The organism is Microbacterium sp. HMH0099, from assembly GCF_049384025.1.
In the GTDB taxonomy this organism is placed as follows: domain Bacteria; phylum Actinomycetota; class Actinomycetes; order Actinomycetales; family Microbacteriaceae; genus Microbacterium.
Map to the genome: position 1 here is coordinate 54,373 of NZ_JBMRJR010000006.1, position 54,812 is coordinate 109,184.

The window sequence follows — 54,812 nt, forward strand, 5'->3', positions numbered from 1 at the left end:
CGAGAGGGAGGGATGCCGCTCCCCCGCCCGCCGCGCCCATGCCGACGAGGGCGTCGTGCTCCAGGAGCGCGAGCTGCCGGGCGAGACGCACCACGGCGTCGCCGGCCTCGGTCGTCCGGACCGGCTTGGACCGCACGAGGAGCACCCGCCCCAGCTGATCCTCGAGCGCGCGGATCCGCTGGCTCACGGCCGAGGGTGTGATGTGGAGCCGCCGGGCGGCGGCATCCAGGGTCCCCTCGTCGACGACGATGGCCAGGGTGCGCGCGAGGTCGAGCGGAACGTGCATGAAGCGATGCTAACGGTGCTGCAGAATCCTGAGCTGTTCTGCGGCGATCGCACGTCCTAACGTCGAGACGTGCTCCCCGTCCTGCTCGCCGGCTTCGGCCTCGGTCTCTCGCTCATCGTCGCCATCGGCGCCCAGAACCTCTTCGTCCTGCGCCAGGGGATCCGCCGCGAGCACCTGTTCGCCGTCGTCGCCGTGTGCGCGGTGTCGGATGCGGTCCTCATCCTCCTCGGCGTCTCGGGCGTGGGCCTCGTCCTGGAGGCGATCCCCTGGCTCCTCGACGTCGTGCGGTGGGCGGGCGCGGCGTTCCTGACCGTCTACGGCGTGCTCGCGGCACGGCGGGCGGTGCGCCCGAACGGGCAGACGCTGCACGCGACCCCCGAGACGGCGGCATCCGGTTCCCGGACGACGGATGCCGGCGGCACCCTGGTCCGCACCCGCCCGACCCGCCTGGCCACGACCGTGCTGACGTGCCTGGCCCTGACCTGGCTCAACCCGCACGTCTACCTCGACACCGTGTTCCTGCTCGGGTCCGTCGCCACGACGCACGGCGACGGCCGGTGGGTGTTCGCGGCCGGAGCGTGCGCCGCGAGCCTGCTGTGGTTCACGGGCCTCGGCTTCGGCGCCCGCTTCCTGGGACGCTGGCTCGACACCCCGCGCGCCTGGCGGATCCTGGATGCCGCCATCGCCCTCGTCATGTTCGCGATCGCGCTGTCGCTGGTCCTTCCGCACTGAGCACTCGCCCGCCCGTCCGCCCCCGCGCGAGCCGCGCCTCCACCCCCGCCGGTCGTTCGGGGAGGATGGAGGCATGCGAACGGTGACGATCACGGTCGAGGGACGGGTACAGGGCGTGGGGTTCCGCTACGCCCTGCAGGACGCAGCCACCGCCGCCGACGCGACCGGGTGGGTCCGGAACCGACGGGATGGGAGCGTGGAGGCTCAGGTCACGGGCGCCGACGAGGCCGTGGAGGCCGTCATCGCGTGGGCGCACCGGGGTCCGGCCTCCGCCCGCGTGGACCACGTCACGGTCGCCGAGACGGAGGCCGACGCCTCACCGACGGGCTTCGAGATCCGCGCGACGGCCTGATCCGCGCGCTGCCGGGACGCCCGCGTCAGCTGGGCAGGCCCGCCCGCAGCTCGGCCATGACCTCGGCGGCGGTCTCGCGGCGCGCGAGCCCCGCGGCCTGACCGGCCCACAGCGACAGCAGATCCCCGTCGCCCGCGGCCGTCGCCGCCGCGCGGAACACGCCGGTCAGCCAGTTCTGCGCCGGGAACGGCGCGATCATCCCGGAGGCCTCGATCTCCCGCAGGGCGCGATTCGGGATGCCGCGCGCCAGACGACCGCTCATCGCCCGCGTCAGCACGGTGTCGGTGTCGGCCGCCGCGGTGAGCGCCGCACGATGGGCGTCGGTCGCCGCGGACTCGCGAGTGCGGAGGAACGCGGTGCCCACCTGCACCCCGTCGGCGCCGAGGGCCAGGGCCGCGGCGACGCCGCGACGGTCCGCGACTCCGCCCGCCGCGATCACCGGCGCCGATACGGCGTCCACGACCTGCGGCACGAGCGCGAACGTGCCCACGAGCGAGCGCTCCGGCTCGCGGAGGAACGACACCCGGTGACCCCCGGCCTCCGCGCCGGTCGCCACGATCGCGTCCACGCCCGCCTCGTCGAGCGCGACGGCCTCGGCCACCGAGGTGGCGGTGCCGACGACGCGGATGCCGCGATCCCGGGCGCGCGAGAGGGTGGCGGCATCCGGGATCCCGAAGACGACGCTGAGGACGTCCGGACGCGCCTCGAGGACGGCGTCCAGCTGCGCCTCGACGTCCGGCAGGAACGCGGACGGCGGGACAGGGACCTCCGCGCCGGCGTCGGCGAACAGCCCCGCGTGGGCGTCGAGGTGAGGACGCAGGTCGACCTCGGCCGGAACCACCTCGTCGCCGCGGGGCAGCCACAGATTGACCGCGATCGGGCGGGAGGTCGCGGCGCGGAGAGCGGCGACCGTCTCGGCGATGCGGTCCGGGGTGTAGCCGTAGAGGCCGAACGAGCCGAGGCCGCCGGCCTCGCTCACCGCCGCGGTCAGCGCGACGGACGACAGCCCGCCGAACGGGCCGAGGACGACGGGGACGTCGATCCCGAGAAGACGGGTCAGTCGTGACATGGCTCAGTCCAGGGGGCGCAGGATGCGGTCGAGGAACCGGCGGGTCCGGTCCTTCTCGGGGTGGGTGAACAGCTTCTCCGGGGCTCCCCGCTCGACGATGACGCCGTCGTCGAAGAACAGCACCTCGTCGGCGACCTGACGGGCGAACTGCAGCTCGTGGGTCACGATGACCATCGTCCACCCCTCGTCCGCGAGCTCGCGGAGCACCGACAGCACCTCGCCGACGAGCTCCGGGTCCAGGGCGCTCGTCGGCTCGTCGAAGAGCAGCAGCTGCGGCTCCAGAGCGAGCGCGCGGACGATGCCGACCCGCTGCTGCTGGCCGCCGGACAGCTCGAACGGGTACGCGTCGCGCTTCTCGGCGAGACCGACGCGGTCGAGCAGCCGCTCCGCACGGGCGACCGCCTCGGCCTTGGGCACGCCGTGCGCCTGGATCGGCCCCTCCGTCACGTTCTGCAGCACCGTGAGGTGCGGGAAGAGGTTGTGGTGCTGGAAGACCATCGCGGACCGGTCGCGCAGCGCGTTGCGGTCCGCCTTCGACACCTTCGCGCCGAAGTCCACCGCGGGGCCGCCGTCGAAGACGACCTCGCCGCGGTCCGGGGTCTCGAGCCCGTTGAGGCACCGCAGCACCGTGGTCTTGCCCGAGCCCGAGGGGCCGATGAGCACCAGCACGTCCCCGCGGTTCACCTGCAGGTCGACGCCGTCCAGCACGCGATTCGCGCCGAAGCTCTTCTCCAGGCCGCGGACCCGCAGGAGCGGCGTCTCGTCGGCCGGGACGGCGGGCGTGAGCGGATCGTCAGCGTGCGACATAGCGGTCCAGCCTCCTCTCGATCACGCTCTGCCCCGACGACAGCACGAGGCAGAACAGCCAGTAGATCAACGCGGCCTCGAGATACACGGCCATGAACTCGTACGAGAACGCGGCGATGTTCTGCGCCTGCCGGAACAGCTCGGTGACGAGGATGAGGGATGCCAGGGAGCTGTCCTTCACCAGGGAGATGAAGGTGTTCGACAGCGGCGGCACGGACACGCGGGCCGCCTGCGGCAGCACGATGCGGGTGAGCGTCTTGCGCGGGGACAGGCCCACGGTGTGCGCCGCCTCCCACTGCCCGCGGGGCACCGAGAGGATCGCAGCGCGGATGACCTCGGCCGCGTACCCTCCGACGTTCAGCGAGAACGCGATGACGGCCGCCGGGAACGGGTCGATCGTGACGTTGATCGCGGGCAGGCCGTAGAAGATCACGAATAGCTGCACCAGCAGCGGCGTGCCGCGGATGATCGAGATGTAGAAGCGCGCGAAGCCCGACAGCACGATGTTGCGCGAAAGCCGCAGCAGGGCCATCGCCAACGCGATGACGAGACCGACCGCGAACGAGGCGAGCGACAGGGGGATCGTCCCGCGCAGCCCCGCCAGCAGCATGGGCCAGAACGAGTCGATCAGAAGTCTCCAGATGTCGTCCATGCCCCTCCTTCCTCGTCGCCGCACGCGGCATCCGCCCCTCCACGCTAGGCGGGAGAGGCGGATGCGGTGCGGGGGTTTACAACGTGTCCGTGACGGACGTTACTCGCGTCACTGCGTGACGTCCCCTCGGACGTCACTCGCGTCACTGGGTGACGTCTGCCCCGAAGTACTTCTCGCTGATCTCGGCGAGCGTGCCGTCGGCGCGCAGCTCGTCGAGGGCGCCGTCGATCGCGTCGGCGAGGGCCTGCTTGTCCTTGGTGAACGCGAAGGCGCTGTCCGAGGTCTCCTCGGTCTCGGCGGCGATCTTCAGTCCGGTCGGGCTGTTCGTCTTCTCGTAGTCGAGGTAGGTGAGCTGGTCGTTCACCGTGGCATCCACGCGTCCCTGCTGCAGCAGGGCGACCGCCTGGGCCCAGCCCTCGACGGCCTCGACCTGCGCGCCGCTGTCGGTGGCGAGCTCGTACCAGTTGCTGGTGAGCGACTGGGCGGTGGTCTTGCCCGCGAGGTCGGCGAAGCTCGAGATGGAGTCGTCGTCCTCGGTGGTCACGATGACACCGCGCGAGACGGTGTACGGCTCGCTGAAGAGGTACTTCTCCTGGCGCTCGGCGTTGATGGAGACCTGGTTGCCGATGACGTCGAAGCGACCCGCGTCGAGACCCGCGAAGATCGCGTCCCACTGGGTCTCCTGGAAGCGGATGTCCAGACCGAGCTTCTCGGCGACCGCCTCGGCGATCTCGACGTCGAAGCCGACCAGCTCGCCGGTCTCGTCGTGGTACGAGAAGGGACGGTAGGTGCCCTCGGTGGCGACGGTAAGGGTGCCGGAGTTCACCAGGCCCAGGTCTTCGCCCGCGGCGGCGGAGCCGGACTCGGACGATCCCCCGCTGCACGCGGTGAGGGTGAGGGCGGCGGCGGCGAGGCCTGCGGCGAGGACGGACAAACGGCGACGGGGCATGGCTGTTCCTGTGGGATTGCGGGGCAGGGGTGAGGCGTGCGCGACGCGCACATGCAAGCACAACACGTCCCGGCATCCAGGTCTTCCCGGATGACGCCGTGTTGCAGGTCCGTTCACGCGAGAACCCCGCCGGGCACGGGGCACGACGGGGTTCTCGGACGCGGAGCGTTACGCGATGGCGTTGACGTCCAGCGGGATGCCGGGACCGAAGGTGGTCGAGACGGCGCCCTTCTGGATGTAGCGGCCCTTCGAGCTGGACGGCTTGAGGCGGACGATCTCCTCGAGCGCGGCGGCGAGGTTCTCGTCGAGCTGCTCGGCCGAGAACGAGGCCTTGCCGACGACGAAGTGCACGTTGGCGTGCTTGTCGACGCGGAACTCGATCTTTCCGCCCTTGATCTCCTCGACGGCCTTGGCCGGGTTGGGGGTCACGGTGCCGGTCTTGGGGTTCGGCATGAGGCCGCGGGGCCCGAGGACCTTACCGAGGCGACCGACCTGGCCCATGAGCTCGGGCGTGGCGACGGCCGCGTCGAACGCGGTGTAGCCGCCGGCGACCTTCTCGATGAGCTCGGCGCCGCCGACCTCGTCCGCACCGGCGGCGAGGGCCGCCTCGGCCGCGGGGCCGTTGGCGAAGACGATGACGCGCGCGGTCTTACCCGTGCCGTGGGGCAGGATGACCGTGCCGCGGACCATCTGGTCCGCCTTACGGGGGTCCACCGCGAGCTTCAGCGCGACCTCGACGGTCGAGTCGAACTTCTTCGAGCCGGTCTCCTTCGCGAGGGCGACGGCGTCGGCGGGGGTGTAGTACGTGTCGGGCGCGATCTTCTCGGCGGCGGCCCGGAATGCCTTGGACTTGGTAGCCATGTTCTTCTCCCCTTAGTCCTCGACCGTGATGCCCATGGAGCGGGCGGTGCCGGCGATGATCTTGGCCGCGGCCTCGATGTCGTTGGCGTTCAGGTCGGGCTGCTTGGTCGTCGCGATCTCGCGCACCTGCTCCTTGGTGAGCTTGCCCACCTTGACGGTGTGCGGGGTGGCCGAGCCCTTGGGCAGGCCGGCGGCCTTCTTGATGAGCTCAGCGGCCGGGGGCGTCTTCAGGATGAACGTGAAGCTGCGGTCCTCGTAGACGGTGATCTCCACGGGGATGACGTTGCCGCGCTGCGACTCGGTCGCGGCGTTGTACGCCTTGCAGAACTCCATGATGTTCACGCCGTGCTGACCGAGCGCCGGACCGATCGGCGGCGCCGGGTTGGCAGCACCGGCGTTGATCTGGAGCTTGATCAGGCCGGTCACCTTCTTCTTGGGTGCCATTTCCTCTTCCTTTCCTCGAGCGGGGGCGGGTGCCCGCGCTCTCCCGCAGACCCGGCGGATCCGGGCAGCGGTCGTCACGCGCCGAAGCACGCAACCTCCTCATCATACGCGACGTCGGCCCTCCCGGCATCCCTCCCTCCCCCCGCCGATAAACGCTCTCTGCACCGATAAACGCGCGCACCCACCGTTTCTCAGTGCGGGAAGCGTTTCTCGGGGCTGACTAGGACGCGAATGACGAGGGATGCCATGGCTTCGGCTCCTCCACAGGCGCACGATCGGCGGGGCGCTCCCCAAAACGTCGGCTGCGACCGCGTGAAGACGCGCGAGTCGCCACGATGGCGGCATGCACCCCGCTGAACCGCCGCTGCCCTCGGCCCTCCCCCTGCTTCGCGCCCGCGACGCCCGATCGGCGGGACTGCATCCGGAGACTCAGGCCGGGTCGCTCCGCGTGCGGAACGGTGTCTACATCGCGCGGGACCTCTGGGATGGGCTTGCGGAATGGGACCGTTATGTCGTGCGGGTCCACGCTTTCGGCGGCTCCCGTCCTGGCGCCGTCTTCTCGCACGAGTCGGCGGCCGCTCTGTGGAATCTTCCCATCTTCGGGCACCCCCGCCAGATCCATCTCTTCGACGGCCGGCGTTCGCGCTCGCTGCGATACGGGGATGTGACAGTGCACACCAGCGCCGACAAGCGCGACGTCGCCCGCCGTGGGGAGCTCCTGGTCACGACCGTGGCGGACACCGTCCTGGATCTCGCCCGATGCCTCCCGCCGGCGTTCGGGCTGGCGGTCGCCGATGCGGCGATCCGCTCCCATCCCGGCGACGTCTCCCTCTCCGTGTTACGTGAAGTGGTCGCATCCCAGCGGAACCCGCGCGGTCGCCGCCGAGCCGAATGGGTGATCGATCACGCCGATGCAGCCTCCGAGTCCGTCGGCGAGTCCGTGAGCCGCGCGGTGATCGGCTGGTGCGGCTTTCCCTCTCCTCTCCTGCAGCGGACGCATATCGTCGACGGCCGTCGCTATCGCAGCGACTTCTGCTGGCCCGCGCTCCGCGTGATCGGGGAGTCCGACGGGTGGGCCAAGTACGGGGCGGACCCGCAGGAGGTCACTCGTGCCCTGCGAGCGGAGAAGCGTCGCGAACAGGACCTCCGGCGCGCCGGGTGGACCGTCGCACGGTGGGACTTCGCCGATGCGGTCAGCGGCGAGGGGCTGCGCGCCGCGCTTCTCGCCGCCGGCCTCCGCCCTGAGCGCCGTGCCGACACCGCACGGCTCTCGAGCATCGGCCGAAACCCCCGATCTCGATGAGGCCGAGCCCACCCTGCCGATAAACGCCCTCTGCACCGATAAACGCGCGCACCCGGCGTTCCTCGGTGCAGCGGGCGTTTATCGGCGAGGGAGACGACCCGCCGCCGGACGCGAGAACGCCCCGCCGGGCGCGAGCCGGGCGGGGCGTTCTCGAAGCGACGGGTGTCAGACCATCTTGGTGACCTGGTCGAACGACAGCTCGACCGGGGTCTCGCGCTCGAACAGCGACACGAGGACCGTGAGCTTGCCGCTCTCGGGCTTGATCTCGCTGATCGTGCCGGGAAGACCCGCGAACGAGCCCTCCTTGATGGTGATGGTCTCGCCGGTCTCGAAGTCGACCTCGGCGGGGATGACGCGCTGCGCCGCGGGTGCGCCCTTGGCGGCGCCGGCCTTGGCGGGAGCGGACTCCTTGACCTCGACGAGGCTCTTCAGCATGTTGAAGGCCTCCTCGAAGCGGAGCGGCGTCGGGTTGTGGGCGTTGCCCACGAAGCCGGTGACACCGGGGGTGTGACGCACGACCGACCAGGTGTCCTCGTTGAGGTCCATGCGCACCAGCACGTAGCCGGGGATGCGCACGCGCGTGACCATCTTGCGCTGGCCGTTCTTGATCTCGACGACGTCCTCCATCGGGACCTCGATCTGGTAGATGTCGTCCTCGACCTCGAGCGTCGACTTCCGCTGCTCGATGTTGGCCTTCACCTTGCGCTCGAAGCCCGCGTAGGAGTGGATGACGTACCACTTGCCCGGGAGCGACCGCAGTTCCGTGCGGAAGGTCTCGTAGGGGTCGGCGTCCTCGTCGTCCTCGGAGTCGATGGATGCCACGGCGTCGTCGTCCAGGTCCACGGGAGCCTCCGCGGCGTCGGCGGGCGACTCAGATGCCTCGACCTCGTCGACGACGGAGGCGGCGGCGCCGACCTCCTCGACGAAGTCCTCGTCGAGCACCGGCTCGTCGGGCTCGCCGTTCACGTCGGGGCCGTCGTAGGGGGTGACCTCGTCGGCGGCCTCGGCGGCCTCCTCGGCCTGCTCCTCCGCGAGGGAGTCGGTGAGGACCTCGGCGGCGGCCTCGGCCTCGCTGGTCTCGTCGATCTCGAGAGCGTCGTTCACGATCGCGTCCGCCTCCGGGTCGGTGATGTCGATGTCGCCGAGGTCGCCCTCGTCGTCGGTGTCATCGTCGGCGACCACGTGGATCGCGCTGTGCTCGGCGGAGTCGGAGGCGTGCTCCTGCGACGCGAGCACGCTGCCCTCCTGCGCCTCGTCGTCCTCACTGGACTGCTCGGCGGCCGTCGCCCAATCGGCGTCGTCGACATATCTTTCAGACACTGGTGATCTCTTCCGTTGCAGGGCGCCCGCTCGTGGCAGGGCGCGATCGCCGAGACGCCGGTCAGGCGCCGGCGGTACCGGGAACGCCGAAGACGGCGCTGGTGAGCCACACGAACAGCACGTCGAGGCCGTACACGATCGCCATCATGACGACGACGAAGCCGAGAACCACGGCCGTGAACTTGAGAAGCTCCTGGCGGGTGGGGGTGACGACCTTGCGGAGCTCCGCGAAGACCTGGCGGATGAAAAGAGCGATCCGCGCGAAGAAGTTCGGCTTCTTCTCACGGGGCGCGCCGCGGTCAGCGACGATCTCGCCCTTCGCCTCGTCCTGCGTCATCGAACCACCTAGGTCATTTCTCGTTGCCAGCGTGCGCTGTGCGCAGGGCGGACAGGAATCGAACCTGCAACCTGCGGTTTTGGAGACCGCTGCTCTGCCAATTGAGCTACCGCCCTAAGAACCCTCGCGGGCTCCGGGTTCGAAATCCGCCCGCTCTCGCGAAGGCCTCTCCGGGGGAAAGAGCCGCATGCCCACCGGGCACGGCGAAAGATTGCAGATTTCGACTGCACTCCCCAGTCTATGTCATGTCCCCCGGCCTGGCGAACCGGACCGGGGGACGACACGCGACTCAGGCGGTGCGGATGAGCTTCTTGTTGACGAACTCGTCCGCCGCCAGCAGACCCATCTCGCGCGAGGTGCCGCTGCGCTTGACCCCGCCGAAGGGCAGTTCCGGCGAGTCGGCGAGAACGACGTTGACGTAGACCATCCCGGCCTCGATCCGATCGGCGATGCGCTCGGCCTGGGCGGCATCCGTCGTGAAGACGTAGGAGCCGAGACCGTAGCCGGTGTCGTTGGCGAGCTCGACCGCCTCGTCCTCGCTCGCGACGCGGTAGACGGTGCCGACGGGGCCGAAGAACTCCTCGCCGTACGCGTCCATGTCGCTCGTGACGCCCGTGAGCACGGTGCCGGGATAGAAGGCGCCGTCGCGGGTGCCGCCCACCTCGACGGTGGCGCCCTGGGCGACCGCCCGCTGCACCTGCTCGTCGAGGCGCTCGGCCGCGGTGAGCGACGACAGGGGTCCGAGTACCGTGTCGTCCGCGAAGGGGTCGCCGACCTTGGCCTCGCCGAGCGCGCCGCTGAACTTGGACAGGAAGGCGTCGTAGAGCTCGTCGATCACGATGAAGCGCTTCGCGCCGTTGCAGGACTGCCCGTTGTTGTCCAGGCGCGCGTCCACGGCGGCCTGCACGGCGGCATCCAGGTCATCCGTGGAGAGCAGGATGAAGGGGTCCGATCCGCCGAGCTCGAGCGCGACCTTCTTCAGGTTGCGACCGGCGATCTCGGCGACCGCCGCCCCCGCCCGCTCGGAGCCCGTCACCGACACGCCCTGCACGCGACGGTCGGCGATGATCGTCGCGGCCTGGTCGTTGGTGGCGCGGATGTTGACGTACGCGCCCTCGGGCAGGTCCGCGTCGCGGTAGATCGTCTGCAGCGCCTCCGCCGACTCGGGGCACTGCGGAGCGTGCTTGAGCAGGATCGTGTTGCCGACCGCGAGGTTCGGGGCGGCGAAGCGGGCGACCTGGTAGTACGGGAAGTTCCACGGCATGATGCCCAGCAGCACGCCCAGCGGCGAGCGCCGGATCACGGCCGTGCCCTCGCCGAGGATGTCGAGCGGACTGTCACCGGTGATCTTGTCGATGTTGTCGGCGTAGTACTCGGTGATGTCGGCCGCGAAGTCGACCTCGCCCAGCGCCGCCTCGAGCGGCTTGCCCATCTCCCGCACGATGATGGCCGCGAGGTCGTCGCGGCGATCGCGGTGCAGCTGGGCGACACGGCGCAGGGCCTCGGCGCGCTCGGCCGGGGCGGTGCGCGACCAGGCCCGGTACCCGTCGTGGGCGGAGGCGATGGCGTCCTCGACACCGGAGTCGCTCAACGTGTCGTACTCGGCGAGGGTCTCACCGGTGGCGGGATTGACGACGGCGTAGTCGCTCATGGTGCTCCTTTTCGTTTCGTTGTCAGGACGTGAGGCGGCGGCGGCGTGCGCTGGCGGGGGCGTCGCGTCCCAGCGTCTCACCCCGGAAGAAGCCGGGACTCGCGATGCGCTGGGCGATCATCAGCACGAGTCCGACCACGATGATCACGACGGTGATCACGAACACGAGACCGACGCCGCCGATCTCCGAGCCCGAGCCGTAGTCGGGGCTCGCGCTGTCGATGAGGGTGGTGACGAACAGCACCGCGAGGATCAGCCCGCCGATCAGCGGCGCGAGCAGCGTCAGGAACACGTTGCGCACCGAGTCGAACCACTGCATGCGGAAGTACCAGACGCACGCGAAGGCGGTGATGCCGTAGTAGAAGCAGATCATCGCGCCGAGGGCCGTGATGGTGTCGGTGAGGACGTTCTCGCTCAGCACGCGCATGACGGCGTAGAACGCCGAGGCGACGATCGCCGAGACAATGGTGGCGTAACCGGGGGTGAAGAAGCGGGGGCTCACCTTCGCGAACTTCCTCGGCAGCGCGTCGTAGTGCGCCATCGCCAGCAGCGTGCGGGCGGGCCCCACGAAGGTCGCCTGGAGCGAGGATGCCGAGCTGGTGAGCACCGCGAGCGAGACGAGGAACGCGAGCGGTCCGAGGATCGGCCCCGACAGGTGGAAGAAGACGTTCTCCTGGATGTCCTCGTTGCCGAGGCCGAGCTCCCCGGTGCCGTTGCCGGCGAACATCAGCAGCGCCACGGCGATGAGCAAGTACAGCGCGACGATGAGGAACACCGTGACGGTCGCGGCACGGCCCGGCGTCTTGTCGGGGTCCTTCGTCTCCTCGTTCATGGTGAGGATGACGTCCCATCCCCAGAAAATGAAGATCGACAGCGAGAGCCCGGCGGCGAAGGCGCTGAAGGACGGGACCTCGAACGGGTTGAACCACGACAGCTCCACGGGGCTGGCGTCGAACGCGTTGCCGTTCAGCATCTCGACGACGGCTGCTCCCGCGAAGACCAGCAGGACGAGGATCTGGAAGCCGACCAGACCGTACTGCAGGCGCTGCGTGGTCTGCAGGTCGCGGTACGACACGACCGTGGCCAGGAACATGAACAGCAGGCACACCGCGACGTTGATGGGCACGACGCGGGTGAGCTCGGCGATCTCGGCGTTGCCCGTGATCTGCGCGATCAGCAGGAACAGGAAGTCCACCGCGATGCCGGCGAGGTTCGACAGCACGATGACGGTGGCGGCGATCAGCCCCCAGCCCGCCATCCACCCCACCCACGGACCGAAGGCGCGGGCTGCCCAGGTGAAGGAGGTGCCGGCATCCGGCATCCTCGAGTTCAGCTCGCGATAGCCGAGCGCCACCAGGAGCATGGGGATGAAGCCGACGAGGATGATCGCCGGCACCTGGAAGCCGACGGCCGAGACGGTGGGGCCGAGCGCGCCGGTGAGCGTGTAGGCCGGGGCGATGGTCGAGATGCCGATGACGACGGCGCCGATCATGCCGATCGAACCGACCCGCAGGCCCTTGTTGGAGATGCCGGTGGTGACGGCGCTGTCGGGCGCGGGGCTCGCGCCGCCCAGGGAGCTGGTCATGAGGAGGCCTCCGAGGTGCGCGGCACCACGATCATGGGGACGGGGAGGGCGCGGAGGATCCGGCCCGCGGTGGAGCCGAGGAAGAGGCGCCGCGGCTGCGCGAGACGGCTCGAGCCGACGAGGGCGACCTCGCCGGGATGCCAGTCGATGCGCGAGACCGCGTCCTCGATGTCGGAGCCGGCGCCGACGACGGCCTCGGCCTCGATCTCGGCGGGAAGGGACGTGCGGACGGCGTCGAGCACGCTCTGGGCGTGCGCCTGGCCGGTCAGACGCGTGAGCGAGGCGTCCACGCGGCCGGGCAGATCGACGCCCGCGAGCGAGAGCAGCCGCAGGGGCGCCTGCGAACGACGGGAGAGGGATGCCGCGGTGTCGAGCAGGACGTCGGCTCCGGGGCGGGTGCCGATCGCGGCGGTGACGCGCGGCAGCCCGACGGACGGGTCCACCTCGCGCGCCCCTTCGGGAGCCAGCGCGACGGGGACCGGCGCGGAGTGGACGAGCTCCTCGGCGGTGGTTCCGAGGCGGTGCCGGCCGCGGGGTGCTCCCCCGCCGGTGCCGACGACGATCACGCCGGCGCCGAACTCCTCGGCGGCGGCGACGAGCCCGTCCGACACCGCGTGGGCGGAGCGGACATGACCACGGATGCCGGGATACGGCGCCACGGCCTCGCGAAGCCATCCGCGGGCGGTGTCCTGGACGAGACGCTCGTAGCCGGCGTCCGTCGGGATCGAGACGTTGTTCTCGGAGGAGGGCAGGACGACCACCGCATGCACGGGCGCGCCCAGTGCCGCACCCAGTCGGGCCCCGAGCGCGAGCGCGTCGGCGCCCGCGTCGGTGGCGGTGTACCCGACGACGACGCGGTCGCCGCTCATCCGCGCGTCCGCTCGAGGATCTCCTCGGCCGCGCGGCGGCCCTGGCGGATCGCTCCGTCGACGTGCTGGAACCCGGCGCCGGCCATGTCGCTGCACGCGAGGTGGAGGGGGCCGACGGGCTCGCGCAGGTCCGCGCCGTAGCGGTGCAGGCCGCCCAGGTCGAAGCTGCCGGCGTAGGCGCCGCGCGTCCACTCCTCGGTGCCCCAGTCGCTCTCGTAGTAGACGACGGGCTCCTTCGCCTCGGGTCCGTAGTAGCGGGAGAGCGAGTCGAGGATGCGCTCCTTGCGCTCCTCGGCGCTCAGCCGGAACAGGTCGTCGGCGTTCTGGTCGGACACGAAGCCCACGAGGGTTCCGCGCTCGTCGCCGTGGTTGGTGTTGTCGTATGCCTCGTGGCAGAGCTCGTAGGGGCTGAAGGCGGTGCCCGACAGACCCTTGTCGCGCCAGAACGGCGTCTCGTAGACGGCGTGCACCTTGATGACGAAGCCCATCGAGAAGTGCTGGTGCATCTGGTGCTGCAGGCGCGGCAGCGGCGGCTCGAACGAGATGCGCGGGTACAGGACGGGCGCCAGCGCGAGGATCGCGAAGCGGGCGCGGACGGTGACGCCGTCGGCGATCACGGTGACTCCCGCGGAGGAGGTCTTCGCGGCCTCGACGCGGGCGGTCAGGGCGCGCAGGTCGTCGACGCGCTGCCCCGTCGCGGAGTCGGCCGCGCGGTCCGGCGTCGCGACCGCCTCGGCGCCCCAGAGGATGCGCCGCACCGGCTGGTTGAGCAGCACGTCGTCGCCGAGACGCTCGGCGAGCAGCTCGGGCACCTGCTGGAGGCCGCCGGCCACGCGCATGTCGAGGATGAAGTCCGCGTCGACGAGGTTCGAGTAGGAGCCCGCGGATGCCGCCATGTGCAGCGACTGCAGCAGCGAGAAGGTGTGCGTGGGCTTGGTGAGCATCGCCGACCCCGTGGCGAAGGCGAGGTTGCGGACGGCCTCGTCGTCGTCGGTCTGCTGTCGGAGCCAGGCGTCCCACGAGATCGCGTCCCACTCGGCGGCCTTCGGGTGGGCCCACGGGCGGTCGGGGTCGATCTCGGCGACCATGGCGTCCAGACGCGCGGTGACCTCGTCGATGGCCTTCTCGGTCTCGGGGGCGACGGGGAACATCTCGCCGGTGAAGCGCTTCGTCTGACCGTCGGGGCCCACGTAGACGCTGTCGCCCTCGCGGTAGCGGCTGTAGGTCGACAGTCCCAGGTCGGCGACGGTGTCGATGAGCGCGGTCTGGTCCGGCGAGACCCACTGGCCGCCCAGCTCGAGCATCGCGCCGTCGATCACGTCGGTCCACAGGCGACCGCCGACGCGGTCGCGCGCCTCCAGCACGACGACCGACAGGCCGGCCTTGCGCAGGTCGTTGGCGGCGGTGAGTCCGGCGGCGCCGGCTCCGATGACGACCACGTCTCGGGTGATCTCGTCCATGAAAGCTTCCTTACTCATCGTTCGCGCGGGGTGTCGAGGTGGTCCCGGCGGCGGCGGTGTCCGGGCGCACACGCCGCCGGGGCGTTCCTCAGGTGCGGGCGAGGGCGGCCGCGACGACGTCGAGGCCCTCGTTCAGCAGGTCGTCGCCGATCGACAGCGGCGGCAGGAACCGGATGACGTTGCCGTAGGTGCCGCACGTGAGGACGATGACGCCCTCGGCGATGGCGGCCTTCGCAACAGCCGACGTGAGCGCGGCGTCGGGCGCCCCGGTGGCGGGGTCGACGAACTCGGCCGCGATCATCGCGCCGTGTCCGCGGACGTCGCCGATGCGCGGGTCACCGGCCTGCAGCGCGCGCAGGCGTCCGGTCAGCAGCTCGCCGATCTCCCGGGCCCGCTCGACGAGCCCCTCGTTCTCGAAGGCGTCGATGGATGCCAGGGCCGCGGCGCACGCGATGGGGTTGCCGCCGTAGGTCCCTCCCAGGCCGCCGGTGTGGGTGGCATCCATGATCTCCGCCCGGCCGGTGACGGCGGCGAGCGGGAGACCGCCGGCGATGCCCTTCGCGGTGGTGACGAGATCCGGGACGATGCCGAAGTGCTCGGACGCGAACATGGCGCCGGTGCGGGCGAAGCCGGACTGCACCTCGTCGGCGATGAAGACGACGCCGTTCTCGCGGCACCAGTCGACGATCGCGTTCAGGAAGCCGTCGGCGGGGACGATGAAGCCGCCCTCGCCCTGGATGGGCTCGATGATGACGGCGGCGAGGTTCTCGGCGCCGACCTGCTTCTCGATGAGCGAGATGGCCTTCGCGGCGGCGTCGGGACCCGACAGGCCGTCGCGGAAGGGGTACGACAGCGGGGCGCGGTAGACCTCGGCGGCGAAGGGGCCGAAACCGCTCTTGTACGGCATGTTCTTCGCGGTGAGCGCCATCGTCAGGTTGGTGCGGCCGTGGTACGCGTGGTCGAAGGCGACGACGGCCTGGCGGCCGGTGTGCTTGCGGGCGATCTTGACCGCGTTCTCGACGGCCTCGGCGCCGGAGTTGAACAGCGCGCTCTTCTTCGCGTGATCGCCGGGGGTGAGGCGGTTGAGGGCCTCGGCGACGGCGACGTACGACTCGTACGGCGAGATCATGAAGCACGTGTGGGTGAAGGCGGCGACCTGCTCCTGCACGGCGGCGACGACGGCCGGGTGGGCGTTGCCGACGCTCGTGACGGCGATGCCCGAGCCCAGGTCGATGAGCGAGTTCCCGTCGGCGTCGACGACGACCCCTCCGCCCGCGGCGACGGCCTCGATCGGCACGGTGTGACCGACGCCGGATGCCACGGCGGCGGCCTTGCGGGCCAGCAGCTCCTGCGAGCGCGGGCCGGGGATGGCGGTGACGAGGCGGCGCTCCTGGGCGAGGGTCGGACCGCCGACGGCGGGGAGGGTGTCGAGGCTCATGGCGGCGATGCTACGGAGCACGCGCCGCGGCCCGCACTGTGCGGGCTGTACAGTTCGAGGCATCCCCGTGTACGAACCGTATAGGAGCGACCGTGGCAGAGCCCGCCGCCGTGCCCCCGACGCTGCGCGCCCTGCTCGGGCGCCGCGATCTGCGTCTGCGCCTGGCCCTCGACGAGTCCGCGCTGCCCGGCGGGAGCCTGGACCGCGCCGCGCGATGGGTGCACTCGAGCGACCTCGCCGATCCCACACCGTTCCTCAGCGAGGGGCTCGTGCTGCTGACCACCGGCACGCAGTTCGCCGACGCCCTGCCCGCCGACTACGACGCGTACGTCGACCGGCTGTCGGCGCGGGGGGTCGTGGGGCTCGGCTTCGGAACGGAGGTCGTCCGCGACGGCATCCCGGCGCATCTCGCCGCCGCGTGCCTCACGGCCGGCATGCCCCTGTTCGAGGTGCCGTACCGCACCCCGTTCATCGCGGTGGCGCGGGCGGGCGCCGAGGCGATCGCCGCGGAGGCGTACGCCCGTCGGAGCTGGTCCCTCGCGGCGCAACGCGCCGTGTCGCTCGCGGCCCTGCGCCCCGACGGGCTGTCCGCCACCCTGGCCGAGCTGTCGCGGCAGCTGGACTGCTGGGTGGGCCTCTACGACGCCTCCGGCGCCCTGCGCACCGCCCACCCGACCGGGACGATGGATGCCGACACCCTCGGCATCCTGGCCGGCGACGTGGCCGAGGTGCTCCGCCGCGGCACGCGGGCGGGATCGGCGCTGCGGGTGAACGGCGCCGAGGCGACCCTGCAGACCCTCGGACGCGGCGGGCAGCTGCGGGGCGTCGTCGCGATCGTCGGCACCGACCTGGATCACGAGGCGCGCAGCGTCGTCACGGCCGTCGTCGCCATGGCGGGTCTCGCCCTGGAGCAGCAGGACGGACTCGGCCGGGCCGTCGGCGCCCTGCGCGCCGGGCTCGTGCAGTCGCTGCTGAGCGACGACCCGTCCCTCGCGCGGCGCGCGGCGCGCGAGCTGTGGGGCGCGCTTCCGACCGCGCCGGTCGTGGTGGGGCTGACGCCGGCCGCATCGGTGCGGTCGCGGGCTCTCGTGGAGTGGTTGGAGGCGCGCGCGCACGAGCAGCTGTTCTTCGGCCGCGGCGACGACGGCGTGGTGCTGGTCGTCCCGGCGGCGTCCCGCGTGCTGCTGGACGAGACCGCGGAACGGTTCGACCTCGTGGTCGGGGTGTCGGCCCCCACGGCGTACGACGCCTTCTCGATCGCGCTCGCGCAGGCCCGCACGGCCCGCGACCGCGCCTCCGCCCCCGGCGTGGCGGACTTCGCCGACGCGTCCCGGGCGGGGGTGCTCTCCGCGCTCGGCTCCGACGCCGCCCGCACCGTCGCGGCCGGCGTGCTCGCCCCGCTGCGGCAGCACGACGACGCCCAGGGCGCGGCACTCGTCGTCACCCTCGACGCGTGGCTGGCCCACGACTGCTCGCACGAAGCGACGGCCCAGGCCCTCGGCATCCATCGCCACACCGTCCGGGCGCGCGTGGCGCAGGCCGAGCGCGTGCTGCACCGGGACCTGTCGTCCTTCGCCGCGCGCGCCGAGCTCTGGACGGCGCTGCGCCTCGCGGAGTGACGGCCCGCCCGTCTCGCGGACCGGTGCCGCTGCCGTGTGCCGGTGCCCCCTTGCTGGTGCCGTCCTGCGGAGTTCGGTGACGACACGCCGTCCGCGGGGCCGTCGGGACGGCGTGTTGGTCCGGAACTCCGCAGGACGGTGTGCGCCCGCGGCCGGGACCTCTTCTCCACAGAGCTCACTTCGTGGCATCCATCCCCAATTCGCCGGGAACGGCCCCCGGGCGGAGGGCTCGACCGGGCACGCTGGGCCGGTGTGCAGGACCCGTGATCGAATCCGTCGCCGCCGTGATCTGTTCCGGGCCGGTCTGAGACGCACGGACGTCGACGCGGCGGTGGCCTGCGGCACCCTGATCCGGCTGCGTCGGGGCATCTACGCGGATGCCACGACGTGCGAGCCGCGGCGACGGGCGGCGCTCCACGGCGGAGCGCTCGCCTGTGTCAGCGCCGCGCGCCATCGGGGCATGTGGGTGCTCGCCGAGGACGACGCCCTTCACATCAGTCTGATTCCGGACGGGCACGGCCACCCTGTCGAGGGGTCGGACGTCGTGACGCATTGGGACCACGTCGCCGGTGACCGTTTCGGCATGCCGTCCGTGTTCGTCATCCTGCGGCAGATCCTGGCCTGTCGCGGTGTCGAGGAGTTCTTCGTCGCCCTGGAGTCCGCCCTCCATCGGAGGGCCCTGCGCAGCTCCGACCTCCCCCGTCCGGCGGCGGGGCTTCCGCGCACCGCCGGCGCGGCCATCGCATCGGCCCGCACGGACGCCGAGAGCGGCCTCGAGTCGCTGCTGCGGTGGCGTCTCCGCCGGCACGGCCTGCCGATTCGGACGCAGGTCCCGGTCTTCTCGGTGGGGCGGGTCGACCTCGTCATCGGGGAGTCCCTCATCGTCGAGGTCGACGGTGCCGAGAATCATGACGGCCCCTCGCACCGCCACCGCGACCTCATGCGGGACGCCACCGCCGCGACCTGGGGTTTCGTCACTCTTCGCTTCGACTACGCCATGGTCGTGCACGACTGGCCGGTGGTCGAGGCGGCGATCCTCGCCCACGTGTCCCGGGGCCTCCACCGTCGCTGACCCGGCCGTCGGAGTCGTGGGTCCGCTTCTGCGCTCCTGCCGGAGGCTGCCATGCGCCCGTGCGTCCGTGGCATCCATCCCGGCCACCGTCCTGCGGAGATCCCGGATGACACGCCGCCCACACGGCCGCAGCCCTGGCGTGTCGGACGGCACCTCCGAACGACGACAGCAGACCCCGACCGGCAGCAACCGGACGGCCGCCGCGGGCATGGGGCCGTGGCTTCCATCCCGGCCACCGTCCTGCGGAGATCCCGGACGACACGCCGCGCACACGGCCGCAGCCACGGCGTGTCAGACGGCACCTCCGAACGACGGCAGCAGACCCCGACCGGCAGCAACCGGACGGTCGCCGCGGGCATGTGGCCGTGGCATCCATCCCGGCCACCGTCCTGCGGAGATTCCCGACGACACGACGCCCACACGGCCGCAGCCACGGCGTGTCGGACGGCACCTCCGAACGACGGCAGCAGACCCCCGGCACGCGGCCGGTCAGGACGGGGCGTGGCCCTCGAGGAACTCGTACATCTCGGTCGTGTCCACCCCGGGGAACGCCCCGGTCGGAAGGGTCGCGAGAAGGGTCCGCGGGGTACGCACGTTGGGCCACGCCGCGCCCCGCCACGCGGCCTCGAGCTCGACGGGCGCCCGGCGGCAGCAGGTCTCGACGGCATGCCGCGACACCCCTCGGTTCGTCGTGTCGCGGCCGCGGAACCACTTCGTGTCGTCGAAGCGCACGCCCACGCTCACGGAGTGCGCGCCCTCGCTGGACTGCTCCACGCGGGCCGTGCACCAATACGTCCCGTTCCCGGTGTCGGTGTACTGGTAGTACGGGTTGAAGCGGTCGTCGACGTCGAACACCACGCGGCTCGTCCACCGCCGGCAGCACATCTGCCCCTCGATGGACCCGAGCCGGTCGGTCGGGAAGTTCACGTCGTCGTTCTCGTAGGCCTTCGTGATGGTGCCCGACTCGTGCACCTTGAGGAAGTGCACCGGGATGCCGAGATGCACGGTGGCCAGGTTGGTGAACCGGTGGGCCGCGGTCTCGTACGACACCGAGTACGCGTCGCGGAGGTCTTCGATGCTGATCGCCCGCCGTTCCTTCGCCTCGCGCAGCGCCGTCACGACGTCGCCCTCCGGCATCAGCAGCGCCCCGGTGAGGTAGTTCGTCTCCACGCGCTGCCGGAGGAACTCGTCGTAGCTCGTCGGCTCGCCGTGGCCGAGGAGGCGGCTGGACAGCGCCTGCAGCACCGCCGTCCGCGGGTCGCCCTTGGCCACCCCGGTCGACAGGTAGAGCCGGCCGTTCTTCACGTCCGCGATGCTGCGCGTCGACGAGGGCAGGTCGGGCACGTAGTGCAGCGAGAACCCGAGATGGGCGGCGATGTCGCTCGCCGCGCGCTGCGTCAGCGGACCCCCGGGGTGGTCGACGGCGGAGAGGACACGGGATGCCTCGGCCTCCAGCTCCGGGAAGTGATTGTCCTGCGTGCGCATGAGCCGCCGCAGCGCCACGTTCGCCCGTCGCGCCTCCTCGGGCGTCGCCGAGCGCTCCTCGCGCAGCCGCTCGATCTCCCCTTGGAGGGCGAGCATCGCCGCCAGCACCTCGTCGGGCACCGACCGGCCGACGCGGAACGGCGCGATGCCGAGGGCTTGAAATGTTTGACCGCGCATCGCGCGCTCGACGGACACCTCGAGCGCGGTGCGCGGGTCCAGCGGCTCCGCATCCAGGAGCGCGTCGAGCTTGCACTCGAGGGCGCGCGCGATCGTCTGCAGCAGCGTGAGCTTCGCCTCGCGGTGGCCGTTCTCGATCATCGACAGCTGACTCGGGGCGCGGCCGACGGCCTGCGCGAGGTCGTCGAGCGTCATCCCGCGCGCGGTGCGCAGCTGTCGGATGCGGCGGCCGATGGTGAGGGTGTCCACCTCCTCATCGTCGATCGGGAGGGACGTCGAGGGAGCAGGTGCGCGCGTCGCCATACGGCACGATCTCACAGATGCAGAAGATCGGTCCATCTTCTCCGCACGAACCTCGTCAGCAGGCGGGAGTGTTCGCCCACAGTTGTGGTCATGAGCCCCGCACACCCTTCCGAGAGGACGACCTCATGACCCTCATCACCGCTCCCCCGCTCACGACGACCCCGGCGTCCGCTCCGCACCTCCGCGTCGAGCGGCCGCTCGAGGGACAGGACGGAAGGATCCTCAGCCCGGCCGCGCTCGCCTTCCTCACCGAGCTGCACGACCGTTTCGCCCGCCGCCGGCACGACCGTCTCGCCGCCCGCGAGCGCCGTCGCTTCGAGATCGGCACGGGCGACGACCCGCACTTCCGCGCCGAGACGGCGTACATCCGCGACGACCCGTCGTGGCGGGTGGCGGGAGCCGGCCCGGGCCTGGAGGACCGCCGCGTCGAGATCACCGGACCGACCGACCCCAAGATGACCATCAACGCGCTGAACTCCGGTGCCCGCGTGTGGCTGGCCGACCAGGAGGATGCCACCTCCCCGACGTGGCGCAACGTGATCGGCGGTCAGCAGTCGCTGTTCGACGCCATCCGCGGTCAGCTCACCTACACGAACGCCGACGGCAAGGAGTACCGCGTCACCGCGGAGCGGACCCCGACGATCGTGATGCGCCCGCGCGGCTGGCACCTGCCCGAGAAGCACATGACGTTCATCGATCGGGCCGGCCGCGAGCTGGCGGCATCCGGTTCCCTCGTCGACTACGGGCTGTACGTGTTCCACAACGCCGACGCGCTGATCGCGGCCGGCCGCGGGCCCTACTTCTACCTGGCGAAGATCGAGTCGGCGGAGGAGGCGCGCCTGTGGGACGACGTGTTCTCGTTCACCGAGGAGCGACTCGGGCTGTCGCACGGCACGATCCGCGCCACGGTGCTGATCGAGACGCTGCCGGCCGCGTTCGAGATGGAGGAGATCCTCTTCGCCCTGCGCGACCACTGCGCGGGTCTGAACGCCGGCCGCTGGGACTACATCTTCTCGATCATCAAGACCTACCGCGGCCGCGGGGCGCGCTTCGTCCTGCCCGACCGCAGCGAGGTGACGATGACGGTGCCGTTCATGCGGGCCTACACCGAGCTGCTCGTGCAGACCTGCCACAAGCGGGGCGCGTACGCCATCGGCGGGATGAGCGCCTTCATCCCGAACCGCCGTCGCCCCGACGTGACGGAGGCGGCGTTCCAGAAGGTCGCCGCGGACAAGCGGCGCGAGGCCGGCGACGGCTTCGACGGCACCTGGGTGGCCCACCCCGACCTCATCCCGGTGGCCCGGGCGGAGTTCGACGCGGTGCTCGGCGACGAGCCGAACCAGCTCGGACGCACGCGGGACGAGGTCGCCGTCGACGCCGCCGACCTGCTCGACCTGCGCATCGGTCTGCCCGTCACCGCGGCCGGGGTGCGCGGCAACGTCTCGGTGGCGATCCGCTACCTCGAGGCGTGGCTCCGGGGCCTCGGCGCCGTCGCCATCGACGACCTCATGGAGGACGCCGCCACCGCCGAGATCTCGCGCTCGCAGATCTGGCAGTGGATCCACCAGGATCGCGAGACCGCGGAGGGCGACGCCATCACCCGTGCCTACGTCGAGAGCATCGTCGCGGAGGTGCTGGCGGAGGTGCCGCGCACCGACGGCGACCGCTTCGACGACGCCGCCGAGATCTTCCGCGAGGTGGCCCTGCGGCCCGAGTTCCCGGCCTTCCTGACGCTGCCGGCCTACGCGAAGCACCTCGACTGACCCGCGGGTCGGACCCGCCCCCTCCCTCTTCCGACATCACCACCCCACGCAAGGACGCGAACATGACGCAGTACACGGACACCATCGACGCCGTCACGGCGCTCACGCAGCAGCATGGATCGAGCTGGAGCGCCATCGATCCCGAGAACGTCGCGCGGATGCGGGCGCAGAACCGCTTCCGCACGGGTCTGGAGATCGCCCAGTACACCGCGGACATCATGCGGCGCGACATGAGCGAGTACGACGCCGACTCCTCGGTCTTCACCCAGTCCCTCGGGGTCTGGCACGGATTCATCGGGCAGCAGAAGCTCATCTCCATCAAGAAGCACCTCAAGAGCACGAGCAAGCGCTACCTGTACCTGTCCGGCTGGATGGTCGCGGCGCTGCGGTCCGAGTTCGGGCCGCTGCCCGACCAGTCCATGCACGAGAAGACCGCGGTGCCGGCCCTCATCGAGGAGCTGTACACCTTCCTCCGCCAGGCCGACGCCCGAGAGCTGGACCTGCTCTTCACGCAGCTCGACCAGGCCCGGGCGGTGGGCGACGACACGGCGGAGGAGTTCATCCGCTCGCGGATCGACACCTTCGAGACCCATGTCGTGCCGATCATCGCCGACATCGACGCCGGGTTCGGCAACCCCGAGGCGACCTACCTGCTGGCCAAGAAGATGATCGAGGCCGGCGCGTGCGCCATCCAGATCGAGAACCAGGTCTCCGACGAGAAGCAGTGCGGCCATCAGGACGGCAAGGTCACGGTGCCGCACGAGGACTTCATCGCCAAGCTGAACGCCGTCCGCTACGCGTTCCTCGAGCTCGGGATCGACAACGGGATCATCGTCGCCCGGACGGACTCCCTCGGCGCCGGACTCACGCAGAAGCTCGCCGTCTCGTCCGCCCCCGGCGACCTGGGCGACCAGTACAACGCGTTCCTCGATGTCGAGGAGGTCTCACCGTCGTCGCTCGGCGACGGCGACGTCGTCATCCGCCGCGAGGGACGACTGCTCCGTCCCCGGCGCCTGGCCAGCAACCTCTACCAGTTCCGTCCGGGCTCGGGCGAGGACCGTGTCGTCCTCGACTGCATCACCGCACTGCAGCACGGAGCGGATCTGCTGTGGATCGAGACGGAGAAGCCGCACGTCGAGCAGATCGCCGGGATGGTCGATCGCATCCGCGCAGTGGTCCCGGACGCCAAGCTCGTCTACAACAACAGCCCGTCGTTCAACTGGACGCTGAACTTCCGCCAGCAGGCCTACGACCAGCTCGTCCACGAGGGCGCGGACGTCTCCGCGTACGACCGCGCGAACCTGATGAGCGCCGAGTACGACGACACCGCGCTGGCCCGCCTCGCGGACGAGAAGATCCGCACGTTCCAGAAGGACGGCTCCGCGCGCGCCGGCATCTTCCACCACCTCATCACGCTGCCGACGTACCACACGGCCGCGTTGTCCACCGATGACCTCTCCAAGGGCTACTTCGGCGACGAGGGCATGCTCGCGTACGTCCGGGGCGTGCAGCGTCGGGAGATCCGCGAAGGCATCGCGACGGTCAGGCACCAGAACATGGCCGGCAGCGACATCGGCGACAACCACAAGGAGTACTTCGCCGGCGACGCCGCCCTCAAGGCGGGCGGCACGGACAACACCATGAACCAGTTCGGCTGAGTCCCCGGTTCTCCGTCGCCCCCCCCTCCCCGCCCGACCGCGGGGAGGGGGTCTCGTCCGCCGGGTCGGCGGGTGAATTCGCTGTGCATGTAAACATTCGGTGTCCTAGCTTGGGCCCCGATGTTGACACATGCACAGACCCTTTCCCTCATCCACGACACCGGCGTCGTCCTGATCATCCGTCTCGACGATGCCGACAAGGCCCTGGAGGTGGCGCGCGCGGCCGTCGCCGGCGGCATCCGGGCCCTCGAGATCACGCTCTCCGTCCCCCGGGCGCTGGAGCTCGTGACCACCCTGGCGAACGAGTTCGCGGGGACGGGCGTTGCCGTCGGGGCGGGCACCGTCGTCGACGCCGGCAGCGCCGTCCGCGCGATCCACGCCGGCGCGAGCCTGCTCGTGAGCCCGCAGCTGGACCCGGCCATGATCGCGACGGGCCGACGCCACGGCGTGGTCACCATCGGCGGCGCGCTGACCCCCACGGAGATCGTGCAGACGCTCCGGGCGGGAGCCGACCTCGTCAAGCTCTTCCCCACCGAGATCGCCGGGCCCGACTATCTGCGCGCCGTCCGCGCGCCGCTGGCCTCGGCGCCGATCCTCCCCGCCGGCGGGGTCACGGTCGACACCGTCGGACGGTGGTTCGCGGCGGGAGCCGTCGCCGTGGGGGTGGGCAGTGCCGTCACGAAAGCCGGGAGCGCGGGCGATGTCACGCGCGCCGCACGCGAGATGCTCGCCGCCGTCGCCGCCGCACGCCGATCGCCGGTGACCGCTCCGCACCGCGAGGAGGCCTGACGTGACGACGACCGCCCTCCCGGACCTGACCCGCGAAGAGAGGAGAAGCGTCCGCATCCGCTGGGTGCTCGTCGGCTTCCTGCTCCTCGGCGGGATCGTGAACTATCTGGACCGGTCCGCGCTGAGCGTGGCGAACACCACGATCGCCGAGGAGTTCGGCCTCGACCCCCTCGAGATGGGGCTGCTGCTCGCCGCGTTCTCGTGGCCGTACGCCCTGGCCAACCTCCCGGCCGGGTACCTCGTCGACCGCCTCGGCCCCCGGCGGATGTTCGCCGGCGCGGCGACCGCGTGGTCGCTCGTCGCCGTGGTGACGGCGGCGGCGCAGTCATTCGGCGTCCTCTACGCCTGCCGGGTCGCTCTCGGCATCGCCGAGGCACCGTTCTTCACATCTGCCCTCGCCGTCAACCAGCGGTGGTTCCGCAGCTCCGAACGGGCCCTGCCGATCGCGCTCGTCAACACCGGCTCCCAGATCGCGAACGCCATCGCCCCACCCCTGCTGACGGTCCTCCTGCTGACGCTGAGCTGGCGGGGCATGTTCGTCGTGGTCGGGGCCACCGGGATCGTCGTCGCCCTCGTCTGGCTGCGGATCTACCGCGACCCCACGCTCGCTCAGCGGGCCGTCCTCGCGGGGCTGTCGACCGCGCCCACTACCGGCCCCGAGCCGGTCGCCGCGGCCGCCGCCGGCGCGTCCGATCCGGCGTCCGGTGCGAGCGCCGAGTCAGCGCGTGCAGGATGGACACGTCTGCTGAGGCAGCCCAACACCTGGTTCATGGTGCTCGGCGCGTTCGGCATCTTCTACACCTCATGGGTGTACCTCACGTGGCTGCCCAGCTACCTGCAGACCGCGCGCGGCTTCAGCCTCACGAACGTTGGCTGGCTGGCCGCCGTCCCGTTCCTGTGCGGCGTCGCGGGCGTCCTCGTCGGCGGCGCGGTGTCGAACCTGCTGATCCTCCGCGGTGCGCCCACGCTGACGGCCCGCCGCATCCCCATCGTGGGCGGCGCCGTGCTGGCGGCCGCGGCGGTCCTGCCGGTCGCCTTCGTGGACGACACCGCCGTCGCGATCGGTCTTCTCTCGCTTGGCTACTTCGCCGCGCAGGTGCCCGTCGGGTGCCTCTGGACCCTCGCCGCGGACATCGCCCCGCCCGCACAGGTCGCCTCCCTCGGCGCCATCCAGAACTTCGGCGGTTTTCTCGGCGCGGCGCTCGCGCCCGTGGTGACGGGAGCGATCCTCAACGCCACCGGCGGGAGCTACGCGTGGGTGTTCGTCGTGGGCGGGGTCCTGCTGCTGGTCGGCGCCGTCGCCTACGGCGTCTTCGTGCGCGACCGGTCGGCTGCGGAGTCGCCGGGAGCGGACGCGTGAGCCCGCGGCTGTACGTCGTCGTGGGCTGCGCGGGAAGCGGCAAGTCCACGGTCGCGGAAGCCATCGCCCGGACCCGACGGGCCGCCTACCTCGACAAGGACGCCGTCGCGGACGAGTTCACGACCGCCCTGCTGCGGGCGGTCGGCACCGACCCGCACGGCCGGGAGGACAACGCGTACTACCAGCAGGTCGTCATGGACGTCGAGTACGCCACCCTCCTGCGCGTCGCCTCCGGCGTCCTCGGCGTCGGCCTGGACGTCGTGCTGGACGCACCGTTCGGGAGGTACCTCTCTCAGCCCGACTTCCTGGAGCGGACCGCCTGGGAGCACGACTGGCCGAATGACCTCGCGGTCGTCGTCGTGCGCGTCACGGCCGCCGAGCGGCTGGTCCGCGAGCGCATCACCGCGCGCGGCCTCGACCGCGACGCGTGGAAGCTGGCGCACTGGGACCGGTTCTGGGCGTCGGCGCAGGCGGTCGAGTGCCGGTGGCGGGGCGCGCGTCAGGTGCTCATCGACAACGGCGACCGCCCCGTCGATCCCGTCGTCATCGAGCGGACCCTCGCCGACGCGATGGCGCGGCCGCTGTCCCTCCCCGCGGCGGCCGCCCGGGCGGATGCGGATCGTGACCGTGCCGCAGGGGTTCCGGATGTCGGAGGAGCGCCGTAGGGTTCCCGAAAGCCGACGCGAGCCCCGGCTCGCCTCACGGAGGGAGCAGCCCAGATGAAATTCCTCATGCTGGTCGTGGTCGACCCCGACAACGACGGCACCGAGGCCCCCGAGCTCTCGATCGAGCAATGGGGCGAAGAGGTGGACCGGCACGACGCGTGGCGCGAGGGCGACCGCCTGCGGCCGGTCGCCGAGGCGGTCACCATTCGTCGGCGCGGCGGCGAAGTCACGACGACGCCGGGACCGTTCGCCGACACCCGCGAATGGATCGCCGGGTTCGACGTCCTGGAGTGCGACGACATGGATGCCGCTGTCGCCCTCGCGTCGCGGCATCCCATGGCCACGCATGGGGCGATCGAGGTGCGCCCGTACTGGCCGTTGGATTGAGCCGGAGGCCGGATAGGCTTCGTGCGTGACAGACCGCGCACCGCTCTCCCGCAAGCTCTCCGCCATCGCCGAGTCCGCGACCCTCAAGGTCGATGCGAAGGCGAAGGCCCTCCAGGCCGCCGGCCGCCCGGTGATCTCGTACGCCGCCGGCGAGCCGGACTTCGCCACGCCGTCGTTCATCGTGGATGCCGCCGCCGAGGCGCTGCAAAACCCGGCCAACTACCGGTACACGCCCGCCGCCGGCCTGCCCGTGCTGCGCGAGGCGATCGTCGAGAAGACCCGCCGCGACTCGGGCCTGGAGGTCTCCCCCGCGCAGGTCATCGTGACCAACGGCGGCAAGCAGGCCGTGTACCAGGCCTTCCAGACCGTGGTGAACCCCGGCGACGAGGTGCTGCTGCCCGCCCCGTACTGGACCACGTACCCCGAGGCGATCGCGCTGGCCGACGGCATCCCCGTCGAGGTCTTCGCCGGTGCCGACCAGGACTACAAGGTGACCGTCGAGCAGCTCGAGGCGGCCCGCACCGACAAGACGACGGTGCTCGTCTTCGTCTCGCCGTCGAACCCCACCGGCGCGGTCTACACGCCGGAGGAGACCGCCGAGATCGGCCGCTGGGCGCTCGCACACGGCATCTGGGTCATCACCGACGAGATCTACCAGAACCTCACCTACGAGGGTCTGCGTGCCGTGTCGATCGTCGAGGCGGTTCCCGAGCTCGCGGGGCAGACCATCCTCGTCAACGGCGTCGCCAAGAGCTACTCGATGACCGGGTGGCGTGTCGGCTGGATGGTGGGACCGGCGGATGCCATGAAGCTGGCGGCCAACCTGCAGTCGCACCTGTCGAGCAACGTGAACAACGTCGCCCAGCGCGCCGCCGCGGCCGCCCTCACCGGGCCGCAGGACGAGGTCGAGCAGTTCCGGCAGGCGTTCGACCGCCGCCGGCGCCTCATCGTGTCGGAGCTGTCCAAGATCGACGGCGTCGAGGTCCCGAACCCGCTCGGCGCGTTCTACGTGTACCCCGACGTCCGCGGACTGCTGAACCGCGACTGGAACGGCACGACCCCCACGACCTCGCTCGAGCTGGCCGACCTCATCCTGGAGCAGGCGGAGGTCGCCGTGGTCCCGGGCGAGGCGTTCGGCCCGAGCGGGTACCTCCGCCTCTCGTACGCGCTCGGCGACGAGCAGCTGCTCGAGGGTGTGCAGCGCCTGCAGCGCCTCTTCTCCTGAGCACCGCGGGGCCGCGCCCCCGCTGGCGGCGCGGCTCCCCCTTTGTGTGGTGTCCCACTTTGTGCAAGTCCAGGCCCCGTCGGCTTCACGAAGTGGGACATGCCTCAGCAAAGGCAGCGCACCTTCCCAGCGGTGTCCCACTTTGTGCAGGTCCAGGCCTGGCCGGCTGCACAAAGTGGGACATGCCCCACCACCGGCCGCCGCCGGGCGGAAGGGGCTAGAGCTCGACGTCGATCAGGACGGGCTCGGGCTGCAGGAGGAGCCCGAACTCCGCGTGCACACGCCGCTGGACGAACCGCGCGAGCTGCGCGATCTCCGCGGCCGACGCCTCGCCGCGGTTCGTCAGGGCGAGGGTGTGCTTCGTCGACAGTCCGGCCCGTGAGCCGGGCAGACGGAAACCGCGCGACAGCCCGGCGTGCTCGATGAGCCACGCCGCGCTCACCTTCACCTCGCGACGCTCGACCGGGGGCGGCGGCAGCACGCCGTCGAACGCCGCGAGCGGGATGACCCGGATCGGGTCGAGCACCGGCGACATCGGCCAGCGCGGGCACTCGTCCGGAAGCGTCCGCGCGAACCCCTCGGAGACGATCGCGTTCTGGAAGAACGACCCGGCGCTCCAGCTGTCGGGGTCCTCGTCGTCGAGCACCATGCCCTTGCGCGCCCGTGTGGCCAGGACGTGGTCGCGGATCCAGCGCAGCGACACGGCCTCGTCGGGGCCGAGGCCGAGCGCCGATCGCAGCTGCTCCCCCGCGAGCGGGCGTTCGGCCGCCCCGACCCGCTCGAGCTCCAGCGTCACCGACAGGATGACGGCCGGACGGTCGGGCACCGAGCCGTAGTGATGCTTGAGCACCGACGTGCGGAACCCGAGACCCAGATCGGATGCCGGGACGGTCGACACACCGCCGGTCGACTCGTCGATGAGCTCGACCTCCACCAGGGTCTGCACGATCTCCTGGCCGTAGGCGCCGACGTTCTGCACGGGCGCCGCGCCGACGGTGCCGGGGATGCCCGACATCGCCTCGATGCCGGCGTAGCCGCGCACGACCGTCTCGGCGACCAGGGCGTCCCAGTCGTGACCGGCCTGCACGCGGAGACGGACCGTCTCGGGTTGGGAGCCGGGCAGCTCTTCGATGCCGGTGCTGCGCACGCGGATCACGGTGCCGTCGAACTCGTCGTCGCCGGCGAAGAGGTTGGAGCCGCCGCCGAGCACGAGCCAGCGGTCGCCGTCGGCCCACACGTCGCGCAGCGCGGCGACGAGCTCGTCGGACGTGGACGCCTCGACCATCCGTGCCGGGATGCCGCCGGTGCGCAGCGTCGTCAGCTGGGACAGGGGGACGGGGGGAACCTCAAGCATGACGTCAGGACAGCCGCACGCGCACCTGCGCCTTGCCGAGCACGGTCGTGCCGGCGAAGGTGACGGTGAGGTCGATGCGGGCGGTCTCGTCGTCGACGGCACCGACCTTGGCGCTGACGTGGAGCTCCGCCCCGGTCTCGGGGTCGACGACGACGGGACGGGTGAAGCGCACGCCGTACTCGAGGATGCGTCCTGTGTCGCCGAGCGCCTCGGCGAGGGTGCCGACGGCGACGCCCATGGTGAGCATGCCGTGCGCGAGCACGCCGGGCAGTCCCACGGCCGCCGCGACGTCGTCGCGGTAGTGGATCGGGTTGAAGTCCCCCGACGCCCCGGCGTAGCGCACGAGCGCCTCGCGGGTCAGGTGGACCGAGCGCTCGGCGATGACGTCGCCGACGACGAAGCCGCTCATGCGTCGGCCTCCCCGGCCAGCAGGACGCTCGTCGTGGTGACGACGTGGGCGCCGGCGGCATCCACGATCTCCGCCTCGCTCGTGATCATCGTCCCGCCTCCCATGCTCCGGATGCCGGTGACGGACAGCGTCGCCACCAGCTCGTCACCCGCGACGATGGGGCGCGAGTAACGAAAGCGCTGCTCCGCGTGGACGAGGCGGGAGAGCACGATCCCCGAGTCGGGGTCGCCGAGGAGCTGCTGGAGGGTGAGGTCCTGCACCACCATGGCGAACGTCGGCGGTGCGACGACGTCGGCGTAGCCGAGGGCGCGAGCGGCCTCGGGGTCGGAGTGCTGCGGGGCTTCGGCGAAGACGGCGCGGGCGAACTCGCGCACCTTCTCGCGGCCGACCAGATACGGCGCGGTCGGCGCGAAGGCGCGGCCGACCAGTTCGGGATTCACGGGCACCCCGCAAGTCTACCGGCGGGGCCGGAACGCCCCGCCGACCCCCGCCGGGCGCACCGGGGACAGGCAACGGCTCCGCGACAGGAGGATCCGCGCCGGAACTGCCTGTTCCGGACGTTCCGCCTGTCCCGGGCACGACGCGACGGCGCCGACCCCACCCCCGCAGAGCGGGGCCGCCGCCGCGCGGGGGTCAGCGCTGGTGCCGCCCGCGCACCGCCTTGATCGCCATCTGCGTGGCGATGAACAGCAGGAAGGCCGCGAAGAGGATGTTGGCCACGAACGGGTCGAGCAGGTGCGCGAGGAACGCACCCAGGGCCGTCGTCGTACACGCCGCCAGTCCGACGCAGAGCGCGGCGGGGAGGTCGACGTTCGACCGGCGGAGGTTGCCGACGGTGCCCGAGATCGCGGTCGGGATCATCATGAGCAGCGACGTGCCCTTGGCGATGAGGTCGCTCGTTCCGAAGAGGAGGACCAGCGCGGGCACGACGATGATGCCGCCGCCCACCCCGAGGAGTCCCGCCAGGATGCCGGTGATCACGCCGAGCACGGCGAGGCCGGGGCCGGTGAGCCAGGTCAGCGGGAGCTCCGCGTCCCGCGAGGGGATGACGAAGAAGAGGCTCACCATGACGGCGAGGAGGAAGGCGACGAACGACCAGCGGAGCGCGGTCTGCGACAGCTTCGGCAGCAGCCACGTGCCGATCTGCGCGCCGATGACGGCTCCCGCGGCGAGGATAAGCGCCGGGATCCACGCCACGTCGCCGCCGACGGCGTACGAGATGACGCCGACCGAGGCGGTCGGCACGATCGCCGCGAGGGAGGTGCCCGCCGCGCGACGCTGATCGAAGCCGAGCAGCAGCACGAGCAGGGGCACGATGACGGTGCCGCCGCCCACGCCGAACAGACCGGACAGCAGGCCCGCCAGCAGGCCGACGCCGATGCAGAGAAGGAAGAAGCGCACCGGGCGCCGGGTGGTGGTGTCAGGGCTCACGGGGTCTGAGCGTCCTCCGGGTAGTAGAAGTCGTTGATGAGCCACTGCTCACCCACCGGGACGACGACGTACTCGTACTCGAGGAGGAAGGGCTCCGGCTCCGCCAGGGCTTCTCCCTCCACACCGACGAGGTTCAGGTAGGACTCCTCGGTGCGTACGGCGACGGTGCCGTCATCCCGCCGCGTCACGGTTGTGACGGACTGCTCGTAATTCTGCACCGTCTCGCCGAAGATCTCGGCATCCTGAACGAAGACCGCGCAGTCCGCGTACCCGAGGCTCTCGCGGAGCTCGGCGGTCGTGGACGCCTCGAACCGCGCGCAGTCCGCGTCGCCCCAGGCCGCGTCGTACCCCTCGACGGCCGCGACGGCGGCCCGCTCCTGCTCGCTGGCCCGGACGGCGTCCGACACAAGGGTCACCACGACCGCGACCACGACGCCGACGAGCAGCCCCACGACGACGAGGACCGTCCAGAGGATCCACCGCGGACGCTGGGGCCGGACCGGGGATGCCGCGGGGGCGGTGCGCTCGGCGACGGCGACGCCCGCGGACGTGGAGCCGTACGCGGACCCGGAGGCGGAGCCGGGCAGGGAGGCGGCGGCATCCGGAGTCCCGGGACCCGCCTCGGGAACGTCGGACGGCGTGTGGACGTGGCCGGTCCAGCCCTGCCCGTCCCACCAGCGCAGATCGCCGCGCTCGTCGACGTACCAGCCGGGGGATCTCTCGTCCATGGGCACCTCGTTCCGCTCGCGCGGCGGCGCCGCATGCTCACCCTAGCGAGATGACCGCCATCCCCCATCGGGGATTGCTCCCGTCCGCCGGCTCCCGGTTATCGGGGCGGGAAAGAAAGCGGCCCCCGGTGGTCCGAAGCCGCGTCCACCGGGGGCCGTCGCCCTCACAGGTCAAGCGGAACGGTGACCCGAACACCGGTCTGCGACCATGATCGCGAGGGTGCGACAGAAGGAAGGTAACCCGGTCGATGGACCAGGTCCGACCGGTTGACACCGATACTTCGGAGTGCTAGTTATTTTCCTCGCTGATTTTTCACGCGGTGCCCGCTTCCCCGGGAATGCCGACGCGACCGCGGGGCGTTGCAGGGAGGCATGACGACTGTAGGAATCATCGGAGCAGGAAACATCGGTCAGGCCCTCGCGCGGGGCTTCGTGGACCACGGCTACGACGTCGTGATCGCGAACTCGCGCGGACCCGAGACCCTCGCGGATCTCGTCGGCGAACTGGGTGAGCACGCCCGGGCGGCGACGGCTCAGGATGCCGCCGAGGCCGGCGACATCGTCGTCGTGACGGTTCCGTTGAAGGCGTACACCGAGATCCCCGCGGCGCCGCTGGCGGGCAAGACGGTGCTGGACACGAACAACTACTACTGGGAGCGCGACGGTCGCATCGCCGCACTCGACGAGAAGCGGACGACCACGTCGCAGCTGCTGCAGGAGCACCTTCCCGAGTCGACCGTGGTCAAGGCGTTCAACCACATCCCCGCCGCGGACATCCTCACCGACGGCTCGCCCGCCGGCACCCCGGGCCGTCGCGCGCTGGCGACCTCGAGCGACAGCGACGAGGCCGTCGCCCTCGTCACCCGCATCTACGACGAGTTCGGCTTCGACACCGTCAACGTCGGACCCCTCGCGGAGAGCTGGCGCGTCGAGCGCGACCAGCCCGCCTACGTCGTGCGTCAGAACCGCGACGAGCTCGAGCAGAACCTGGCCCGCGCGGAGCGCTGAGCCCGGCTCCCCGCCGAGGAACGCTCTCTGCACCGAGACACGCCGGCACCCGGCGTTCCTCGGCGCAGGGAGCGTTTCTCACGGCGGGGTCGAGGCACGGCGCCCGCTCAGAGCGCGGCGAGAGCCTGGTCGACGTCGGCGACGAGGTCGTCCACCGACTCGATGCCGACCGACAGGCGCACGATCGTCTCGGGGACGGCGAGCTCCGTTCCGCGCACGGAGGCGTGGGTCATGGCATCCGGGTAGTTCACCAGCGACTCCACGCCGCCCAACGACTCGGCGAGGGTGAACAGGCGGGTCGACTCGGCGAAGCGGCGCGCGGCGGTGCCGTCGGCCAGCTCGAGCGAGACGATGCCGCCGAAGGCGCTCATCTGCCGCGCGGCCAGCTCGTGTCCCGGGTGCGACGCAAGACCCGGGTAGTACACCTTCGCGACCCGGTCGTGCGCGTCCAGGTGCGCGGCGAGCGCCTGCGCGTTCTCGCTGTGACGCTGCATGCGGATGCCGAGGGTCTTGATCCCGCGGGTGGTGAGGTAGGCGTCGAACGGGCCGGACACCGCACCGGCGGCGAACTGCAGGAACTGCGTCTTCTCCGCCAGCTCGGCGTCGGCGAAGGCCAGCGCGCCGCCCACGACGTCGGAGTGACCACCGAGGTACTTCGTCGCGGAGTGCACGACGACGTCGGCGCCGAACGACAGTGGACGCTGCAGCGCGGGCGACGCGAACGTGTTGTCGACGACGACGATCGCCCCGGCCTCGTGCCCGAGGCGGGCGAGGCCGGCGATGTCGGTGACGCGGAGCATCGGGTTGCTGGGGGTCTCCACCCAGACCATGCGGGGAGCACGCTCGCGGATGGCGGCGGCGACGGCATCCAGATCGCTCATGTCCACGACGCGGAGACCGACGCCCCAGGGGGCGAGCACGCGGGCGAGCAGGCGGTAGGTGCCGCCGTAGACGTCGTTGCCGAGCAGCACCTCGTCGCCCGGGACGAGCGCAGCGCGCAGCAGCGCGTCCTCGGCCGCGAGCCCGGACGAGAACGACAGCGCGCGGGCGCCTCCCTCGAGGGCGGCGATCTGCGTCTCGAGGGCGGTGCGCGTGGGGTTGCCGCTGCGGCCGTACTCGTAACCGCCGCGGAGGCCGCCGATGCCGTCCTGCGCGTACGTCGTGGAGACGTGGATGGGCGGGATGACGGCGCCGGTGGTCTCGTCGAAGGCCTGACCGGCGTGGACGGCGAGGCTGTCGAAGCCGCGCGCGGCGTCGTGGGTGCTCATGCGGAGTGCTCCTCGGGGGTGGCGGTCGAGACGGAGGGGGCGGTCGGGACGGAGGGGGCGGTCGGGACGGAGGCGGCGGTCGCGTCTAAGGCGGCGGTCTCGTCGGAGGCGGCGGTCGCGTCGGCGTCGGAGGGGAGGAGGGATGCCACCGGCTCGACGTCGTAGCCGTGGTCGCGCATCCAGCGGTCGTCGAAGATCTTGCTGAGGTAGCCGCGGCCGTGGTCCGGGAGGACCACGACGACGACCGCGTCGGCGGGCAGGTCGCGTGCGACCCGCAGCGCTCCCACGACGGCCATGCCGCTGGAGCCGCCGACGAGCAGGCCCTCCTCGCGGGCGAGGCGGCGGGTCATCGCGAACGACTCCGCGTCGGACACGCGCTCGTACGCGTCGACGACCGTGGGGTCGAAGGCGGGCGGGTAGAAGTCCTCGCCGACACCCTCGACGTCGTAGCCGTGGATGTCGCCGCCGGAGTAGATCGAGCCGACCGGGTCGACGCCGACGATCCGCACCGCCGCGCCGGCGACCTCGCGGAGGTAGCGGCCGGTGCCGCTGATGGTGCCGCCCGTGCCGACGCCGGCGACGAAGTGGGTGAGCGTCCCGTCGGTGTCGCGCCAGATCTCCGGACCGGTGGTCTCGTAGTGGCTGCGCGGCCCGTTGGGGTTGGCGTACTGATTCGGCTTGTACGCGCCGGGGATCTCGCGCACGAGGCGGTCGGAGACGCTGTAGTAGGACTCCGGGTCCTCGGGCTCGACGTTCGTGGGCGTGACGACGACCTCGGCGCCGTAGGCGCGCAGGACCGCGCGTTTGTCCTCGGCGACCTTGTCGGGCACGACGAAGACGCAGCGATACCCGCGCTGCTGCGCGACGAGCGCGAGACCGACGCCGGTGTTGCCGCTCGTCGGCTCGACGATGACGCCGCCGGGCTGCAGCAGGCCGTCGCGTTCCGCGGCGTCGACGATGTTGGCCGCGATGCGGTCCTTCGCCGAGCCGCCCGGGTTGACGTACTCGATCTTGGCGAGGACGGTGGCGGCGATGCCGTCCGTCACGCGGTTCAGACGGACGAGGGGGGTGCCGCCGACGAGGTCGACGACGCTCTGGGCGTAGCGCACGATGCAGTCCTGAGGGTGTGGGGCGCCGGAGGCGCAGGGGCTGAAGGGGTCGTCGAGAAGGAGAGCGGGAGCTCTCAGCGACAACAGCGACAGGTCAGCACGCGGACAGCCTACCGGACCGGGAGGGGGCACGGGCGAGAGACCGCCGTCATCCGTCCCCGTCATGCGTCGTCACACGGAAGGTCATGCTTCGTCACGCGAATTGGGTGCGGCGGCATCCCTGTCTAACGTGCTCGGGTGCCCCTGCACCGGGGCGCAGCACCAAGGAGACACACCACCATGAGTGACAGCACGAACGGCTCCACCGGGCCGACCCTCCCCTCGAAGCCCCGCCGCCGGGGCGGCCTCTACGCGATCATCGCCGTGGTCGCCGTGGCCGTCGTCGTCGCCGGCGCCCTGCTGATCCCCCGCCTGATCGGCGGCTCCGACACCGCCGCGGGCGGCGATCGCACGACCGTCCGGCTCGGCACCACCGACGCCGCGCAGGGCCACTGGCCCGTGCTGCAGGAGATCCTCGCCGAGGAGGGGATCGACCTCGAGATCGTGCCGTTCGACTCCTACGAGACGCCGAACCCGGCGCTGGCCGACGGGTCCATCGACCTGAACGCCTTCCAGCACATCGACTACCTCTCCGACCACAACGTCGCCACGGGCGACGGCCTCAGCGTCGTCGGTCCGACGATCATCGTCCCGCTGCCGATCTACTCGGAGCAGTACACCGACGTCGCGGACATCCCCGAGGGTGGCCGCATCGCGATCCCGCAGGACGCCACCAACCAGGCCCGCGCCCTCAAGGTGCTGGAGTCGGCCGGTCTGCTGGAGCTGAACGACGCGACCACGCCCACGCCCGCCGACATCACGTCCGCCCGCGTCGAGGTGGAGCCGGTGGACGCCTCGCTCACCGCGCCGTCGCTCCAGGACCCCTCGATCGCCGGGGCGATCGTCAACAACAACTTCGCCACCGACGCCGGCATCCTCGACAAGGCGATCTTCTCGGTCGACCCGTCGGACGCGAACAGCTGGCCGTACATCAACATCATCGCCGCCCGCGCCGGCGAGGAGGACGACGAGGCGTACCAGAAGGTCTGGGAGGCCTACCACGACCCCCGCGTGACCGAGATCGTCGTCGAGGAGTCGGGCGAGACCGCCCGCATCGTCGAGGAGCAGCCCGCGCAGGTGCGCGAGTGGCTCGCCGAGATCGAGAAGCAGAAGGAGGACGCGGCCTGAACCGCATCCGTCCCGCCGCCGGCGGGGCGACCGGTTGCGGCCGGACGCCCCGCCGGCGTCTCACGTTCTGACGAGGAGCCCCTGTGGACCCCATCATCCGCCTCTCCGGCGTGACCAAGACCTTCGAGGCGAACGGCGGAACCGTGTCCGCCCTCGACGGCATCGACCTCGAGATCGCCGCGGGCGAGATCTTCGCCGTCATCGGCCAGTCCGGTGCCGGCAAGAGCACGCTCGTCCGCCTCATCAACGGCCTCGAGCGGGTGACGACCGGAACGGTCGTCGTCGACGGCGTCGACATCTCGACGCTCCCCGAACGCCGTCTGCGCGAGGTGCGCCGGCGCACGGGCATGATCTTCCAGCAGTTCAACCTGTTCTCGTCGCGCACCGTCGCCGGGAACGTCATGTACCCGCTCAAGGTCGCGGGATGGAGCAAGGCGGACCGCGAGAAGCGCGCCGCCGAGCTGCTCGACTTCGTGGGCCTGCTCGACCGGGCCCACGCCTACCCCGACCAGCTGTCGGGCGGCCAGAAGCAGCGCGTCGGCATCGCCCGCGCGCTGGCGACCTCTCCCCCGATCCTGCTCGCGGACGAGTCGACCAGCGCGCTGGACCCCTCGACGACCGCCGACGTCCTCGCGCTGCTGAAGCGCGTGAACCGCGAGCTCGGCGTCACCGTCGTCGTCATCACGCACGAGATGGACGTCGTGCGCGCGATCGCCGATCGGGTGGCCGTGCTCAGCGCCGGACGCGTTGTCGAGTCGGGCACGGCGTTCGACGTGTTCGCCGAGCCGTCGTCCGATACCGGGCGCGCCTTCGTCTCGACGGCGCTGCACGATCGGCCGAGCGACGACGAGCTGGCGCGTCTGCGCACCGCGCACCCGGGCCGCATCGTCATCGCGGACGTCGTGGACGGCGCCGGCATCGGCGGCATCCTGTCCGGCGCGGCGGCCCGCGGCGTGAGCTTCGAGCTGCTCTACGGCGGGATCAGCTCGCTCCAGCAGCGCTCGTTCGGCTCGCTCACGATCGAACTGACCGGACCGGACGAGGGAGTGGATGCCGTGATCTCCGAGCTCCGTACCGTCACCCGCACCGAGGAGGTGGCCCGATGACCGCGTTCCTGGCGCAGATCGCGACCCAGTGGGACGGGGACCGCTACGGCCCCATCCTGCTCGAGGCGATCGGGCAAACGCTCACGATGGTGCTGCTGACCATGGTGTTCGGCGGCATCGGCGGGCTCGTGCTCGGGCTGGCGCTCTACGTCACGCGCGGCGGCGGCGTGCTGCCCAACCGGGCGGTGAACGTGGTGCTGAACCTGCTCGTGAACGTGTTCCGCCCGATCCCGTTCATCGTGCTGATCCTCGCCCTCTCCCCCGTCACCGCGGCGGTCGTGGGCACGTCGATCGGCACGACGGCGGCGATCGTCCCGCTGTCGATCGCGGTGACGTTCGGCTTCTCCCGCATCGTCGAACAGAACCTCGTCACCATCAGCCCGGGCGTGATCGAGGCGGCCCGTGCGGCCGGCGCCGGTCCGTGGCGCATCATCGCCACGCTCCTCGTGCCGGAGGCGCTGGGACCCCTCATCCTCGGCTACACGTTCGTCGTCGTCGCGATCGTCGACATGACGGCCGTAGCGGGCGCGGTCGGCGCCGGCGGTCTCGGGTCGTTCGCGCTGACGTACGGCTTCCGCCGGTGGGACTTCGTGACGATGTGGGTCGCCATCGCGATCATCATCGTGCTGGTGCAGCTGGCGCAATTCCTCGGCAACCGTCTGGCGCGTCGCTTCCTGCGCCGCTGAGCCCCGACAGGGCGGCGACTCAGGACACGGCGCCGAGGAACTCCTCGAAGCTCTGCGGCGGGCGCCCGGTCACGGCCTCCACGTCGCCGGACACCCCCGCGAGTTCGCCGCTGGCGATGGCGGTGTAGGTGCTGACCCACGCGTCCAGCTGCCACCGGGGCGCGCCGTACCGGGCCCGCGAGGCGTAGGCCTCCTCGACGGTCTCGTCGACGAAGCGCACTCTCGTGCCGCGGACGAGGGAGATCCGGTCGGCGACCTCGGCGAGGGTCAGCGCCTCCGGGCCGGTGAGGTCGTACACGCGCCCGCGGTGCGGGGCGGGGTCGAGCAGCACGGACACGGCGGTCGCGGCGACGTCGGCGCGCGAGACCAGCGAGCAGCGTCCGTCGCCCGCCGGGCCGCGGATCGCCCCGTCGTCGCCGGCGAAGAGCTCCATCATGTCCATGTAGAAGTTGTCGCGCAGCAGGGTGGCATCCATCCCCGAGGCGCGGAGCGCCTCCTCCGTCGCCGCGTGATCGCGTCCGAGGGTGAAGACCGCGTCGGGCGCCGCGGCGAGGAAGGACGTGTAGACGACGTGGCGCACCCCGGCCGTCGCTGCCGCGTCGATGAAGGTGCGGTGGTGCTCGACGCGATCGGCGCTCTCGGACGCCGAGACCATGAAGAGCGTCTCCACCCCGTCGAGGGCGCGGAGGGCGGCATCCCGGTCCGAATACCCGGCGACGTGCACGTCGCCGCCGTCGAGGCGCGGGGCACGGGAGGCGTCACGGACGAGGAGACGCTGAGGGATGCCGCGGGCGGCGAGGTCGCGGGCGACGCGGCCTCCCACGGCTCCGGTGGAGCCGGTCACGGCGATGGCGGGTCGAGTCGACATGCGTCCTCCGAAAAAAGGGGCCTTCCTCCAGCGTAGAGCGCACGTCCGGCGCCGGCACCGCTCAGGCCGACGGGGCCACCAGTCGGGCGACGCGGACGCGCACGTGCGTCGCGACGCCGTCCGGCTCGACGCCGCGGACGGCCGAGGCGACGGCGGACGCGACGCTCGCGCTGTCGGTCTGGCCGGACACCCCGATGCACACCGTCACGTCGCGCGCGTCCGCGGACTCGCGCACGTGGGCGAGCGCGGTGGCGCCGGGGGCGATCACCCGTTCCACCGCGCGTGCCGCCGCGGCCCGTGCGGAGTAGCTCTCGCACACACCGTCGACGGCGGCCACGGCGCCATCGATGCGGGGGGCCAGCTCCGTGCTCGACGTGTGATTCATCGCTCCTCCTCCTCGTCCAGGTGGACATCGCCCACCGTGACGTCGATGGTCCCGACGCGCAGGTCGCCCTGCCGTTCGACGGCTGTGCGGACGTCCTCGCGCAGCTGGTCGACCGCGTCCGCGATGCGGCGGCCGAAGCGCACGCTCATCGCGATCCGGATCGACAGCGGTCCGCCCGCCTCGGGGTGGTCCAGCCGCACGCGGCTGATGAGCACCCCGGGGATCTCGTCGCCGACACAGCGGATGAGCTCGTAGAGCGCGCCCTCGGTGACGACGATCTCCGTCCCGTCGTCGGTGCGCGCGAGGGGGATGTCGCGCCCGGCCCGGAACTCGCGCATGACCTCGCGCATGATGTCGTCGTACCAGGAGTCCGCCAGCGGCTCCGCGGCCTGCTCGGCCACCAGCTCCCGTGACAGTCGTCCCATCCGCTCCATGGATGCCAGGACAGCCTGGCACTCCGCATCGCGCTCGATGGCCGCGATCCGCGGAGTCCGATTCCGGTCGAGGTAGGCCGACAGGTCCTCGAGGGTGTACCCCGAGCCCCCGATGGTCTCCGTCGTCTCGTCGTGAGCCGTCACCGGGTCACCTCCACTCCTGCATGCGTTCGAGCACGGTCTTCCGTGCCCGGGCGAGGCGGCCACGGACCGTGGCCGGCGTCGCACCGACCTCCTCGGCGATCTCCTCGTAGCTGTGGCCGCCGATCTCGCGCAGCACCCAGACGACGCGGAGGTCCTCGGGGAGCTCGGCGAGCACGCGCTTGAGCGCGTCCATCTGCGACGATGCCACAGTCGCCCGCTCGGGATCGCCCTCGGCGGCGACCATCTCCTCGTCGATCTGCTCCGAGATCTTGCGCGACCGGAGGCGGTCGGTCGCCTTGCGCGACACGATCGTGGTCAGCCAGCTGCGGACCTTCTCGGGCTCGGCCAGGTCGGGCAGACGGCGCCAGGCGGTGATGAGCGCCTCCTGGACGCAGTCGTCGGCGTCCGCGCGGGAGCCGGTCAGCTTCGTGGCGAACGCCACGAGGAACGGCGCGTGACGTCGGACCAGCACGCCGAACGCGAGCTGGTCGCCGTCCGCGGCGCGCGACGCGAGCAGCGCGTCCGTCGCCGAAGCCAGCGTGCTCATCTTTCTTCTCTTCCCCCGTCTGGACCGCGACGTTTCGCGAACCAAATGCCCTGGATAGCGAAACATCCCCGAGTGACACACCCTGAGCGCTTGACGCGCCGGTGAGTTCGTGGCAATGCGTCCGGAGACAGCAGGACGAGGGATGCCGCCCCGAGCTGCTCCGGTCCGGCCCGGCCCCGTCTCGTTACCGGTAACGTCGACGCAGACGACCCTCGGACCAAGGACGGACCCCATGCGCATCGCTCTCACCGGCTCGTCCGGCAAACTCGGCACCGTCGTCGCGCGGGAGCTTCGTGCCGCCGGCCACGACGTCATCGGCCTCGACATCGTCGGGCAGCGCGGACCCGGCTTCGTGCAGGTCGACCTCTCGGACTACGGCCAGGTCATCGACGCCCTCGCCGGAGTGAACGACCAGCACGACGGCGTCGACGCGCTCGTGCACCTCGGCGCCATCCCCGCCCCGGGCCTGCGCTCGGACGTGGCGACCTTCCACAACAACATGGTCAGCACGTTCAATGTGTTCTGGGCCGCCGTGCGCCTCGGCATCCACCGGATCGTCTACGCGTCCAGCGAGACGGTGCTCGGCCTGCCGTTCGACGTGCCGCCGCCGTACATCCCGGTCGACGAGGAGTACGCGGCCCGGCCGGAGTCGGTGTACTCCCTGGTCAAGCACCTCGAGGAGCAGCTGGCGATCGAGCTCGTCCGGTGGCATCCCGAGATCTCCATCACCGCGCTGCGGTTCTCGAACGTCATGGTGCCCGAGGACTACGCGGAGTTCCCCTTCGACGAGGACGCGACGACGCGCAAGTGGAACCTCTGGGGTTACATCGACGCCCGCGACGGCGCCCAGGCCGTCCAGCGCGCGCTCGAGAACGCCCCCGCCGGGTTCGACCGCTTCATCATCGCCGCGGCCGACACCGTGATGACCCGCAGCAACGACGAGCTCGTCGCGGAGGTGTTCCCCGGCGTCCCGACGACGGGCGACCTGGGGACGAACGACACGCTCCTCTCAATCGACAAGGCGCGTCGCCTGCTCGGGTACGACCCGCAGCATTCCTGGCGCGACCACCGCTGACCGCGCCTGCGCCCCCGCGATCGCCCCGGCCCCGGCGCGCCGTGTCACACTCGGGGGATGAGCGCCGACGAACCCCTGATCCCCCTTCCGACGGCGCACGAGAAGCAGGTCAGCTTCCTCGCGCGCAGCGGGGCCGTCGTGACGCTCCGCCTCATCGACACGGACCGGTTCGAGGTCAAGCTCGACACCCGCATGGACTACACGGCGACGCTGCTGAAGAGCGGCGACGTCTACGAGCTGCACCCCGCCCCGGGCGTCCACGCGATCGGCGGCACGGGCCTGACCGCCACGGACCTCTACGAGAGGTTCTGAGCCCTCACTCGAGGCGCCCGGGCTCCTCCTCGTGCAGGAGCGACCGGGCGGCCATGCCGATGACGGCGCTGTACGTCGGGTAGGCGAAGCGCACACCCGCCAGGGTGGCCACGTCGATGCCGGCCGCCATCGCCGTCGTCACCGACTGGATGACCTCGACGGCGTTCTCGCCGACGGCGTGCGCGCCCAGGATGAGCTCCCGGCGCCGGTCGGCGATGAGCTTGAGGAAGCCCCGCTCCCGGTCGTCGATGACGGCGCGGTCCAGGTCGGCGAAGCGCACGGTCGCGACGACGCACGACGGGTCGCGATCGCGGGCCTGCTCCTCGGTGAAGCCGACGCCGGCGTAGTCCGGGTCGGTGAAGCCTCCGGCGGGCAGCAGGTGGTGCGGGGTGCGGCGGTTCGCGCCGAGTACGGCGTTCTCGGCCGCCGCCTCGCCCTCGAACTGAGCTGCCTGCACGAGCATGTCGCGGCCGTTGGCGTCGCCCACCGCGAGGATGTGCGGCACGATCGTGCGGAAGTACTTGTCGACGGGGATCGCGGAGCGCTCGATGTCGACGCCGGCGTTCTCGAGGCCGAGGTCCTCGACGTCGGCGGGCCAGCCGGTGGCCATGATGACGACGTCGACCTCGATGCGCCGGCTCTCCCCGCCCCCGCGCCAGGTCAGGGCGATGGCCCCGTCGTCGGTGCGCTCGAGCCGTTCCACCGTCTCGATTCCGGCGTGCACGTCGACGCCATGGCCCGAGAGCGAGGTCGCGATGGCCTCCGAGATCGCGGCATCCGAGGCGATGAGGACGCGCGGCGCGACGTCGAGCAGCGTGACCTCCGAGCCGAAGGAGCTGAAGACGGTCACCAGCTGCGCGCCGGTGTTGCCCGCGCCGATCACGGCGACGCGCCGAGGCAGCTCGGTGAGCGACAGGACGTCCTCGGGGACGGTGGCCAGCTCGGCACCGGGGACGGGGAGGCGGCGGGAGTGGCCGCCGACGCACACGAGGATCGACTCGGCGCGGATGCGGCGCCCGCTGTCGAGCACGAGCGTCCGGTCGTCCGCGAAACGGGCGCGCCCCTCGTGGACGAGGTCGACACCGGCGGCGGCGAACCTCTCCGCCTCGCGCTTGATGGAGCGCACGGCATCCACCCGTTCGTGCACGCGCGCGACGACCGCGGGCCAGTCGATGCGCGGTTCGTCGACCACGATGCCGTAGTCGTCCGCCGAGCGGGTCTCGCGCATGAGGCGGGCGGTCTTGGCGAGGACGCGGGTCGGCACGCAGCCGGTGTTGACGCACGTGCCGCCGACACGGCCGGCCTCGAGGACGACGACCCGCGCCCCCAGCTCGGCTGCGCGCAGGGCAGCGGCGGTGCCCGCCGGGCCGGCGCCGATGACGGCGACGTCGTAGCTGTCGATACTGTCGTGGTCCACGCGGGTCTCCTCGCTCTGACGGGGACCCCAGTCAACGGGAAAGTCCGCGCCGCCGCGGAGGGGTTGCGCGTGGGAGGTGAGCGGCATCCCGATGCAGGATCCGCGCCGCTGCGTGCCTGGAGCCGACCGGCATCGCCGACGGAGGATCCGAGGGGTTGTGCCACCCCCACGCGGCACAACCCCTCGCCCGCCCGACGTCTGGCCCGAACATCGACAGGGCGGGCGTGCGGGTGCCTCCTCGAAGCCGGAGTCGGCACCCACCCCCACCTGTGCTGTGTCGCCGCGGCGGGCTTCCTTACACGGCGTCATGAATTTTCTTTGGACATGTCGATCTGTAAGGATTCGGCTCTGGGCAACACAGCCCGATCGACACATCGCGAGGACGATTCGGTGACCGACGAGACGGACTTCGTGGCGCTCTTCCGGGAGCACTACACCCCCGTCCGCCGTTTCATCGAGCGACGCGTCTCCAGTGCGGAGGCCGCCGCCGACCTCACCATGGACTGCTTCGAGATCGCCTGGGCGAAGCGGGTGCCCGACGAGCCGTTCGGTCTCCCGTGGCTCTACCGCACCGCGCGCAATCTCATCGCGAACGAATACCGACGACGAGACCGGGAGGAGGCGCTGTGGTCGCATCTGCACGACGACGCGCGCGCCCGGTCCGCGGACGGGACCGGCGACATGACCGGTCGACTCCTGGATGCCATGAAGGCGCTGCCGGAGCGGGACCGCGAGATCCTCTGGCTGACCTACTGGGAGGACCTGTCCGCAGCGGACATCGCCGTGGTCCTGGAGATGTCGGACGGCGCGGTGTGGACGCGGCTGAACCGCGTCCGCGCGAAGCTGCGTCCGCTGCTGACGGATACCGCCGCTGCCGAGGGAACGGAGGCGTCCTATGAGCGACGACGCCCTCGCTGACGCCCTCCGGCGGCTCGACCCCGCCCGTACGCCCGTCGACGCGCCGCTGCCGCTGGACGCGGAGCGCCGCGTGCGCGAGATCGTCGGTCGCCCCGTCGCCGGGGCCCGTCGCGCCCCGCGCGCCCGCCGGCGCTTCGCCCTTCCCGGGGTCGTCGCCGCCTGCGTCGCCGTGCTCCTCGCGGTCGTCGTCGGGGTGATCGCCGCCCCCGCGCCCTCCGCGTCGGCCCTCACGCCCGACCCGCTGGCCTACCGACCGGTGTCGGACTCCGTCGCGGAGGTCATCGACGAGGCGCAGGACCGGCTCGCCGAGGCCGGCGGGGTGAACAGCAGCGAGCGCCGCTCGCTCTCGCTCGGCTGGTACTTCTCGGCGACGGCCGACGACGCCGACGCGGCGACCGTCTTCCGCCGGGAGTGGGTCGACCTGCGCTGGAACGCCGACCTGTCCGGCCAGATCGTGACGACGGCCGCTGAGGCGACGAACGCCGCCGGCGACACCGTGCCCAGTACGGACCCCACACCCGGAACCCTCATCAGCGAGTTGACGTTCCGGCGCGGACAGTACTCCCCCATCTCGTTCGAGACCCCGGAGGCGACCCCGGATGCCATGGCGGACTGGATCCGTCTCGTCACCGGCGCCGACGAGATCGAGGCCGCCGACGCGATCGTCGGTGCGCGCCGCATGCTCGAGGAGTGGACGTTGACCGACGCGCAGGAGTCCGCGCTCCTCGACGTCGTCGAGGCCGCCCCTGACGCGACGGTGCTGGGCGAGACCACGGACCGGCTGGGGCGCCCCGCCGTGGCCGTCGCGGGCGTCCCCTCGGATACCGCCTCGCACGAGCTGGCACTGCTGATCTCGACCGAGACCGGCCGGATCCTCGGCCTGGAGGACACGCTCCGCGACGCCGATCCCGCGTTGAAGCTCCCCGCCGACTCGGTCGCGGAGTACATCCTGTGGGACGTCGACGCCTGGAAGAACGGAATGCGATGACCGACGACACCACCCCGAGCGACCTGCACCCCGACGTCGCCTACGCTCTGCGCGAGGTGCCCGGCGGGTTCGCCATCGACTCCCACCACGCGGAGTGGCCGGAGCTGGGCATGGTGCTCGAGGTCCCGGAGCACGACAAGCGCGGCGAGCACGACCGGGCCGTGGGCAGCTGTGCGACCGGCGCGATCTGCGCCTTCTCGGGCTCCAACCTGTCGGGGACGCGGCTGTCGTGGTCGAGCTGTGGCACGTATTCGACCTCGGGCCTCAGCTCCGTCGGCTCGATCGCGAACGCCCGCTCGGCGGGCTACCTGCAGGCGCGGACGTCGTCCGGCTCGGTCGTCGCGACCGCGATCGCCGGCTCGTGGTCGAACACCTCGGGCGCCGTCACGAACGTCCGCTGCGTCTCCTGAGCCGCGGGCGCGTGAGGCGTCCTTCGGGCCTCAAGCCCGGTGAGCGGCGCGCACGTCCAGCGCGCCGTGGAACGCCCGGTCCTGCAGGTCGCGCAGAAGCGCGAGGGCGCGGCCGGTGAGGCCTTCGCGCTCGGCCTCGCGCAGCAGGTCGTCCTTGGTGCAGGGGTACTCCATGGTGCGGAGGAAGGCGTCCATGCGGGCTCCCGGTCGTCAGCTCGTGCCCCTCTGTCGCCGGGGATCCGGCAGGACAGCGACGACGAGAAGTTCAGCGTTTCCCCGACTCTAGAAGGCCTCCGTCCGGACTTGACGCCGATCCGGGACGAAAGAACGGGCGGATTTGCCACTGGGGCAGGAGCGCCTGATTTCGCTCCCGTCAGACCCGGGGGACGTCCGGTTCGTCGGCCCGCTTCACCGCCAGGGGCGCTCCGACCGGCGGCGCCAGTAGTCCGCGGGGTCCATCGCAAGCTCGTCCGGCGCATCGACCGGACGTGCGCTCGCGCCCCGACGCAGGTGCGCGCGCGTGGTCGCGCCGCTCAGCACGATGTCGGCCCACGGCTGCGCCAGGACGGCTCCGAGGGCGTAGACGTCCGACGGCATGCCGGATGCCAGGGCCTCGAGGCGACTCCCCGACTCGGCGCGGGCGAGCTCGCCGTTGGCCAGCGCCTCCTTGACCACGACCGTCCAGCCGGCGTCGTGCGCGTCCTGCAGAGCGGAGGCGACCGATGTCTCGAGCAGGTTCCAGGTCGACTGCACCACCGAGAACGGGGAGTCCTCGATCGCGAGCGCGGTGTGGACGACCTCGTCCTGATGCGCCCCGCTGGTCGACAGGCCGACGCGCACGCCCTCCTCCTGGAGGCCGCGCAGGCGGTCCAGGAGCTCGTCGTCGGCGAGGGCCGTGCTCTCCGGCGTCACCGAGTGGATGACATAGAAGTCGGGGGCCGAGCCGAGGGCGGAGAGCGTCTCGGGCCACTGCCGGTCGAACATGGCGACCGAGTGCTCCTTGCGCTCGTGGACGGCGGCATCCATCCGCCACTCCCCGACGTAGGCGTAGCCCCACTTCGACCCGACGGTGAGCTGCTCCCGACGACCCGGGTGCGCGGCGAGCCACGACCCCAAGAACTCCTCGGCCCGGCCGTACGAGCGGGCGACGTCGACATACCGGATGCCGAGCGCCCACGCCTCGTCGAGCAGCACATGCGCGCGCTCGCGCAAGGCCTCGACCGAGCGGTCGGCGGGCGCGCCCAGGTCGCTCTCACGCGCGGTCGTGATGTACGCGGGGCGGCCGACGGCGGCGAGGCCCAGACCCAGGCGGGCGGTGGTGTCGTCCATCCCTCGACGCTAGCGCGGCGGGCGGACGGGTCGTCACGGCGCCGCGAGCCAGGCCTGCTCCCCGAGGCGGGTGAGAAGGACGCCGTCAGCGCTCCAGGACGACCGCGAGCCCCTGCCCCACGCCGATGCAGATCGCCGTGACCGCGACGCCGCCGCCGCGCCGCTTCAGCTCGTGCGCGGCGCGCGCGATGATGCGGCCGCCGGAGGCGCCCAGCGGATGGCCGATCGCGATGGCCCCGCCGTTCTCGTTCAGCAGCGACGGGTCGAGCTCGGTCCACAGCTTCGCGCACGCGAGGGACTGCGACGCGAACGCCTCGTTCAGCTCGACGAAGGCCACGTCGTCCCACGAGCGTCCCGCGCGCGCGAGCGCGCGGTTGGCGGCCTCCACGGGGGCGACGCCGAACACGTCCGGGTCGTTGCCGAACGCGGCCCGGCCGGCGATGCGGGCCAGGGGCTCGGCATCCAGGATCCCCTCCGCCCCCAGCAGGACGGCGGACGCCCCGTCGTTGATCGGCGAGGAGTTGCCCGCCGTCACGGTGCCGTCCTTCTGGAACGCCGGGCGCAGCCCCGCGAGCACCTCGGCCGTCGAGTCGTCGCGGATGCCCTCGTCGCGCGCGAGCTCGTGCCCTTCGACCTGCACGATCTCGTCGACGAACCGGCCCTCGGCCCACGCCGCCGCGGCGAGGCGGTGGCTGCGCGCGGCGAAGGCGTCCTGCTCCTCGCGCGAGATGTCGTAGATCTGCGCGAGCTTCTCGGCGCTCTCGCCGTTGGAGATCGTCCAGTCCTTCCGCAGGCGCGGGTTCGTCATGCGCCAGCCGATCGAGGTGTTCCACATCGTCTGGTTCGCCGCCGGGAAGGGGCGCGGGCTCTTCTCCACCACGAAAGGCGCGCGGGTCATGGACTCGACGCCGCCCGCGAGGATGACGTCGACGTCGCCGGACTCGATCGCGCGAGAGCCCTGGATGACGGCGTCGAGCGAGGAGCCGCAGAGGCGGTTGATGGTGGTGCCCGGGACCGACGAGGGGAACCCGGCCAGCAGCGCGCCGAAGCGCGCGACGTTGCGGTTGTCCTCTCCGGCCTGGTTGGCGTCGCCGAAGATCACATCGTCGATGCGGGCGGGGTCGATGCCGGTGCGCTCGACGATGGCGGCCATGACGGCCGCGGCCAGGTCATCGGGGCGGACGTCCGCGAAGCCCTTGCCGTGCCGTGCGAAGGGCGTGCGGACGGCGTCGTAGACGAAGGATGCGGGCATGGGTCAGGCCTCCAGTCTCAGACCGAGCAGCGACGCGATCTCGGCGTGGGTGTTGTCGCCGAACAGCTCGCGGACGCGGAAGCCGTCGGGGGTGACGTCGAAGACGCCGTGGTCGGTGTAGACGCGGGACACGCAGCCGACGCCGGTCAACGGGTAGGTGCACGCCGCGACGAGCTTCGGATCCCCGCCCTTGGTGAGCAGGTCGGTCATCACGTAGACGTCCTTCGCTCCGATCGCGAGGTCCATCGCGCCGCCGACCGCGGGGATCGCCCCGGGCTCCCCCGTCGACCAGTTGGCGAGATCGCCGGCGGCCGACACCTGGAACGCACCCAGGACGCACACGTCCAGATGCCCGCCGCGCATCATCGCGAACGAGTCGGCGTGGTGGAAGTACGCCGCCCCGGGGAGCGCGGTCACCGGCTGCTTGCCGGCGTTGATGAGGTCGGGGTCGATCAGCCCGGGTGCGGGCGCGGGACCCATGCCGAGCATGCCGTTCTCGGTGTGCAGGACGATCTCGAGACCCGCGGGCAGGTAGTCCGCGACGAGCGTGGGCGCCCCGATGCCGAGGTTGACGACGGAGCCCTCCGGGATGTCGGAGGCCACGCGTGCGGCGAGGTCCCGACGCGAGATGCGGGTGGTCACGGGGTGTCCCCTTCCGAAGTGAGCCGTCGGCCCTCGATGTCGACGCCGCCGACGAACTCGCCGTCGCGCAGCCAGGCCCGCTCGCCCACGGCGACGACGCGGTCGACGTAGAGGCCGGGGGTGACGATCGCCTCCGGGTCGAGCGCCCCGAGGGGGACGATCTCGTCGACCTGCACGATCGTGGTGGCTGCGGCGGCGGCCATGATGGGGCCGAAATTGCGGGCGGTCTCGCGGTAGACGAGGTTGCCCCACCGGTCCGCCCGCCGCGCGCTCACGAGGGCGACGTCGGCGTGGATGGGGTACTCGAGCACGTAGTCGCGGCCGTCGATGCGCCGCGTCTCCTTGCCCTCGGCCAGCTGCGTGCCGAAGCCGGTGGGCGTGAAGAAGCCGCCGATGCCCGCTCCCGCGGCGCGGATGCGCTCGGCCAGGTTGCCCTGCGGCACGAGCTCGAGCTCCACCTCGCCCGCCCGGTAGAGGCCGTCGAACACCCAGGAGTCGCTCTGCCGTGGGAAGGAGCAGATCATCTTGCGGACCTGACCGGCGGCAAGCAGCGCGGCCAGCCCGGTGTCGCCGTTCCCGGCGTTGTTGTTGACCACGGTGAGGTCGCGTGCGCCGTGCGCGATGAGCGCGTCGATCAGCTCGACGGGCTGTCCCGCGCGGCCGAAGCCGCCGATCATCACGGTGGCGCCGTCGTCGATGCCCGCGACGGCCGCGGCCAGGTCGGGGACGGTCTTGTCGATCACAAGGCGTCTCCGTCCGCCGCCGCGTCGCCCAGGACCTCGGTGGCGATGCGGAACGCCGTGTTGGCGGCGGGGACCCCGGAGTAGACGGCGGACTGCAGGATCACCTCGCGGATCTCGTCGACCGTGAGGCCGTTGCGCAGCGCTGCGCGCAGGTGCATCGCGAGCTCCTCGTGGTGGCCGTGCGCGATGAGCGAGCTGAGCACCGCGATCGAGCGCGACCGGCGGTCGAGCCCCGGCCGCGACCAGACGTCGCCCCAGGCGACGCGGGTGATGAAATCCTGCCAGTCGGCGGTGAGCGCGGTGGCCGCGGACATCGCCCGGTCGACGTGGGCGTCGGACAGCACCTCGCGTCGCACCGCCATCCCCTGGTCGTGGCGTTCCTGGTCGGTGGGCATCAGGCGTCTCCTCGGGTGACGGAAGCGAAGAACGAGCGCAGCAGCGCGGCGACGGCCTCGGGCTGCTCGGCGGGAGGCAGGTGAGCGGCCCCGTCGATGCGGGCGGAGCGGCCGTCCGTCACGCCCTCGGCGATCTCGACGGCCTTCGTCTCGGGGGCGACCGCGTCGTGCTCGCCCCAGGCCGCGAGCACCGGCACGGTGATCCCGCCCAGCCGGGGGCGGACGTCGTAGGCGGCGAGCGCTTCGCAGCACCGGGCGTAGCTGTCGTCGTCGGCGTCCTGCAGGGCGTGCAGCAGGCGTCCGCTCAGCTCGGGGCGGCGGGCCATCGAGTCCGGGGCGAACCAGCGCTGCGCGGAGCCGACGATGAGGCTCGAGGTGCTCTGCGCACGTGCCTGGGCAGCTCGGTCCGCCCAGGCGTCCGGGTCGCCGAGCACGGCTCCGGATGCCACGATCGCGGCGGCCCGCACCCGCTCGCCGTGCCGCAGCGCGAGCTCCAGACCGGTGGCCCCGCCCAGGGACACCCCGGCATAGAGGAAGGTCTCCTCCGGGGCGGCGGCGGCCACGGCGTCGGCGAGGTCGGCGACGGTGAAGCCCTCCCGCGCGACGGGGGCGGCACCGTGGCCGGGGAGGTCCCAGGCGGACACGCGGTAGTCGTCCGCCAGCAGCGGCACGACGTCCTCCCAGAGGATCGTGGAGGTGCCGAGCGAGGGACCGAGGATCACCAGCGGGGCGTCCGCGGGCCCGACCGGGGCGGTGAGGGCGATCATGGGCGTCCTCCGAGATCGTCGACGAGACGGGGGGCGAGTCCGACGTATTCGGCGGGGTCGAGCAGCGCGTCGACGTCGAGCGCGGCCGCCTCGGGCAGCGCGCGCACGCGTGCGGCGAGGTCGCCGTCCCCGGCGAGCAGCGCGCCGAACCGTTCGGCGCCGATGAGCGGGACGAGCACCACGCGAAGGCGTTCGCTCACGATGAGCCCGTCGGTGAGGTCGAGGTTCCGTGCCACGGCGGCGGCGTCGACGCGCAGCCCGTGCGCGAGGAAGACGCCGTGCGCCGCCGCCCCCAGGGCCACGCGGCAGAGCTCCCGCAGCGCGGGCCACTCGGCGTGCCAGGCGCCGTCGGGACGCTCGTCCACCGCCCCGGCCGCGGCCGCGTGCACGGTCGCGCCGAGCAGGGGCGCGCGCAGCGAGGCGGCGCGCAGGAGGACGGATGCCACCGGGTTGGCCTTCTGCGGCATCGCGGACGATCCGCCCGCCGAGGGGTCCGACAGCTCGGCGATCTCGGTGCGGCCGAGGGTGGCGACGTCGGCCGCGATCACGCCGAGGGCGTCGACGGCCTGGACGAGCGCGTCGGCGAGCTCCGTGAAGGGCCAGCGCTGCGTGTGCCAGGGCGCGTCGGGGGTGGCGAGCCCGAGCGCTTCGGCGAAGGCGCCCGGGAGGGCGGCGGCCGCCTCGATCCCGACGTCCGCGACGGCGGCGGAGAGGGTCCCCGCCGCTCCGCCGAGCTGCGCGGGGAGCGCATCGCGGGCCTCGCGGACGCGCGTCGCGGCACGGCGGATGCCGCGTACCCAGCCGGCCGCGCGGGCGCCGACCGTGGTGGGCACGGCGTGCTGCGTGAGCGTGCGGGCCGCCGCGACGACGTCGCGATTGTCGCGGGCGAAGGCCGTGAGGGCGTCGTCGATCGCGTCGAGGTCGCGGACGACGGCCGCGGCGGCGGACCGGCCGACGAGGGCGAGCGCCGTGTCCAGGACGTCCTGGCTCGTCGCCCCGCGATGCACCCACGGCCGTGCCTCCGCGGGGACGCGCGGGCGGAGCAGCCCGACCAGCGGGATGACCGGGTTGCCGCCGGCGACCCCGGCCGCGGCGAGCGCCGCGACGTCCAGCCCGTGCGGTTCCAGGGCGTCCGCGGCGGCGTCGGCGACCTCGCGGGCGAGGGCTCCGGTGGCCGCGTAGGCCGAGAGCAGCGCGACCTCGGCGGCGACGAGCGCGTCGAGCACGGCGGCATCCGAGACCGCGTCGTCGTGTCCGAGGGTGCCGGGCGAGAGGAGTCCGCTGTCGAAGACCTCAGAAGGCAAGGAACACCGTCTCCTTCTCGCCCTGCAGCCGGATGTCGTGGTGCAGGTGTCCGTCGGCCGTGCGGACCGCGACGAGCGTGTCGCGCTCCTCGGCGGACAGCGACGACAGCAGCGGGTCCGCCGCCAGCGCGGCGGCGTCGTCCGGCACGTAGATGCGGGTGTGCAGCTTGTCGGGCAGGCCCCGGGCGAAGACGACGACCGCGAAGAACCCCGGGCGACCCTGGATGCCGCCGGGCGTGCGCGTCCAGAACTCGTAGTGCCCCTCGTCGTCGGTGAAGGCCCGCCCGAAGCCGGTGAAGGTGTGACCGTCGCGGCGGAAGGCGCCGCGGGCGCGGGGCACGGTGCCGTCGGCATCCGCCGCGAAGACCTCCACGACGGCGTCCGGGATCGGCGCTCCCGCGCCGTCGAAGACGGTGCCGCCGAGCACGATGGCGCCGGGCGAGTGGGGGAACGCGATCTCGTGCTGACCGGGGTACTCCAGGCCGTAGGCGAAGAACGGCCCGACGGTCTGGCCCGGCGTGGCCGGGCGGGTCCGGTCGGGGACGCGGCTCACGACTCCTCCTCGGGCTCGAAGTACGTGGCATCCGGTCCATCCACGACGATGTCGAAACGGTACCCCGTCGCCCACTCGGGTGAGGTGAGGTCGTGGTCGTAGACGCCGACGAGGGCGTCGCGGTCGCTCTGGCGGCGGATGGTGTTGTAGATGGGGTCGAGCGCGAAGAGCGGGTCGCCCGGGAAGTACATCTGCGTCACGAGCCGCTGGGTGAAGGACGACCCGAAGACGGAGAAGTGGATGTGCGCGGGGCGCCAGGCGTTTCGGTGGTTCTTCCACGGGTAGGGGCCCGGCTTGATCGTCGTGAAGAGGTACTCGCCGCGGTCGTTCGTGACGGTGCGGCCCGCGCCGGTGAAGTTCGGGTCGAGCGGCGCCGGGTGCTGGTCGCGCTGATGGATGTAGCGGCCGGCGGCGTTGGCCTGCCAGATCTCGACGAGCTGGTTCGCGAGGGGGCGGCCCCACGAGTCCAGCAGTCGACCGCGCACCGTCATGCGCTCGCCGAGCGGCTCCCCCGCGTGCTGCAGCGTGAGGTCGGACTCGATCGCGGCGACGTCGCGCTGGCCGAACGCGGGCGAGAACAGTTCGATCGTCTCGGGGTCGACCAGCTTCGGGTTCTTCGTCGGATGGCGCAGGACGCTCGAACGGTACGGGGGGAAGTCGTGAGCGGTGAGCGGCAGTCGTTCGCCCGCGGCCTCACGGGCGTCGAGCGCGGCGTGACGCCCGCGGATCTCGAGCGAGATCTCGTCCTGCGACGCCTGATCGGGTGCCGCCAGCAGCGTCTCGGGCGCGGCGACGGGGGTGTGCGACATGGGGTCTCCTTCGACCCCTCGATTGTGGGGTATCTGCGAGCCGTGCGTCTGCCTCATCCCGCTCAATGGGAGCCGTGGCATCCTGTGTCCATGGCCAACTCGCCCTCCGGGGACTCCGCGATCGACCGGTTCGTGCGGATCCTCGAGACCTTCACCCCGACGCGGACGGCGCAGTCCACCGCGGACATCGGCCGGCGGGCGGGCCTGCCGCGGTCGTCGGCGCACCGCATCGTGAACGAGCTCGTCGACGCCGGCCTGCTGGAGCGGGACGACGAGCGCCGCATCCGGATCGGCCTGCGCCTGTGGGAGCTGTCGACGCGGTCCTCGCACGCCCTCCGGCTGCGGCAGGCGGCGCTGCCGTTCATGGAGCGGGTGCAGCAGCGCGTGCGGGAGCACACGCAGCTGGCGATCCTCGAACAGGACGAGGCGCTCTTCCTCGAGCGCTTGAGCGCACCCGACTCGGGGGCCAACGTCACGCGCGTCGCGGGGCGCCTGCCCGTGCACGCCTCGTCGTCGGGACTCGTCCTACTGGCCTTCGCCCCGCACGACTTGCGGGAGCGGGTGCTCGCGCAGCCG

58 protein-coding genes, 1 tRNA gene and 1 pseudogene (2 of these 60 only partly in view) are annotated in these 54,812 nt (G+C 71.8%); 22 read left to right on the plus strand and 38 right to left on the minus strand.

The features are described 5' to 3' along the window. Window positions 1–286 carry the beginning of a LysR family transcriptional regulator ArgP gene (locus tag ACO03V_RS14140; RefSeq protein WP_423138026.1) on the minus strand. Its footprint begins 602 nt before the window's first position, so 286 of the gene's 888 nt are visible here — the first part of the coding sequence; it begins with the start codon at window positions 284–286; its stop codon lies off the left edge, out of view. Window positions 287–355: 69 nt separating this feature from the next. Here ACO03V_RS14140 and lysE point away from each other — a divergent pair, with 69 nt between their 5' ends. Continuing rightward, a complete protein-coding gene (gene lysE / locus ACO03V_RS14145) occupies window positions 356–1,018 on the plus strand; it encodes an L-lysine exporter (protein ID WP_387052391.1) in 663 nt (220 codons plus the stop codon). A 73-nt stretch (window positions 1,019–1,091) separates the two neighbouring features. Beyond that, on the plus strand, window positions 1,092–1,370 hold the full coding sequence (locus tag ACO03V_RS14150) for an acylphosphatase (RefSeq protein ID WP_423138027.1): 279 nt from the start codon (window positions 1,092–1,094) through the stop codon (window positions 1,368–1,370). Between the two features lie 25 nt (window positions 1,371–1,395). Here ACO03V_RS14150 and ACO03V_RS14155 read toward each other — a convergent pair whose 3' ends face one another. The 6 genes from ACO03V_RS14155 to rplK form a co-directional block, all read right to left on the minus strand. Continuing rightward, a complete protein-coding gene (locus ACO03V_RS14155; RefSeq protein ID WP_423138028.1) occupies window positions 1,396–2,439 on the minus strand; it encodes an NAD(P)H-dependent flavin oxidoreductase in 1,044 nt (347 codons plus the stop codon). Window positions 2,440–2,442: 3 nt separating this feature from the next. Beyond that, entirely contained in the window at window positions 2,443–3,246 is an 804-nt protein-coding gene (locus ACO03V_RS14160) for an amino acid ABC transporter ATP-binding protein (RefSeq protein ID WP_367733548.1), read from the minus strand. Next, window positions 3,233–3,898 (minus strand): amino acid ABC transporter permease, encoded by a 666-nt coding sequence (locus tag ACO03V_RS14165; RefSeq protein WP_423138029.1) that lies wholly within the window; start codon window positions 3,896–3,898, stop codon window positions 3,233–3,235. The genes ACO03V_RS14160 and ACO03V_RS14165 overlap by 14 nt, the downstream gene beginning before the upstream one ends. Before the next feature lie 142 nt (window positions 3,899–4,040). Next, window positions 4,041–4,847: an amino acid ABC transporter substrate-binding protein gene (locus ACO03V_RS14170; RefSeq protein ID WP_367733546.1), complete on the minus strand. Its 807-nt coding sequence runs from the start codon at window positions 4,845–4,847 to the stop codon at window positions 4,041–4,043. Between the two features lie 168 nt (window positions 4,848–5,015). After that, window positions 5,016–5,708: a 50S ribosomal protein L1 gene (gene rplA, locus ACO03V_RS14175; RefSeq protein WP_367733545.1), complete on the minus strand. Its 693-nt coding sequence runs from the start codon at window positions 5,706–5,708 to the stop codon at window positions 5,016–5,018. Window positions 5,709–5,720: 12 nt separating this feature from the next. Further along, window positions 5,721–6,152, minus strand: coding sequence for a 50S ribosomal protein L11 (gene rplK / locus ACO03V_RS14180; RefSeq protein WP_367733544.1), 432 nt, complete (start codon window positions 6,150–6,152; stop codon window positions 5,721–5,723). Between the two features lie 670 nt (window positions 6,153–6,822). Here rplK and ACO03V_RS14185 point away from each other — a divergent pair. Continuing rightward, entirely contained in the window at window positions 6,823–7,455 is a 633-nt protein-coding gene (locus tag ACO03V_RS14185; RefSeq protein ID WP_423138030.1) for a hypothetical protein, read from the plus strand. Window positions 7,456–7,620: 165 nt separating this feature from the next. On the opposite strand, the gene nusG is transcribed toward ACO03V_RS14185, so the two are convergent. The 8 genes from nusG to gabT all read right to left on the minus strand — a co-directional run bounded on the left by nusG (window position 7,621) and on the right by gabT (window position 16,115). Next, window positions 7,621–8,775, minus strand: coding sequence for a transcription termination/antitermination protein NusG (gene nusG / locus ACO03V_RS14190; protein WP_423138031.1), 1,155 nt, complete (start codon window positions 8,773–8,775; stop codon window positions 7,621–7,623). A 61-nt stretch (window positions 8,776–8,836) separates the two neighbouring features. Continuing rightward, window positions 8,837–9,112, minus strand: a complete 276-nt coding sequence (secE, locus tag ACO03V_RS14195; RefSeq protein WP_367733540.1) for a preprotein translocase subunit SecE — start codon at window positions 9,110–9,112, stop codon at window positions 8,837–8,839. Window positions 9,113–9,155: 43 nt separating this feature from the next. Next, window positions 9,156–9,228, minus strand: a tRNA-Trp gene (locus ACO03V_RS14200). A 173-nt stretch (window positions 9,229–9,401) separates the two neighbouring features. Continuing rightward, a complete protein-coding gene (locus tag ACO03V_RS14205) occupies window positions 9,402–10,763 on the minus strand; it encodes an NAD-dependent succinate-semialdehyde dehydrogenase (protein WP_423138032.1) in 1,362 nt (453 codons plus the stop codon). Window positions 10,764–10,785: 22 nt separating this feature from the next. Further along, entirely contained in the window at window positions 10,786–12,348 is a 1,563-nt protein-coding gene (locus ACO03V_RS14210) for an APC family permease (protein ID WP_423138033.1), read from the minus strand. After that, on the minus strand, window positions 12,345–13,217 hold the full coding sequence (locus ACO03V_RS14215; RefSeq protein ID WP_423138034.1) for a universal stress protein: 873 nt from the start codon (window positions 13,215–13,217) through the stop codon (window positions 12,345–12,347). The genes ACO03V_RS14210 and ACO03V_RS14215 overlap by 4 nt, the downstream gene beginning before the upstream one ends. Beyond that, window positions 13,214–14,677, minus strand: a complete 1,464-nt coding sequence (locus ACO03V_RS14220; RefSeq protein WP_423138035.1) for a flavin monoamine oxidase family protein — start codon at window positions 14,675–14,677, stop codon at window positions 13,214–13,216. Before ACO03V_RS14220 ends, ACO03V_RS14215 begins: the two co-directional genes overlap by 4 nt. An 88-nt stretch (window positions 14,678–14,765) precedes the next feature. After that, window positions 14,766–16,115, minus strand: a complete 1,350-nt coding sequence (gene gabT / locus ACO03V_RS14225; RefSeq protein WP_367733535.1) for a 4-aminobutyrate--2-oxoglutarate transaminase — start codon at window positions 16,113–16,115, stop codon at window positions 14,766–14,768. Between the two features lie 92 nt (window positions 16,116–16,207). Here gabT and ACO03V_RS14230 point away from each other — a divergent pair, with 92 nt between their 5' ends. Next, window positions 16,208–17,734: a PucR family transcriptional regulator gene (locus tag ACO03V_RS14230; protein WP_423138036.1), complete on the plus strand. Its 1,527-nt coding sequence runs from the start codon at window positions 16,208–16,210 to the stop codon at window positions 17,732–17,734. 331 nt (window positions 17,735–18,065) lie between these two features. Continuing rightward, complete coding sequence (locus ACO03V_RS14235; RefSeq protein ID WP_423138037.1) at window positions 18,066–18,806, plus strand: endonuclease domain-containing protein; 741 nt, start codon at window positions 18,066–18,068, stop codon at window positions 18,804–18,806. A 489-nt stretch (window positions 18,807–19,295) separates the two neighbouring features. Here ACO03V_RS14235 and ACO03V_RS14240 read toward each other — a convergent pair whose 3' ends face one another. Next, window positions 19,296–20,771, minus strand: a complete 1,476-nt coding sequence (locus ACO03V_RS14240) for a helix-turn-helix domain-containing protein (RefSeq protein WP_423138038.1) — start codon at window positions 20,769–20,771, stop codon at window positions 19,296–19,298. Between the two features lie 125 nt (window positions 20,772–20,896). Here ACO03V_RS14240 and aceB point away from each other — a divergent pair, with 125 nt between their 5' ends. The 7 genes from aceB (at window position 20,897) to ACO03V_RS14275 (ending at window position 28,618) form a co-directional block, all read left to right on the plus strand. Continuing rightward, window positions 20,897–22,534, plus strand: coding sequence for a malate synthase A (aceB, locus tag ACO03V_RS14245; protein ID WP_423138039.1), 1,638 nt, complete (start codon window positions 20,897–20,899; stop codon window positions 22,532–22,534). A gap of 62 nt (window positions 22,535–22,596) precedes the next feature. After that, a complete protein-coding gene (locus ACO03V_RS14250; RefSeq protein WP_423138040.1) occupies window positions 22,597–24,192 on the plus strand; it encodes an isocitrate lyase in 1,596 nt (531 codons plus the stop codon). 120 nt (window positions 24,193–24,312) lie between these two features. Beyond that, complete coding sequence (locus ACO03V_RS14255; RefSeq protein WP_367733523.1) at window positions 24,313–24,981, plus strand: bifunctional 4-hydroxy-2-oxoglutarate aldolase/2-dehydro-3-deoxy-phosphogluconate aldolase; 669 nt, start codon at window positions 24,313–24,315, stop codon at window positions 24,979–24,981. Window position 24,982: 1 nt separating this feature from the next. After that, window positions 24,983–26,341 (plus strand): MFS transporter, encoded by a 1,359-nt coding sequence (locus ACO03V_RS14260; RefSeq protein ID WP_423138041.1) that lies wholly within the window; start codon window positions 24,983–24,985, stop codon window positions 26,339–26,341. After that, window positions 26,338–27,006, plus strand: a complete 669-nt coding sequence (locus tag ACO03V_RS14265) for an AAA family ATPase (RefSeq protein WP_423138042.1) — start codon at window positions 26,338–26,340, stop codon at window positions 27,004–27,006. Before ACO03V_RS14260 ends, ACO03V_RS14265 begins: the two co-directional genes overlap by 4 nt. A gap of 54 nt (window positions 27,007–27,060) precedes the next feature. Beyond that, complete coding sequence (locus ACO03V_RS14270) at window positions 27,061–27,393, plus strand: YciI family protein (RefSeq protein WP_423138043.1); 333 nt, start codon at window positions 27,061–27,063, stop codon at window positions 27,391–27,393. Between the two features lie 25 nt (window positions 27,394–27,418). Then, the gene (locus ACO03V_RS14275; RefSeq protein WP_423138044.1) at window positions 27,419–28,618 is read left to right on the plus strand and encodes a pyridoxal phosphate-dependent aminotransferase; all 1,200 of its coding nucleotides are present in this window, start codon (window positions 27,419–27,421) and stop codon (window positions 28,616–28,618) included. Window positions 28,619–28,835: 217 nt separating this feature from the next. On the opposite strand, the gene ACO03V_RS14280 is transcribed toward ACO03V_RS14275, so the two are convergent. From ACO03V_RS14280 to ACO03V_RS14300, 5 genes are all read right to left on the minus strand, one after another. After that, the gene (locus ACO03V_RS14280; protein ID WP_423138045.1) at window positions 28,836–29,972 is read right to left on the minus strand and encodes a UDP-N-acetylmuramate dehydrogenase; all 1,137 of its coding nucleotides are present in this window, start codon (window positions 29,970–29,972) and stop codon (window positions 28,836–28,838) included. A gap of 4 nt (window positions 29,973–29,976) precedes the next feature. Beyond that, window positions 29,977–30,381 carry a MaoC/PaaZ C-terminal domain-containing protein gene (locus ACO03V_RS14285; RefSeq protein WP_367733517.1) on the minus strand — a complete coding sequence of 135 codons (405 nt, stop codon included), beginning with the start codon at window positions 30,379–30,381 and terminating at the stop codon, window positions 29,977–29,979. After that, on the minus strand, window positions 30,378–30,827 hold the full coding sequence (locus tag ACO03V_RS14290) for an FAS1-like dehydratase domain-containing protein (protein ID WP_367733516.1): 450 nt from the start codon (window positions 30,825–30,827) through the stop codon (window positions 30,378–30,380). Before ACO03V_RS14290 ends, ACO03V_RS14285 begins: the two co-directional genes overlap by 4 nt. 187 nt (window positions 30,828–31,014) lie before the next feature. Beyond that, complete coding sequence (locus ACO03V_RS14295) at window positions 31,015–31,812, minus strand: sulfite exporter TauE/SafE family protein (RefSeq protein ID WP_367733515.1); 798 nt, start codon at window positions 31,810–31,812, stop codon at window positions 31,015–31,017. After that, window positions 31,809–32,540, minus strand: a complete 732-nt coding sequence (locus tag ACO03V_RS14300; RefSeq protein WP_423138046.1) for a DUF2510 domain-containing protein — start codon at window positions 32,538–32,540, stop codon at window positions 31,809–31,811. Before ACO03V_RS14300 ends, ACO03V_RS14295 begins: the two co-directional genes overlap by 4 nt. Window positions 32,541–32,912: 372 nt before the next feature. Between ACO03V_RS14300 and ACO03V_RS14305 the strand changes: the two genes are divergently transcribed. Further along, the gene (locus tag ACO03V_RS14305; RefSeq protein ID WP_423138047.1) at window positions 32,913–33,548 is read left to right on the plus strand and encodes an NADPH-dependent F420 reductase; all 636 of its coding nucleotides are present in this window, start codon (window positions 32,913–32,915) and stop codon (window positions 33,546–33,548) included. Window positions 33,549–33,655: 107 nt separating this feature from the next. On the opposite strand, the gene ACO03V_RS14310 is transcribed toward ACO03V_RS14305, so the two are convergent. Both ACO03V_RS14310 and ACO03V_RS14315 read right to left on the minus strand, forming a co-directional pair. Further along, window positions 33,656–34,816, minus strand: a complete 1,161-nt coding sequence (locus ACO03V_RS14310; RefSeq protein ID WP_423138048.1) for a cystathionine gamma-synthase — start codon at window positions 34,814–34,816, stop codon at window positions 33,656–33,658. Window positions 34,817–34,842: 26 nt separating this feature from the next. Next, window positions 34,843–35,925 (minus strand): annotated as a pseudogene (locus ACO03V_RS14315) (pyridoxal-phosphate dependent enzyme); the annotation flags it as partial. Window positions 35,926–36,204: 279 nt separating this feature from the next. Here ACO03V_RS14315 and ACO03V_RS14320 point away from each other — a divergent pair. The 3 genes from ACO03V_RS14320 to ACO03V_RS14330 all read left to right on the plus strand — a co-directional run bounded on the left by ACO03V_RS14320 (window position 36,205) and on the right by ACO03V_RS14330 (window position 38,944). Continuing rightward, complete coding sequence (locus tag ACO03V_RS14320; protein ID WP_367733488.1) at window positions 36,205–37,152, plus strand: MetQ/NlpA family ABC transporter substrate-binding protein; 948 nt, start codon at window positions 36,205–36,207, stop codon at window positions 37,150–37,152. Window positions 37,153–37,235: 83 nt separating this feature from the next. After that, complete coding sequence (locus ACO03V_RS14325) at window positions 37,236–38,258, plus strand: methionine ABC transporter ATP-binding protein (RefSeq protein WP_367733486.1); 1,023 nt, start codon at window positions 37,236–37,238, stop codon at window positions 38,256–38,258. Beyond that, window positions 38,255–38,944 (plus strand): methionine ABC transporter permease, encoded by a 690-nt coding sequence (locus tag ACO03V_RS14330; protein WP_387052453.1) that lies wholly within the window; start codon window positions 38,255–38,257, stop codon window positions 38,942–38,944. The genes ACO03V_RS14325 and ACO03V_RS14330 overlap by 4 nt, the downstream gene beginning before the upstream one ends. 19 nt (window positions 38,945–38,963) lie before the next feature. Here ACO03V_RS14330 and ACO03V_RS14335 read toward each other — a convergent pair whose 3' ends face one another. From ACO03V_RS14335 to ACO03V_RS14350, 4 genes are all read right to left on the minus strand, one after another. Then, entirely contained in the window at window positions 38,964–39,812 is an 849-nt protein-coding gene (locus ACO03V_RS14335; RefSeq protein WP_423138049.1) for an SDR family oxidoreductase, read from the minus strand. 61 nt (window positions 39,813–39,873) lie between these two features. Continuing rightward, complete coding sequence (locus ACO03V_RS14340; protein WP_367733420.1) at window positions 39,874–40,197, minus strand: hypothetical protein; 324 nt, start codon at window positions 40,195–40,197, stop codon at window positions 39,874–39,876. After that, complete coding sequence (locus tag ACO03V_RS14345; protein WP_367733418.1) at window positions 40,194–40,775, minus strand: Asp23/Gls24 family envelope stress response protein; 582 nt, start codon at window positions 40,773–40,775, stop codon at window positions 40,194–40,196. Before ACO03V_RS14345 ends, ACO03V_RS14340 begins: the two co-directional genes overlap by 4 nt. 4 nt (window positions 40,776–40,779) lie before the next feature. Next, on the minus strand, window positions 40,780–41,322 hold the full coding sequence (locus ACO03V_RS14350; RefSeq protein ID WP_367733416.1) for an RNA polymerase sigma factor: 543 nt from the start codon (window positions 41,320–41,322) through the stop codon (window positions 40,780–40,782). Between the two features lie 232 nt (window positions 41,323–41,554). On the opposite strand from ACO03V_RS14350, the gene ACO03V_RS14355 reads away from it, so the two are divergent. Beyond that, window positions 41,555–42,397, plus strand: coding sequence for an NAD-dependent epimerase/dehydratase family protein (locus tag ACO03V_RS14355; protein WP_423138050.1), 843 nt, complete (start codon window positions 41,555–41,557; stop codon window positions 42,395–42,397). A 57-nt stretch (window positions 42,398–42,454) separates the two neighbouring features. After that, a complete protein-coding gene (locus ACO03V_RS14360) occupies window positions 42,455–42,709 on the plus strand; it encodes a hypothetical protein (protein WP_423138051.1) in 255 nt (84 codons plus the stop codon). 4 nt (window positions 42,710–42,713) lie between these two features. Here the strand turns inward: ACO03V_RS14360 and ACO03V_RS14365 are convergent, their stop codons facing one another. Next, a complete protein-coding gene (locus ACO03V_RS14365; protein ID WP_423138052.1) occupies window positions 42,714–44,126 on the minus strand; it encodes a dihydrolipoyl dehydrogenase family protein in 1,413 nt (470 codons plus the stop codon). Between the two features lie 390 nt (window positions 44,127–44,516). Between ACO03V_RS14365 and ACO03V_RS14370 the strand changes: the two genes are divergently transcribed. From ACO03V_RS14370 to ACO03V_RS14380, 3 genes are read left to right on the plus strand one after another with little or no spacing between them, the layout of a single operon-like run. Then, window positions 44,517–45,044, plus strand: a complete 528-nt coding sequence (locus tag ACO03V_RS14370; RefSeq protein ID WP_367733408.1) for an RNA polymerase sigma factor — start codon at window positions 44,517–44,519, stop codon at window positions 45,042–45,044. Next, window positions 45,022–46,032 carry a hypothetical protein gene (locus ACO03V_RS14375; RefSeq protein ID WP_423138053.1) on the plus strand — a complete coding sequence of 337 codons (1,011 nt, stop codon included), beginning with the start codon at window positions 45,022–45,024 and terminating at the stop codon, window positions 46,030–46,032. Before ACO03V_RS14370 ends, ACO03V_RS14375 begins: the two co-directional genes overlap by 23 nt. Then, a complete protein-coding gene (locus ACO03V_RS14380; RefSeq protein ID WP_387052471.1) occupies window positions 46,029–46,442 on the plus strand; it encodes a hypothetical protein in 414 nt (137 codons plus the stop codon). Before ACO03V_RS14375 ends, ACO03V_RS14380 begins: the two co-directional genes overlap by 4 nt. A gap of 30 nt (window positions 46,443–46,472) precedes the next feature. Here the strand turns inward: ACO03V_RS14380 and ACO03V_RS14385 are convergent, their stop codons facing one another. From ACO03V_RS14385 to pcaH, 10 genes are all read right to left on the minus strand, one after another. Next, window positions 46,473–46,637: a DUF2795 domain-containing protein gene (locus ACO03V_RS14385; RefSeq protein ID WP_367733402.1), complete on the minus strand. Its 165-nt coding sequence runs from the start codon at window positions 46,635–46,637 to the stop codon at window positions 46,473–46,475. Window positions 46,638–46,850: 213 nt separating this feature from the next. Then, window positions 46,851–47,771, minus strand: coding sequence for an aldo/keto reductase (locus tag ACO03V_RS14390; protein ID WP_423138054.1), 921 nt, complete (start codon window positions 47,769–47,771; stop codon window positions 46,851–46,853). Window positions 47,772–47,856: 85 nt separating this feature from the next. After that, window positions 47,857–49,023 (minus strand): thiolase family protein, encoded by a 1,167-nt coding sequence (locus ACO03V_RS14395; protein ID WP_423138055.1) that lies wholly within the window; start codon window positions 49,021–49,023, stop codon window positions 47,857–47,859. Window positions 49,024–49,026: 3 nt separating this feature from the next. Continuing rightward, entirely contained in the window at window positions 49,027–49,665 is a 639-nt protein-coding gene (locus tag ACO03V_RS14400) for a 3-oxoacid CoA-transferase subunit B (protein WP_367733392.1), read from the minus strand. After that, window positions 49,662–50,408: a 3-oxoacid CoA-transferase subunit A gene (locus ACO03V_RS14405; RefSeq protein ID WP_367733390.1), complete on the minus strand. Its 747-nt coding sequence runs from the start codon at window positions 50,406–50,408 to the stop codon at window positions 49,662–49,664. The genes ACO03V_RS14400 and ACO03V_RS14405 overlap by 4 nt, the downstream gene beginning before the upstream one ends. Continuing rightward, a complete protein-coding gene (gene pcaC, locus ACO03V_RS14410; protein WP_423138056.1) occupies window positions 50,405–50,803 on the minus strand; it encodes a 4-carboxymuconolactone decarboxylase in 399 nt (132 codons plus the stop codon). The genes ACO03V_RS14405 and pcaC overlap by 4 nt, the downstream gene beginning before the upstream one ends. Beyond that, window positions 50,803–51,570 (minus strand): alpha/beta fold hydrolase, encoded by a 768-nt coding sequence (locus ACO03V_RS14415; protein ID WP_423138057.1) that lies wholly within the window; start codon window positions 51,568–51,570, stop codon window positions 50,803–50,805. Before ACO03V_RS14415 ends, pcaC begins: the two co-directional genes overlap by 1 nt. Beyond that, window positions 51,567–52,874 (minus strand): lyase family protein, encoded by a 1,308-nt coding sequence (locus tag ACO03V_RS14420; protein ID WP_423138058.1) that lies wholly within the window; start codon window positions 52,872–52,874, stop codon window positions 51,567–51,569. Before ACO03V_RS14420 ends, ACO03V_RS14415 begins: the two co-directional genes overlap by 4 nt. Beyond that, entirely contained in the window at window positions 52,864–53,427 is a 564-nt protein-coding gene (pcaG, locus tag ACO03V_RS14425; protein ID WP_423138059.1) for a protocatechuate 3,4-dioxygenase subunit alpha, read from the minus strand. The genes ACO03V_RS14420 and pcaG overlap by 11 nt, the downstream gene beginning before the upstream one ends. Continuing rightward, window positions 53,424–54,236 (minus strand): protocatechuate 3,4-dioxygenase subunit beta, encoded by an 813-nt coding sequence (gene pcaH / locus ACO03V_RS14430; protein ID WP_423138060.1) that lies wholly within the window; start codon window positions 54,234–54,236, stop codon window positions 53,424–53,426. The genes pcaG and pcaH overlap by 4 nt, the downstream gene beginning before the upstream one ends. Before the next feature lie 90 nt (window positions 54,237–54,326). Here pcaH and ACO03V_RS14435 point away from each other — a divergent pair, with 90 nt between their 5' ends. Beyond that, a protein-coding gene (locus ACO03V_RS14435; protein ID WP_423138061.1) for an IclR family transcriptional regulator crosses the window boundary here: on the plus strand, window positions 54,327–54,812 show its 5' portion. 267 nt of this gene lie beyond the right edge of the window; the window shows 486 of its 753 coding nt (coding positions 1–486); it begins with the start codon at window positions 54,327–54,329; its stop codon lies beyond the right edge, outside the window.

Excerpts from the sequence above, each read along its gene's own strand:
- ACO03V_RS14150 (WP_423138027.1), top strand. The coding sequence starts at position 1,092 with ATGCGAACGGTGACGATCACGGTCGAGGGACGGGTACAGGGCGTGGGG.
- ACO03V_RS14155 (WP_423138028.1), bottom strand. The coding sequence starts at position 2,439 with ATGTCACGACTGACCCGTCTTCTCGGGATCGACGTCCCCGTCGTCCTC.
- ACO03V_RS14160 (WP_367733548.1), bottom strand. The coding sequence starts at position 3,246 with ATGTCGCACGCTGACGATCCGCTCACGCCCGCCGTCCCGGCCGACGAG.
- ACO03V_RS14165 (WP_423138029.1), bottom strand. The coding sequence starts at position 3,898 with ATGGACGACATCTGGAGACTTCTGATCGACTCGTTCTGGCCCATGCTG.
- ACO03V_RS14170 (WP_367733546.1), bottom strand. The coding sequence starts at position 4,847 with ATGCCCCGTCGCCGTTTGTCCGTCCTCGCCGCAGGCCTCGCCGCCGCC.
- rplA (WP_367733545.1), bottom strand. The coding sequence starts at position 5,708 with ATGGCTACCAAGTCCAAGGCATTCCGGGCCGCCGCCGAGAAGATCGCG.
- rplK (WP_367733544.1), bottom strand. The coding sequence starts at position 6,152 with ATGGCACCCAAGAAGAAGGTGACCGGCCTGATCAAGCTCCAGATCAAC.
- secE (WP_367733540.1), bottom strand. The coding sequence starts at position 9,112 with ATGACGCAGGACGAGGCGAAGGGCGAGATCGTCGCTGACCGCGGCGCG.
- ACO03V_RS14205 (WP_423138032.1), bottom strand. The coding sequence starts at position 10,763 with ATGAGCGACTACGCCGTCGTCAATCCCGCCACCGGTGAGACCCTCGCC.
- ACO03V_RS14210 (WP_423138033.1), bottom strand. The coding sequence starts at position 12,348 with ATGACCAGCTCCCTGGGCGGCGCGAGCCCCGCGCCCGACAGCGCCGTC.
- ACO03V_RS14215 (WP_423138034.1), bottom strand. The coding sequence starts at position 13,217 with ATGAGCGGCGACCGCGTCGTCGTCGGGTACACCGCCACCGACGCGGGC.
- ACO03V_RS14220 (WP_423138035.1), bottom strand. The coding sequence starts at position 14,677 with ATGGACGAGATCACCCGAGACGTGGTCGTCATCGGAGCCGGCGCCGCC.
- gabT (WP_367733535.1), bottom strand. The coding sequence starts at position 16,115 with ATGAGCCTCGACACCCTCCCCGCCGTCGGCGGTCCGACCCTCGCCCAG.
- ACO03V_RS14240 (WP_423138038.1), bottom strand. The coding sequence starts at position 20,771 with ATGGCGACGCGCGCACCTGCTCCCTCGACGTCCCTCCCGATCGACGAT.
- aceB (WP_423138039.1), top strand. The coding sequence starts at position 20,897 with ATGACCCTCATCACCGCTCCCCCGCTCACGACGACCCCGGCGTCCGCT.
- ACO03V_RS14250 (WP_423138040.1), top strand. The coding sequence starts at position 22,597 with ATGACGCAGTACACGGACACCATCGACGCCGTCACGGCGCTCACGCAG.
- ACO03V_RS14255 (WP_367733523.1), top strand. The coding sequence starts at position 24,313 with ATGTTGACACATGCACAGACCCTTTCCCTCATCCACGACACCGGCGTC.
- ACO03V_RS14270 (WP_423138043.1), top strand. The coding sequence starts at position 27,061 with ATGAAATTCCTCATGCTGGTCGTGGTCGACCCCGACAACGACGGCACC.
- ACO03V_RS14280 (WP_423138045.1), bottom strand. The coding sequence starts at position 29,972 with ATGCTTGAGGTTCCCCCCGTCCCCCTGTCCCAGCTGACGACGCTGCGC.
- ACO03V_RS14285 (WP_367733517.1), bottom strand. The coding sequence starts at position 30,381 with ATGAGCGGCTTCGTCGTCGGCGACGTCATCGCCGAGCGCTCGGTCCAC.
- ACO03V_RS14300 (WP_423138046.1), bottom strand. The coding sequence starts at position 32,540 with ATGGACGAGAGATCCCCCGGCTGGTACGTCGACGAGCGCGGCGATCTG.
- ACO03V_RS14305 (WP_423138047.1), top strand. The coding sequence starts at position 32,913 with ATGACGACTGTAGGAATCATCGGAGCAGGAAACATCGGTCAGGCCCTC.
- ACO03V_RS14310 (WP_423138048.1), bottom strand. The coding sequence starts at position 34,816 with ATGAGCACCCACGACGCCGCGCGCGGCTTCGACAGCCTCGCCGTCCAC.
- ACO03V_RS14320 (WP_367733488.1), top strand. The coding sequence starts at position 36,205 with ATGAGTGACAGCACGAACGGCTCCACCGGGCCGACCCTCCCCTCGAAG.
- ACO03V_RS14330 (WP_387052453.1), top strand. The coding sequence starts at position 38,255 with ATGACCGCGTTCCTGGCGCAGATCGCGACCCAGTGGGACGGGGACCGC.
- ACO03V_RS14335 (WP_423138049.1), bottom strand. The coding sequence starts at position 39,812 with ATGTCGACTCGACCCGCCATCGCCGTGACCGGCTCCACCGGAGCCGTG.
- ACO03V_RS14340 (WP_367733420.1), bottom strand. The coding sequence starts at position 40,197 with ATGAATCACACGTCGAGCACGGAGCTGGCCCCCCGCATCGATGGCGCC.
- ACO03V_RS14350 (WP_367733416.1), bottom strand. The coding sequence starts at position 41,322 with ATGAGCACGCTGGCTTCGGCGACGGACGCGCTGCTCGCGTCGCGCGCC.
- ACO03V_RS14355 (WP_423138050.1), top strand. The coding sequence starts at position 41,555 with ATGCGCATCGCTCTCACCGGCTCGTCCGGCAAACTCGGCACCGTCGTC.
- ACO03V_RS14360 (WP_423138051.1), top strand. The coding sequence starts at position 42,455 with ATGAGCGCCGACGAACCCCTGATCCCCCTTCCGACGGCGCACGAGAAG.
- ACO03V_RS14375 (WP_423138053.1), top strand. The coding sequence starts at position 45,022 with ATGAGCGACGACGCCCTCGCTGACGCCCTCCGGCGGCTCGACCCCGCC.
- ACO03V_RS14380 (WP_387052471.1), top strand. The coding sequence starts at position 46,029 with ATGACCGACGACACCACCCCGAGCGACCTGCACCCCGACGTCGCCTAC.
- ACO03V_RS14385 (WP_367733402.1), bottom strand. The coding sequence starts at position 46,637 with ATGGACGCCTTCCTCCGCACCATGGAGTACCCCTGCACCAAGGACGAC.
- ACO03V_RS14390 (WP_423138054.1), bottom strand. The coding sequence starts at position 47,771 with ATGGACGACACCACCGCCCGCCTGGGTCTGGGCCTCGCCGCCGTCGGC.
- ACO03V_RS14395 (WP_423138055.1), bottom strand. The coding sequence starts at position 49,023 with ATGCCCGCATCCTTCGTCTACGACGCCGTCCGCACGCCCTTCGCACGG.
- pcaC (WP_423138056.1), bottom strand. The coding sequence starts at position 50,803 with ATGCCCACCGACCAGGAACGCCACGACCAGGGGATGGCGGTGCGACGC.
- ACO03V_RS14415 (WP_423138057.1), bottom strand. The coding sequence starts at position 51,570 with ATGATCGCCCTCACCGCCCCGGTCGGGCCCGCGGACGCCCCGCTGGTG.
- pcaH (WP_423138060.1), bottom strand. The coding sequence starts at position 54,236 with ATGTCGCACACCCCCGTCGCCGCGCCCGAGACGCTGCTGGCGGCACCC.